Annotated in this window: 57 protein-coding genes, 1 tRNA gene and 2 rRNA genes (2 of these 60 running past the window's edge); 31 read left to right on the top strand and 29 right to left on the bottom strand. The window is 64.7% G+C overall.

Translation table 11 applies throughout. The features are described 5' to 3' along the window. Positions 1-813 carry the 5' portion of a GNAT family N-acetyltransferase/peptidase C39 family protein gene (locus THPRO_RS14525; protein ID WP_038092907.1) on the bottom strand. 297 nt of this gene lie to the left of the window's left edge, so 813 of the gene's 1,110 nt are visible here — the first part of the coding sequence; its start codon is at positions 811-813; its stop codon lies beyond the left edge, outside the window. Between the two features lie 113 nt (positions 814-926). Between THPRO_RS14525 and argE the strand changes: the two genes are divergently transcribed. The 7 genes from argE (at position 927) to THPRO_RS14490 (ending at position 6,189) form a co-directional block, all read left to right on the top strand. Beyond that, positions 927-2,075 carry an acetylornithine deacetylase gene (gene argE, locus THPRO_RS14520; protein WP_082954676.1) on the top strand — a complete coding sequence of 383 codons (1,149 nt, stop codon included), beginning with the start codon at positions 927-929 and terminating at the stop codon, positions 2,073-2,075. Positions 2,076-2,152: 77 nt separating this feature from the next. Beyond that, positions 2,153-3,478, top strand: coding sequence for an amino-acid N-acetyltransferase (gene argA / locus THPRO_RS14515; RefSeq protein WP_065089796.1), 1,326 nt, complete (start codon positions 2,153-2,155; stop codon positions 3,476-3,478). A gap of 109 nt (positions 3,479-3,587) precedes the next feature. Continuing rightward, entirely contained in the window at positions 3,588-3,974 is a 387-nt protein-coding gene (gene gloA, locus THPRO_RS14510) for a lactoylglutathione lyase (protein ID WP_038092904.1), read from the top strand. Beyond that, on the top strand, positions 3,971-4,705 hold the full coding sequence (minC, locus tag THPRO_RS14505) for a septum site-determining protein MinC (RefSeq protein WP_038092901.1): 735 nt from the start codon (positions 3,971-3,973) through the stop codon (positions 4,703-4,705). Before gloA ends, minC begins: the two co-directional genes overlap by 4 nt. 118 nt (positions 4,706-4,823) lie before the next feature. Continuing rightward, positions 4,824-5,633 (top strand): septum site-determining protein MinD, encoded by an 810-nt coding sequence (gene minD / locus THPRO_RS14500; RefSeq protein ID WP_038092899.1) that lies wholly within the window; start codon positions 4,824-4,826, stop codon positions 5,631-5,633. Positions 5,634-5,637: 4 nt separating this feature from the next. After that, entirely contained in the window at positions 5,638-5,907 is a 270-nt protein-coding gene (gene minE, locus THPRO_RS14495) for a cell division topological specificity factor MinE (protein ID WP_038092896.1), read from the top strand. 30 nt (positions 5,908-5,937) lie between these two features. Then, positions 5,938-6,189: a hypothetical protein gene (locus THPRO_RS14490; RefSeq protein WP_038092892.1), complete on the top strand. Its 252-nt coding sequence runs from the start codon at positions 5,938-5,940 to the stop codon at positions 6,187-6,189. A gap of 41 nt (positions 6,190-6,230) precedes the next feature. Here the strand turns inward: THPRO_RS14490 and THPRO_RS14485 are convergent, their stop codons facing one another. The 6 genes from THPRO_RS14485 to THPRO_RS14460 form a co-directional block, all read right to left on the bottom strand. Further along, complete coding sequence (locus THPRO_RS14485; RefSeq protein ID WP_038092887.1) at positions 6,231-7,637, bottom strand: hypothetical protein; 1,407 nt, start codon at positions 7,635-7,637, stop codon at positions 6,231-6,233. A 368-nt stretch (positions 7,638-8,005) separates the two neighbouring features. Next, complete coding sequence (gene trxA, locus THPRO_RS14480) at positions 8,006-8,389, bottom strand: thioredoxin (RefSeq protein WP_038092884.1); 384 nt, start codon at positions 8,387-8,389, stop codon at positions 8,006-8,008. An 89-nt stretch (positions 8,390-8,478) separates the two neighbouring features. Continuing rightward, a complete protein-coding gene (locus THPRO_RS14475; protein WP_038092882.1) occupies positions 8,479-9,054 on the bottom strand; it encodes an LON peptidase substrate-binding domain-containing protein in 576 nt (191 codons plus the stop codon). Between the two features lies 1 nt (position 9,055). Then, positions 9,056-9,685, bottom strand: a complete 630-nt coding sequence (locus tag THPRO_RS14470) for a UbiX family flavin prenyltransferase (RefSeq protein ID WP_038092879.1) — start codon at positions 9,683-9,685, stop codon at positions 9,056-9,058. Continuing rightward, the gene (gene mpl, locus THPRO_RS14465) at positions 9,682-11,061 is read right to left on the bottom strand and encodes a UDP-N-acetylmuramate:L-alanyl-gamma-D-glutamyl-meso-diaminopimelate ligase (protein ID WP_065089795.1); all 1,380 of its coding nucleotides are present in this window, start codon (positions 11,059-11,061) and stop codon (positions 9,682-9,684) included. The genes THPRO_RS14470 and mpl overlap by 4 nt, the downstream gene beginning before the upstream one ends. A 31-nt stretch (positions 11,062-11,092) precedes the next feature. Then, positions 11,093-11,623, bottom strand: a complete 531-nt coding sequence (locus THPRO_RS14460; RefSeq protein WP_145930875.1) for a hypothetical protein — start codon at positions 11,621-11,623, stop codon at positions 11,093-11,095. A gap of 53 nt (positions 11,624-11,676) precedes the next feature. Between THPRO_RS14460 and THPRO_RS14455 the strand changes: the two genes are divergently transcribed. Beyond that, entirely contained in the window at positions 11,677-12,861 is a 1,185-nt protein-coding gene (locus THPRO_RS14455) for a phospholipase D-like domain-containing protein (RefSeq protein WP_052064633.1), read from the top strand. 6 nt (positions 12,862-12,867) lie between these two features. On the opposite strand, the gene THPRO_RS14450 is transcribed toward THPRO_RS14455, so the two are convergent. Together THPRO_RS14450 and THPRO_RS14445 are read right to left on the bottom strand one after the other, a co-directional pair. Then, entirely contained in the window at positions 12,868-14,079 is a 1,212-nt protein-coding gene (locus THPRO_RS14450; RefSeq protein ID WP_065089794.1) for an argininosuccinate synthase, read from the bottom strand. Positions 14,080-14,153: 74 nt separating this feature from the next. Then, entirely contained in the window at positions 14,154-15,020 is an 867-nt protein-coding gene (locus THPRO_RS14445) for an OmpA family protein (protein WP_038092873.1), read from the bottom strand. A gap of 254 nt (positions 15,021-15,274) precedes the next feature. On the opposite strand from THPRO_RS14445, the gene THPRO_RS14440 reads away from it, so the two are divergent. Next, positions 15,275-16,510, top strand: coding sequence for a hypothetical protein (locus THPRO_RS14440; protein WP_038092870.1), 1,236 nt, complete (start codon positions 15,275-15,277; stop codon positions 16,508-16,510). A 202-nt stretch (positions 16,511-16,712) separates the two neighbouring features. Further along, on the top strand, positions 16,713-17,591 hold the full coding sequence (locus THPRO_RS14435) for a phosphate/phosphite/phosphonate ABC transporter substrate-binding protein (protein WP_038092868.1): 879 nt from the start codon (positions 16,713-16,715) through the stop codon (positions 17,589-17,591). 496 nt (positions 17,592-18,087) lie between these two features. Here THPRO_RS14435 and lpdA read toward each other — a convergent pair whose 3' ends face one another. The 3 genes from lpdA to aceE all read right to left on the bottom strand — a co-directional run bounded on the left by lpdA (position 18,088) and on the right by aceE (position 23,925). Then, positions 18,088-19,827, bottom strand: coding sequence for a dihydrolipoyl dehydrogenase (lpdA, locus tag THPRO_RS14430; protein ID WP_065089793.1), 1,740 nt, complete (start codon positions 19,825-19,827; stop codon positions 18,088-18,090). A gap of 110 nt (positions 19,828-19,937) precedes the next feature. Next, positions 19,938-21,302, bottom strand: a complete 1,365-nt coding sequence (aceF, locus tag THPRO_RS14425; protein ID WP_269085377.1) for a dihydrolipoyllysine-residue acetyltransferase — start codon at positions 21,300-21,302, stop codon at positions 19,938-19,940. Next, the gene (aceE, locus tag THPRO_RS14420) at positions 21,262-23,925 is read right to left on the bottom strand and encodes a pyruvate dehydrogenase (acetyl-transferring), homodimeric type (RefSeq protein ID WP_038092863.1); all 2,664 of its coding nucleotides are present in this window, start codon (positions 23,923-23,925) and stop codon (positions 21,262-21,264) included. The genes aceF and aceE overlap by 41 nt, the downstream gene beginning before the upstream one ends. Positions 23,926-24,176: 251 nt before the next feature. On the opposite strand from aceE, the gene rnt reads away from it, so the two are divergent. Both rnt and THPRO_RS14410 read left to right on the top strand, forming a co-directional pair. Beyond that, complete coding sequence (rnt, locus tag THPRO_RS14415) at positions 24,177-24,800, top strand: ribonuclease T (RefSeq protein WP_038092860.1); 624 nt, start codon at positions 24,177-24,179, stop codon at positions 24,798-24,800. A 105-nt stretch (positions 24,801-24,905) separates the two neighbouring features. Continuing rightward, positions 24,906-25,856, top strand: a complete 951-nt coding sequence (locus THPRO_RS14410; protein WP_082954673.1) for a diguanylate cyclase — start codon at positions 24,906-24,908, stop codon at positions 25,854-25,856. Between the two features lie 18 nt (positions 25,857-25,874). On the opposite strand, the gene grxD is transcribed toward THPRO_RS14410, so the two are convergent. Both grxD and THPRO_RS14400 read right to left on the bottom strand, forming a co-directional pair. Next, positions 25,875-26,207 carry a Grx4 family monothiol glutaredoxin gene (gene grxD / locus THPRO_RS14405; RefSeq protein WP_038092857.1) on the bottom strand — a complete coding sequence of 111 codons (333 nt, stop codon included), beginning with the start codon at positions 26,205-26,207 and terminating at the stop codon, positions 25,875-25,877. A 116-nt stretch (positions 26,208-26,323) separates the two neighbouring features. Then, positions 26,324-28,114 (bottom strand): N-acetylglutaminylglutamine amidotransferase, encoded by a 1,791-nt coding sequence (locus tag THPRO_RS14400; protein ID WP_038092854.1) that lies wholly within the window; start codon positions 28,112-28,114, stop codon positions 26,324-26,326. A gap of 144 nt (positions 28,115-28,258) precedes the next feature. Here THPRO_RS14400 and THPRO_RS14395 point away from each other — a divergent pair, with 144 nt between their 5' ends. The 7 genes from THPRO_RS14395 to THPRO_RS14365 all read left to right on the top strand — a co-directional run bounded on the left by THPRO_RS14395 (position 28,259) and on the right by THPRO_RS14365 (position 34,239). Then, complete coding sequence (locus tag THPRO_RS14395) at positions 28,259-28,840, top strand: superoxide dismutase (RefSeq protein ID WP_038092852.1); 582 nt, start codon at positions 28,259-28,261, stop codon at positions 28,838-28,840. A gap of 120 nt (positions 28,841-28,960) precedes the next feature. Further along, the gene (locus THPRO_RS14390; RefSeq protein WP_038092955.1) at positions 28,961-30,157 is read left to right on the top strand and encodes an aspartate aminotransferase family protein; all 1,197 of its coding nucleotides are present in this window, start codon (positions 28,961-28,963) and stop codon (positions 30,155-30,157) included. Continuing rightward, the gene (gene argF, locus THPRO_RS14385) at positions 30,154-31,071 is read left to right on the top strand and encodes an ornithine carbamoyltransferase (RefSeq protein ID WP_038092849.1); all 918 of its coding nucleotides are present in this window, start codon (positions 30,154-30,156) and stop codon (positions 31,069-31,071) included. Before THPRO_RS14390 ends, argF begins: the two co-directional genes overlap by 4 nt. After that, positions 31,068-31,427, top strand: coding sequence for a winged helix-turn-helix domain-containing protein (locus THPRO_RS14380; protein ID WP_038092846.1), 360 nt, complete (start codon positions 31,068-31,070; stop codon positions 31,425-31,427). Before argF ends, THPRO_RS14380 begins: the two co-directional genes overlap by 4 nt. 106 nt (positions 31,428-31,533) lie before the next feature. Next, positions 31,534-32,442 carry an extracellular solute-binding protein gene (locus THPRO_RS14375; protein ID WP_038092845.1) on the top strand — a complete coding sequence of 303 codons (909 nt, stop codon included), beginning with the start codon at positions 31,534-31,536 and terminating at the stop codon, positions 32,440-32,442. Then, a complete protein-coding gene (locus THPRO_RS14370) occupies positions 32,439-33,209 on the top strand; it encodes an ABC transporter permease subunit (RefSeq protein ID WP_038092843.1) in 771 nt (256 codons plus the stop codon). The genes THPRO_RS14375 and THPRO_RS14370 overlap by 4 nt, the downstream gene beginning before the upstream one ends. Before the next feature lies 1 nt (position 33,210). Next, positions 33,211-34,239: an ABC transporter ATP-binding protein gene (locus THPRO_RS14365; protein ID WP_052064629.1), complete on the top strand. Its 1,029-nt coding sequence runs from the start codon at positions 33,211-33,213 to the stop codon at positions 34,237-34,239. Positions 34,240-34,250: 11 nt separating this feature from the next. Here the strand turns inward: THPRO_RS14365 and THPRO_RS14360 are convergent, their stop codons facing one another. Both THPRO_RS14360 and soxB read right to left on the bottom strand, forming a co-directional pair. Beyond that, complete coding sequence (locus THPRO_RS14360) at positions 34,251-34,844, bottom strand: thioredoxin fold domain-containing protein (protein ID WP_161489997.1); 594 nt, start codon at positions 34,842-34,844, stop codon at positions 34,251-34,253. Positions 34,845-34,976: 132 nt separating this feature from the next. Beyond that, positions 34,977-36,704, bottom strand: coding sequence for a thiosulfohydrolase SoxB (gene soxB / locus THPRO_RS14355; RefSeq protein WP_038092841.1), 1,728 nt, complete (start codon positions 36,702-36,704; stop codon positions 34,977-34,979). Between the two features lie 224 nt (positions 36,705-36,928). Here soxB and truD point away from each other — a divergent pair, with 224 nt between their 5' ends. Next, a complete protein-coding gene (gene truD, locus THPRO_RS14350; protein WP_052064627.1) occupies positions 36,929-37,993 on the top strand; it encodes a tRNA pseudouridine(13) synthase TruD in 1,065 nt (354 codons plus the stop codon). Beyond that, positions 37,990-38,349, top strand: a complete 360-nt coding sequence (locus THPRO_RS14345) for a hypothetical protein (protein WP_065089791.1) — start codon at positions 37,990-37,992, stop codon at positions 38,347-38,349. Before truD ends, THPRO_RS14345 begins: the two co-directional genes overlap by 4 nt. 10 nt (positions 38,350-38,359) lie before the next feature. On the opposite strand, the gene phoU is transcribed toward THPRO_RS14345, so the two are convergent. Further along, positions 38,360-39,079, bottom strand: coding sequence for a phosphate signaling complex protein PhoU (gene phoU, locus THPRO_RS14340; RefSeq protein ID WP_038092838.1), 720 nt, complete (start codon positions 39,077-39,079; stop codon positions 38,360-38,362). Between the two features lie 158 nt (positions 39,080-39,237). Here phoU and ppk1 point away from each other — a divergent pair, with 158 nt between their 5' ends. Both ppk1 and THPRO_RS14330 read left to right on the top strand, forming a co-directional pair. Next, positions 39,238-41,325, top strand: coding sequence for a polyphosphate kinase 1 (ppk1, locus tag THPRO_RS14335; protein ID WP_407922454.1), 2,088 nt, complete (start codon positions 39,238-39,240; stop codon positions 41,323-41,325). Positions 41,326-41,389: 64 nt separating this feature from the next. Continuing rightward, positions 41,390-41,686, top strand: coding sequence for a hypothetical protein (locus tag THPRO_RS14330; RefSeq protein ID WP_038092833.1), 297 nt, complete (start codon positions 41,390-41,392; stop codon positions 41,684-41,686). A gap of 23 nt (positions 41,687-41,709) precedes the next feature. Here the strand turns inward: THPRO_RS14330 and THPRO_RS14325 are convergent, their stop codons facing one another. The 4 genes from THPRO_RS14325 to egtD form a co-directional block, all read right to left on the bottom strand. Then, complete coding sequence (locus tag THPRO_RS14325) at positions 41,710-43,212, bottom strand: Ppx/GppA phosphatase family protein (RefSeq protein ID WP_065089790.1); 1,503 nt, start codon at positions 43,210-43,212, stop codon at positions 41,710-41,712. Positions 43,213-43,276: 64 nt separating this feature from the next. Further along, on the bottom strand, positions 43,277-44,605 hold the full coding sequence (gene phoR, locus THPRO_RS14320; RefSeq protein ID WP_065089789.1) for a phosphate regulon sensor histidine kinase PhoR: 1,329 nt from the start codon (positions 44,603-44,605) through the stop codon (positions 43,277-43,279). A 3-nt stretch (positions 44,606-44,608) separates the two neighbouring features. Next, positions 44,609-45,301, bottom strand: coding sequence for a phosphate regulon transcriptional regulator PhoB (phoB, locus tag THPRO_RS14315; protein ID WP_038092831.1), 693 nt, complete (start codon positions 45,299-45,301; stop codon positions 44,609-44,611). Positions 45,302-45,374: 73 nt separating this feature from the next. Further along, positions 45,375-46,382, bottom strand: coding sequence for an L-histidine N(alpha)-methyltransferase (gene egtD, locus THPRO_RS14310; protein ID WP_145930873.1), 1,008 nt, complete (start codon positions 46,380-46,382; stop codon positions 45,375-45,377). An 80-nt stretch (positions 46,383-46,462) separates the two neighbouring features. On the opposite strand from egtD, the gene egtC reads away from it, so the two are divergent. The 7 genes from egtC to THPRO_RS14275 all read left to right on the top strand — a co-directional run bounded on the left by egtC (position 46,463) and on the right by THPRO_RS14275 (position 50,701). Then, positions 46,463-47,245, top strand: a complete 783-nt coding sequence (egtC, locus tag THPRO_RS14305; RefSeq protein ID WP_065089787.1) for an ergothioneine biosynthesis protein EgtC — start codon at positions 46,463-46,465, stop codon at positions 47,243-47,245. Then, positions 47,242-48,399 (top strand): SUMF1/EgtB/PvdO family nonheme iron enzyme, encoded by a 1,158-nt coding sequence (locus THPRO_RS14300; RefSeq protein ID WP_065089786.1) that lies wholly within the window; start codon positions 47,242-47,244, stop codon positions 48,397-48,399. The genes egtC and THPRO_RS14300 overlap by 4 nt, the downstream gene beginning before the upstream one ends. A 94-nt stretch (positions 48,400-48,493) precedes the next feature. Then, complete coding sequence (locus THPRO_RS14295) at positions 48,494-49,156, top strand: class II aldolase/adducin family protein (RefSeq protein ID WP_038092826.1); 663 nt, start codon at positions 48,494-48,496, stop codon at positions 49,154-49,156. Then, positions 49,153-49,533, top strand: a complete 381-nt coding sequence (locus THPRO_RS14290) for a PadR family transcriptional regulator (protein ID WP_038092823.1) — start codon at positions 49,153-49,155, stop codon at positions 49,531-49,533. Before THPRO_RS14295 ends, THPRO_RS14290 begins: the two co-directional genes overlap by 4 nt. After that, on the top strand, positions 49,530-49,928 hold the full coding sequence (locus tag THPRO_RS14285) for a carboxymuconolactone decarboxylase family protein (protein ID WP_052064623.1): 399 nt from the start codon (positions 49,530-49,532) through the stop codon (positions 49,926-49,928). The genes THPRO_RS14290 and THPRO_RS14285 overlap by 4 nt, the downstream gene beginning before the upstream one ends. Continuing rightward, the gene (locus THPRO_RS14280) at positions 49,921-50,307 is read left to right on the top strand and encodes a hypothetical protein (RefSeq protein ID WP_052064622.1); all 387 of its coding nucleotides are present in this window, start codon (positions 49,921-49,923) and stop codon (positions 50,305-50,307) included. Before THPRO_RS14285 ends, THPRO_RS14280 begins: the two co-directional genes overlap by 8 nt. A gap of 31 nt (positions 50,308-50,338) precedes the next feature. Continuing rightward, on the top strand, positions 50,339-50,701 hold the full coding sequence (locus THPRO_RS14275) for a thioredoxin family protein (RefSeq protein ID WP_161489996.1): 363 nt from the start codon (positions 50,339-50,341) through the stop codon (positions 50,699-50,701). A 69-nt stretch (positions 50,702-50,770) separates the two neighbouring features. Here THPRO_RS14275 and THPRO_RS14270 read toward each other — a convergent pair whose 3' ends face one another. The 6 genes from THPRO_RS14270 to THPRO_RS14245 all read right to left on the bottom strand — a co-directional run bounded on the left by THPRO_RS14270 (position 50,771) and on the right by THPRO_RS14245 (position 54,475). Continuing rightward, complete coding sequence (locus THPRO_RS14270) at positions 50,771-51,358, bottom strand: DUF924 family protein (protein WP_236717325.1); 588 nt, start codon at positions 51,356-51,358, stop codon at positions 50,771-50,773. 15 nt (positions 51,359-51,373) lie between these two features. After that, on the bottom strand, positions 51,374-51,682 hold the full coding sequence (locus THPRO_RS14265) for a PilZ domain-containing protein (RefSeq protein WP_038092820.1): 309 nt from the start codon (positions 51,680-51,682) through the stop codon (positions 51,374-51,376). Positions 51,683-51,996: 314 nt separating this feature from the next. Then, positions 51,997-52,072, bottom strand: a tRNA-Thr gene (locus tag THPRO_RS14260). A gap of 43 nt (positions 52,073-52,115) precedes the next feature. Then, positions 52,116-52,880, bottom strand: coding sequence for an SPOR domain-containing protein (locus THPRO_RS14255; RefSeq protein WP_038090690.1), 765 nt, complete (start codon positions 52,878-52,880; stop codon positions 52,116-52,118). Beyond that, positions 52,881-53,636: a type III pantothenate kinase gene (locus tag THPRO_RS14250; protein ID WP_052064416.1), complete on the bottom strand. Its 756-nt coding sequence runs from the start codon at positions 53,634-53,636 to the stop codon at positions 52,881-52,883. Further along, positions 53,633-54,475 (bottom strand): biotin--[acetyl-CoA-carboxylase] ligase, encoded by an 843-nt coding sequence (locus tag THPRO_RS14245; RefSeq protein WP_038090693.1) that lies wholly within the window; start codon positions 54,473-54,475, stop codon positions 53,633-53,635. Before THPRO_RS14245 ends, THPRO_RS14250 begins: the two co-directional genes overlap by 4 nt. 75 nt (positions 54,476-54,550) lie before the next feature. Here THPRO_RS14245 and THPRO_RS14240 point away from each other — a divergent pair, with 75 nt between their 5' ends. Continuing rightward, the gene (locus THPRO_RS14240; RefSeq protein WP_065089886.1) at positions 54,551-55,195 is read left to right on the top strand and encodes a lytic transglycosylase domain-containing protein; all 645 of its coding nucleotides are present in this window, start codon (positions 54,551-54,553) and stop codon (positions 55,193-55,195) included. 91 nt (positions 55,196-55,286) lie between these two features. Here THPRO_RS14240 and rrf read toward each other — a convergent pair. Then, positions 55,287-55,402: ribosomal RNA gene (rrf, locus tag THPRO_RS14235) — 5S ribosomal RNA — on the bottom strand. A gap of 92 nt (positions 55,403-55,494) precedes the next feature. Next, positions 55,495-56,715: ribosomal RNA gene (locus tag THPRO_RS14230) — 23S ribosomal RNA — on the bottom strand; it runs 1,668 nt beyond the window's last position.

Below are 56,715 nucleotides of genomic sequence, written 5' to 3'. Positions count from 1 at the left end.
CGTGAAGTGGATCGGCACGTCGTGCGCCTCAAGCTCGGCCAGGAAGTCCTCCTGCACCAGGCGCATGACCTCCTTCTTGAGATCGCTGCGCACGGAATCGACCAGGAAGTTGGCCCCGTCGCTGACGAAGATCTCGACGTCGAAACCGCGGTGCCAGGCCGACAGGCCAAGGCCGAAGGGGCCGCAGCCGCCATGCCCGGAGGTCATGAAGATGGTGGTCGCCTCGCGCCAGATGCGCAGCTCCAGCGTGCGGTCCATCGGCTGCTCCGGCTGCAGCGCGCGCATCGCCATCATGAGCGAGGCCGGGCCGCAGGTGAAGTCGAGCGTCTGCTCATAATAGGGGACCACCTGCACCTGCTCGGCCTTGAACTGGGGCGCCAGCGACTTCTCGAAGCGCAGCGCCTCCATGTGATCCTCGTAATAATCCGGCACCTGGTCGAATTGACGGTAGCCGAGCGCGCGGAACAGCGCCAGCGAGGCGGCGTTGTCGCGGCGGATCTCCAGCCGCAGGGTGATGCGCCCCTCCGCCTTGGCGCGCGTCTCGGCCGCCTCCACCAGGGCGCGGCCGACACCCTGCCCGCGCAGCGTGGCGCTGACCGCGATCGAATAGATACGCGCCATCGAGGTGCCGCGGCTATAGAGCGTGAGCACGTAGGCCTCGACCCGGCCGTCTTGCGCATGCACCAGCACGTCCGAGTGCGCGCGCGCGATCATGTAGCGGAACTGGCGACGGCTCAGGCGATCGGTCTGGAAACAGGTTTCCTCCAGACGCAGCAGGTCGTCGACATCGTCCAGGGTGGCGGGGCGGATCATGGGGCTGTCCTCTTTTATGCGGCGTATCCGCCATGTGCCGGCGCTGCGGGCTTCCGGCACGCTGGCGCGACCGCCTATGCTATGACTTCCCGCCATCAACTGGAATCCTTGCGATGCCCGCCCCCGCCCTGGAACACATGCTCGCCGAACTCATCGCCACGCCGTCGGTGAGCAGCGTCTCGCCCGCCTTCGACGGCGGCAATCTCGCGCTGGTGGAAAAACTCGCCGGCTGGCTGGAAGACGCCGGCTTCCAGGTCGAGGTCATTCCGCTGGAACACTTTCCGGACAAGGCCAACCTGATCGCCACCCTCGGCGAGGGCGAGAACGGACTCGTGCTCTCCGGCCACACCGACACCGTGCCCTTCGATGACGGCCTGTGGACCCACGATCCGTTCCGCCTGACCGCGGCCGAAGGCCGCCTGTACGGCCTCGGCACCGCGGACATGAAGAGCTTCCTCGCGCTCGCCATCGAGGCCGCGCGCGGGCTCGATCCGGCGCGACTGAAACGCCCGCTGATCGTCGTCGGCACCGCCGATGAGGAAAGCAGCATGGACGGCGCGCGCATGCTCACCCGCCTGGGCCGGCCGCGCGCGCGCTACTGCGTGATCGGCGAGCCGACCGACCTGCGGCCGGTGCGCATGCACAAGGGCATCATCATGGAGGCGGTGCGCGTGACCGGGCATAGCGGCCATTCCAGCGACCCGGATCGTGGCCGCAACGCCCTCGAGGGCATGCACCACGTGATGGACGAGCTGCTCGACTGGCGCGACGCGCTGCGCCGCCAGCACCACCCGGCCTTCGCCGTGCCCTACCCCACGCTCAACCTCGGCCACGTGCACGGCGGCGACAACCCCAACCGCATCTGCGCGAGCTGCGAGCTGCATTTCGACCTGCGCCCGCTGCCGGGCATGACCATCGAGGCGCTGCGCGAGGAGCTGCATCACCGCGTCGGCCGCGCGCTGGAGGGTCGCGGCCTCCACTTCGAGACCCACCCGCTGTTCTGCGGCATCGAGGCCTTCGAGACCCCTGCCGACGCCGCCCTGGTCGAGACCCTGGTCGAACTCAGCGGCCACCCGGCCCAGGCCGTGGCCTTCGGCACCGAGGCGCCGTTCTTCCGCGATCTCGGCATCGAAACCGTGGTCATCGGCCCCGGCAGCATCGATCAGGCGCATCAGCCGGACGAATACATCGAACAGGCCGCGCTCGGCCGAACCGTCGACATCCTGCGCGCACTGATCGACCGCCTCTGCGTGGCGGCCTGAGTCCGCCGCCCGCCGGCGCGGCGGGCAATTGGTTATAGTACGGGATTCATCTCCCAGCCCAGCAAGGACCGCACCGCGTGAGCAAGCCCGCAGCGCCCAACCCGAACATCGCCTGGTTCCGCCAGGCCGCGCCGTACATCCACGCACACCGTGGCCGCACCTTCGTCGTCGCCTTCGGCGGCGAGGCCGTCGCGGACGCCGCCTTCCCCGATCTGGTGCACGACATCGCCCTGCTCGCCAGCCTGGGCGTGCGCGTGGTGCTGGTGCACGGTGCCCGCCCGCAGATCGAGGCGCGTCTGAAGGCGGCCGGCCAGGAGCTGCATTACGCGAACGGGCTGCGCATCACCGACGCGGCCTCGATGAGCTCGGTGATCGCGGGCATCGCGGACGCCCGCGCCGAGGTCGAGGCGCGCCTGTCCATGAGCATCGCCGACACGCCGATGTCCGGCATGCGCCTGACCGTGGTCGGCGGCAATCACGTGATCGCCAAGCCGGTGGGCGTGCGCGACGGCATCGACTACCAGCACACCGGCGAGGTGCGCCGGGTCGAGACCGGCGCCATCCGCCCGCATCTCGATCTCGGCCATCTGGTGCTGATCTCCCCGCGCGGCTATTCGCCCACCGGGGAGATGTTCAACCTCAGCGCGGCCGAGGTCGCGACCGCGGTGGCCTGCGCGCTGCGCGCCGACAAGCTCATCTTCCTGGAGGAGACCGCCGGCCTGCGCGACGGACGCCGCCGGCCGCTGCGCCAGCTCGGCCTCGCCGAGGCCCAGGCCCTGCTCGGCGGCCGAAGGCGGCTGCCGGACGAAACGCGCCAGCACCTGCACGGCGCCATCGACGCCTGCCTGAACGGCGTGCGCCGCGCCCACCTGATCGATCGCCGCATCGACGGCGCCCTGCTGCTGGAGCTGTACACCCGCGACGGCATCGGCACGCTGGTTTCGGCCGGCGGCTACGAGCATCTGCGGCCGGCCACCATCGACGACGTCGGCGGCATCCTCTCGCTGATCGCGCCGCTGGAGGCCGAGGGCGTGTTGGTGCGACGCTCGCGCGAGCAGCTCGAACTCGAGATCGGCCACTTCAGCGTGATCGAACGCGACGGCCTCACCATCGCCTGCGCCGCGCTTTACGGCTTTGCCGACGACAACGTCGGCGAGCTGGCCTGCCTGGTGGTGCATCCGGACTACCGCCATCAGGGTCACGGCGATACCCTGCTCGCGCATGTCGAGGAGCGAGCGCGCGAACAGCGGCTCGAACGCCTGTTCGTGCTCACCACGCGCACCGCGCACTGGTTCCGCGAGCGCGGCTTCGTGCCGGGACAGATCAATCACCTGCCCGTGGCGCGGCGCGCGCTGTACAACTACCAGCGCAACTCGCGGATATTCCTCAAGACCTTGACCTGAACCCGGGCCGGGCGCACTGGTCACATCGGTGCACAGAATTTACAATCGCCCCACTCGCGCGCCGGCTCATCACGCCGGCCCCATCCTCATCCAACATCAGGAGATTCCCATGCGCATGCTGCATACCATGCTCCGCGTCGGCGACCTCGATCGCTCCATCGGCTTCTACACCGAGGTACTCGGGATGCGACTGCTGCGCCGTCAGGAATATCCGGACGGGCAGTTCACCCTCGCCTTTGTCGGCTACGGCGACGAGGACAACAATACCGTGCTCGAACTGACCTACAACTGGGATCAGGACCGTTACGACCTCGGCAGCGGCTTCGGCCACGTCGCCATCGAGGTCGACGACGTTTATCAGGCCGCCGAGGCCATCCGCGAGCGCGGCGGCAAGATCATTCGCGAGCCCGGCCCTATGAATGCGGACACCACCCTCATCGCCTTCGTCGAAGACCCCGACGGCTACGCGATCGAGCTGATAGGCAAACGGCATTGAGTCAGGCACCGACCCGCGGCGGCGGCGCGCAGGCCGCGCCGGCCTGCGAACTCAAGGGCAGCCGTTTCACGCTTTCGGTCCTCAACCTGCACAGCGCCGATCTCACCGCCATCGAGGGGCGTCTTGCCGACCTGCTGGCGCAGGCCCCGCCCGGCTTTCTCGATCAGGCCCCCGTGGTACTCGACGCCGGTCCGCTGAGCGAACCCGAAACCCTCGATCTGGAGGCCCTGGACGCGCTGCTACGTGCGCATGCCCTGATCCCCGTGGCCCTGCGCGGCGGCGACGCCCTGCGCGCGCGCGCCGCCTCGGCCGGGCTGGCCGTCCTGCCCGAGTCGCCGGCACCGGCTTCGACGGCCGCGCCGACCGCCGAGGCGGCCGAAACGCCGCGCCAGGAACCGGCCGGAAACGGCCCACGCACCATCACCCGCCCGGTGCGTTCCGGCCAGCAGGTGTACGCCGAAGGCGGCGACCTGGTGATCCTCGGCGCCGTCAGCGCCGGCGCCGAAGTCATCGCCGACGGCAGCATCCACGTCTACGGCGCCCTGCGCGGACGCGCGCTGGCCGGCGCGCGCGGCAACGAGTCGGCGCGCATTTTCTGTCAGTCGCTGGAGGCCGAGCTGCTGTCCATCGCCGGCTGCTACCGCGTGCTCGATGCGCAGCCGAGCGAGGCGCGCGGCCGCCCCGCGCACGCCTGGCTCAGCGGCGAGCGCCTGATGATCGACACGCTCTGATATACTTTGCGGCGTTATGATCTATTCTGTGACAGGCGGGTGACATGACCCGCCCGCGCCATCCTCTCGGGACGGGCATCCCAACATCGCATCGACCTTTGGCACACTGGAGACACGCGTGGCCAGGATTATTGTCGTAACCTCGGGCAAGGGCGGCGTCGGCAAGACCACCACCGCCGCGGCTTTTTCCACCGGGCTCGCCCTGCGCGGGCACAAGACCGCCGTCATCGACTTCGACGTCGGGCTGCGCAATCTGGATCTCATCATGGGCTGCGAGCGGCGCGTGGTGTACGACCTGATCAACGTCACCCAGGGCGAAGCCAATCTCAAGCAGGCGCTGATCCGCGACAAGCGCATCGACAGCCTGCACATCCTGCCGGCCTCGCAGACGCGCGACAAGGATGCGCTCAACCGCGAAGGCGTGGCGCGCGTGCTGCAGGAACTGCACGACATGGATTTCGACTACATCGTCTGCGACTCTCCCGCCGGCATCGAACAGGGTGCGCAGATGGCGCTGTATCACGCCGACGAGGCGCTGGTGGTGACCAATCCCGAGGTTTCCTCGGTGCGCGACTCCGACCGCATCCTGGGCATCCTGCAGAGCAAGTCCCGGCGTGCCGAGGAAGGTCTCGACCCGGTCAGGGAGCATCTGCTCATCACCCGCTACAACCCCGGCCGCGTCTCCTCCGGCGACATGCTCAGCATGGAGGACATCCTCGACATCCTCGCCATCCCCCTGCTCGGCGTGATCCCCGAATCCACCGCGGTGCTCAAGGCCTCGAATGCCGGCACGCCGGTGATCCTGGAGGACAAGACCGACGCCGGCCAGGCCTATACCGACGTGGTCGCGCGCTTCCTCGGCGACGACCGCCCGCTCCGATTCATCAAGGCCGAGAAGCGCGGCCTGCTCAACCGCCTGTTCGGATAACGCCATGGGCCTGTTCGATCTCTTCCGCAAGAACAAACCGGCGACCAGCGCGCAGATTGCCAAGGAGCGCCTGCAGATCGTCATCTCCCACGAGCGCGCCGCGCGCGGCAGCCCGGACTATCTGCCGCGCCTCAAGCAGGACATCCTGGAGGTGATCCGCCGCTACCACGCGATCACCGACGAACAGGTCGACCTGCGCGTGGACAAGGCCGGCGGCCGCGAGATCCTCGAACTGAACGTGACCCTGGCCAGCGAAACCAAGCCGGCCGGCTGACGGCCGCGCGCCCATCGAAAAGGACATGCCATGAACGCCGCCGCCGACTATCAGCCGCCGCTCGCGGCCTATTTCCAGGAGCTGGAAACCCGCTACGGCGACCAGTTCAGCTTCGACCGCCTCAGCGACGAAGAACTGCTTACCCTGGAGCGACTCGGCCGCGACGCCATCGAACGCGACCGCAAGGTTTCGGCCGTGGAGAAGGCCAACCTCAAGCCGCTACTGACCCTGGTGGAAATGCAGCGCCGCAAGCGCGGCCTCGAAGCCGGCCAGACCCACTGATCCCCCCTCCGCGAGCAGGGCCGTCCACGCGACCCGCCCGCTCAGGATTCCAGTCTTTCCGTGCCCGCCGCACCCGCGGCGCGATTGCGCAACCGGCGCGCGGTCCAGGCCTCGTCGACGGCCAGCGGCAGGAAGATCACCAGATCGTAGACCCGCACCAGCAGCTGGCCGGCCAGATGCGCGATCCACGCCAGTATCCGCGACAGCATGGCGAACAAACCCAGCAGCGCGACCAGCAGGCTCATGCCCACCTGACGCCCGCTGCGCAGGGCGGCCTCGAAAGGCAGTTCGGTCGCCAGCAGCAGTAAGGCCAGCAGGATGCTCAGCCCCGCCGACGCGAACACGGGTGCCGCACCTACAGACACCGCCGCGCCGGCGGCCGCCTGTACAGGCGGGCTGCCGTAGGCGACCAGTGCCGCCACGAAGACGATCTGCACCCCGGCCAACGCCGCCACCACGGCCATCAGCTGTGCGCGCAGCCGGACCTGCAGCGCTCCAAGACCGGGCAGCAGACGCGTCATGCGGCCAAGTTCCAGCAGCAGCGCGCCCAGCAATACCGGCGCAGCCACCAGCGCCCAGCCGGCGATCTGCGGCAGGCCGAGGCCCAGCGCCTCCGGCTGGCGTGCGAGCAGATGGTGCAACGGCAGGTGCAGCAGGGCCAACTCGCCGGCCGCCAGCACGGCGAAGCCCCCGAGCATCAGCAACGACAGCACGAAATGGGCCAGGTAACGCAGTTGCAGGGCGAATCCGGCCGTCGGCGGTTCTCGGCGGATGCGTTCGAAAGCCGCCATATGACGGTCCGCCAGCGCCACCCGGTCGTCCAGCTCGGTCACGGTGCGATCCATGCGATCGAGAATGCCGGCGGTTTTACGCCATTGCGAGGCTGCGCGGCGCAGCAGCAGGTGGCGCTTGCGGCTGGCGTAGCGGTACTCCTCCAGCGCATCGTGACTGGCACGGGTCAGGGTCGAATGCATCGCGTCGAGGATTCGCGCAAGCGCGGGGTCGGCCCCGTCGGCCGTATGCGCCACCGCATCGACCGCTTCCAGCCAGTCCGGCGGAGCCGGCGGGATTTCCACGCTGGCTTCGTAATCGCGTTCGATACGCACGATCTGTTCGCTGGCCTGACGGTGCAGGCTGGGATATTCCCCCAGTTCCTTGCGTACCACGTCGGCCAGTCGCTGGAAATCTCGCGTCAGCACGCGCGCCGCCTCCGCCCTTGCCGCCGCGTCCAGCATTTCGATCTGCAGCGCCTGGCTGCGGCGGCGCAAGCGCCAGAACAGCGCCGCCAGGCTGCGCAGCCCGCGCGCGAGCACCCGACTCAAGCCGAACAGCAGCCGGTGCGCGTGGGTGCGGGCCAGATACAGGAAGACCAGCGCGAACAGGCCCCAGAGCAGCATGGACTCCCAGACAAGCCCAGGTCCCAGCGTCAACAGCTTATAGACGTCCATTGTGATTCTCCGTGGTGCGGTCGGTCGTATGCGGACGGTCGTTCCGGTCCTTAAGTTTACAAGGCCGAAGCCGCCTCTGCTGGCCGCATTTCAAGGACTTGCCGTAACGCCCGCGATACCGCGCACCAGCCGCCGGGATACGGACGACGATCGCATGCGATACGGGCAGACCCGCACCCTCGTGGCGCGCGCAAAAATCGACGATGCCGCGCAAGGGTCGGCCGGAGCCGAAAGCGCGTGCTCCCCGCCGCCGTCGAACGCAACGCGCCGCCCGATGGCGGCGCGTTGCGTAGGCGATGCGCGATTCCCGGCCGGCAGCGCCCCCAGGGCCGCTTGCGTGCGCCCCAGCGGCTGTGCGCCGCGCGGACTCAGGCGTCGCCGGACGCCTGCTCCGCCTGCTGGCGGCGCACGTCTTCGTGCACCTGCGCCATGTCGATCTCACGCACCTTGCCGATCACCTCTTCCAACTGCCCGGCCGAGAGCATACCCGGCTGCGCGAACAGAATGACCTGTTCGCGGAAGATCATCAGCGTGGGGATCGAACGGATCTGGAAGGACGCGGCCAGGCCCTGCTGCTCCTCGGTGTTGACCTTGGCGAACACGATGTCGGGATGACTTTCGGCGGCGGCCTCGAAGGTCGGGGCGAAGGCACGGCAGGGCGCGCACCAGGAGGCCCAGAAGTCGATGATGACGATGTCGTTGTTCTTGATGGTCGACTCGAAGTCGTCCTGGGTCAGCTCCATAACAGCCATGATGGCCTCCTCGCGGGTTGCGGGTTCATTAGCACTTGATAATACAGCAAGTCAGACGACCGACCAAATGCGTGGGCAGGCGCGTGAGATCAGGCCAGTCCCCGTCGCAGGATCGCACGCAGCTCACCGAGCCGGCACAGCGGATCGTCCAGCTCGAAAAGCTGCTGCTTGGTCGCGGGCGGCAGGGGCAGCAGCTCGGTCAGGCGCGCGCCGACCCACCCCGCCCAAGCATAATCGCCGCCTAACGTGCTGAAGGGCTCGCCGAGTTGATCGAGCATGCGCCGCAGGAGATCGGATAGCGGGGTCTGGTCTTCGGGCAACGGCGCTTCCGGCTCGTCCGGCAACAGTTCGACCTCGCCCACCAGCAGACCGTTGGGCGCGGCCACGTATTCGAGCACGCGCAGCCGTCTCTCGCCACGCGCCACGATGCCCAGCAATCCGTCATCGCGCCGATTCCAGTCGGCAACCCTCGCCAGGGTGCCAAGGCGATGGATCGTCGGTGCAGGCCCCACTTCCTCGCCCGTCTCGATGAGGCAAATGCCAAAACCCGTGTCGTCGCGCAGGCAATCGCGCACCATGTCGAGATAACGCGCCTCGAATATGCGCAGCGGCAACAGCCCCCCCGGAAACAGCACGCTGTGTAGCGGGAACAGGGGCAACTTCACGTCAATCGCCCTGCCCAGGCTCGTCGCCCCAGGGTGGCAACAGCGTCTGCGGTACCGCCAGATGATCCAGCACGCGCGCGACCATGAAGTCGACGAGATCTTCGAGGCGCTGCGGACGATGATAAAACCCCGGGTTGGCGGGCATCATGACCGCGCCCATGCGTGTCAGGCGCAGCATGTTTTCGAGATGGATTTCGGACAGTGGCGTCTCGCGCAGCACGACGATCAGCTTGCGCCGCTCCTTGAGCATGACGTCGGCGGCACGCTCGATCAGCGAACGCGAAGCACCGACCGCGACCGCCGAGAGCGTGCCCGTGGTGCACGGGCAGATTGCCATCGCCTCGGGCGCGCCCGAGCCGCTCGCCACCGGCGCGGTCCATTGCTGTTCGCCGAACACTTCAAGCTGGCCCGGTGCCGCGCCGTAAAGCGCGGACAGGGTGCGTGCCAGCTCCGCCGGGCGCCCCGGCAGGCTGAGATCGGTTTCCATGCCGATCACCACGCGCGCAGGCTGCGAGAGCATCAGGTAGACGTGCACGTCGGCCTCGATCAGGCATTCCAGCAGGCGCAGACCGTATTGCACCCCGGAGGCGCCGGTCATGGCCAGTGCGATACGCCGACGCGGCGCGCTCATGTACCATCCCCGCGCGCGGCCAATGCCGCGCGTACACGGGCCGGCAGGCCGCCGAAGCCGCCATTGCTCATGAACACCACATGGTCGCCCGGCCTGAGACTGTCGCCCAATTCGGCGACCAGACGGTCCAGGTCGGCCTCGACGTGCGCACGCGGACCGAGCGCATCCGCCACGCCCGCCAACGACCAGCCGAGGTCAGCCGGCTGGTAGAGCCAGCTGCGATCGGCGGCGCGCAGCGCGTCGGCCAGGCGATCGCGATGCACGCCCATGCGCATGGTGTTGGAACGCGGTTCGAGCACCGCCACCAGCCGCGCGGCGCCGACGCGTGCCCGCAGCCCTTCCAGGGTGGTCGCGATGGCGGTGGGATGATGGGCGAAGTCGTCGTAGAGCTGCACGCCGGCCACTTCGCCAAGCGATTCCAGTCGGCGGGCCACGCCGCGAAACGACGACAGCGCCTGCAGGCCGAGCGGCAGCGGCACACCGGCATGACGCGCGGCCAGCAGAGCGGCCAGCGCGTTGCCTGCATTGTGGCGCCCCAGCAAGGACCAGGACACCTGGCCGCGCGACTCGCCGTCCTGCAGAATCTCGAAACGGCTACCGTCGGGTTGCAGCAGGCGCACACGCCAGCCCGCGTCGCCGAGATCCGCGTCGCCGAATGGCGCCGTGGGCGTCCAGCAGCCTTGCGCCAACACGCCGCGCAGGCGCGCGTCGTCGGCATTGTCGACGATCAACCCGTTGCTCGGCACGGTGCGCACCAGGTGGTGAAACTGGCGCTGGATCGCCTCGACATCGGGAAAGATATCCGCATGATCGAACTCGAGATTGTTGAGCACCAGGGTCCGCGGCCGATAATGGACGAACTTGGAACGCTTGTCGAAGAAGGCGGTATCGTACTCGTCGGCCTCGACCACGAAAAAAGGACTTTCGGTGAGCCTGGCCGAAACGCCGAAATTGGCCGGCACGCCGCCGATGAGGAAGCCGGGCGAGAGGCCGGCGTGTTCGAGGATATGCGCCAGCAGGCTGGCGGTAGTGGTCTTGCCGTGGGTACCGGCCACGGCCAGCACCCAGCGTCCGCGCAGCACATGCTCGGCCAGCCACTGCGGCCCGGAAGTGTAGTCGATGCCACGATCGAGCAAGGCCTCGACGACCGGCAGGCCACGGCGCATGACGTTGCCTACGACCACCTGATCCGGCGGCGGCGACAGCTGTTCCGGGTCGTAGCCGCTGTGCACGGCGATGCCGGCGGCGGCCAGCTGGGTGCTCATCGGCGGGTATAGCGGGCCATCCGCGCCGCTGACGGTATGTCCGGCCGCACGAGCCAGCTGCGCAAGGCCGCCCATGAAGGTGCCGCCGATACCCAATATGTGTATATGCATGCGGTTCCGTCCGTTCGCCCGCCAAGCGGGGCTATCCGCCTATGGTGCCACCGAAGAAACCGGTGATCAGCAGCGAGGCCGTGAACATGAAACCCAGCGCCGTTGCGACTCCCAGCCAGCCTTGCCGCAAATCCAGCGCGTAGCGGAAAATACGCCCCAGCACCGCGATCATCCAACCCAGCGTGATCAGGTAGGCGATGGCGGCGAAAGGCGCCGGCGACTCGGTGGCCTCGGCATGATAAAGCGTCAGCAGCTGCGGCATCAGCAGCAGCCCCATCAGCGCACCGCTACCGGCCAGCGCCGTCAGCGTCTGCACCAGGCGCTGCGGGTGCTGGGTGAGCATCAAAGCGCCGTAAACCCAGGCCACCAGCACTGACGTCTCGACCAGCGCCTGCAACAGGCCGCCCCACCAGCCCGAAAGCGGCAGCACGTTGACGGCGCTCACGATCAGATAGCCAGCCAGGGCGAGCAGCATCCAGCCGCGTGAAGCGGGCATGTCCTGCGGGCCTGCCCGCATCATGCACAGATCGAGTATGCGCTTGAGGAAACTGAGAAGTGACACGGCATCTGGCATGATACAAATTGCTTAGGATAACACGTGACCCGCGTACCAGAATGATCCGCCCCCCCTTCACGCGACATGCCCGCGCGACCCGATTTCCGCAGCGCGCCGGACACCGACTCGAACTTCTGGTCGACGGCCATCGCTTCTTCCCCGCGATGCTCGATGCCATCGCCGGGGCGCGGTGCTATGTCCTCATGGAAATGTATCTCTTCGAGTCCGGCGCGCTCGCCGCCCGCTTCATTGAGGCACTGCGAGACGCGGCGCGGCGCGGCGCCAGCGTGCGCCTGCTGATCGACGATTTCGGCGCCCTGGGCCTGCACGCGCGCGACCGCGAACGCCTGCGCGCGGGCGGGGTGACGCTCGCCTTCTACAACCCGTTGCGTGTCGGCCGGCTATCGGCCAACCTGCACCGCGACCATCGCAAGCTGCTGCTGATCGACGGGCGCGTCGCCTTCACCGGCGGCAGCGGGATTACCGACGACTTCGACCCCGGCCTCCGCCCGCATGGCTGGTGGCACGATTTGATGCTGCGCATGGAAGGCCCCGCCGTGTCCGACTGGCAACACCTCTTCCAGCAGATATGGCAGCGTTCGACCGCGGACGCACCGGCCCTGCCCGCAGCACTACCCGATGCCACAGGACCGCATGCCGTGCGCGTGGTCGCCAACGACGGCCGTCGCCGGGAAATCCAGCGCCGCCTCGTCCGGCGCATCGCCCAGGCACGGCAACGTGTTTCGATCAGCGTCGCCTACTTCGTGCCGCCCCTGCGCATCCGTGCCGCCCTGCGCCGCGCGGCGCGGCGCGGCGTCGAAGTCAGGTTGATCGTACCGGGCCGCCATACCGACCATCAGGCGGCGCGTTACGCGGGCCGGCGCTTCTACGCGCAGTTGCTGCGCGCCGGCGTGCGCATCCACGAATACACCCCGCGCTTCACTCACGTGAAGCTGATGATCTGCGACGATTGGGTGAGCCTGGGTTCGGCCAATCTCGATCACTGGACCTTGCGCTGGAATCTGGAAGCCAATGCCGAGATCGACGGCGCGGCCTTCGCGGCAACCGCACAGGCCGCCTTCGAGGCCGATCTTGCCGATACCCGCGAAATCACGCTGGAGACCTGGCGCGCGCGCGGCCGGCGAGCGCGCGCCAGGGAATGGTTCTGGGGCCTGATCAGCCGTTGGCTGGCGCGCCACGGACGGCGCGCGCGCCCACGGCCGGCCCCCGGCAAACGCGACTAGCCGGCCTCAGGCCTGGCGGCCGCGCGCAGCGGCGATACGCAGGCGCAGCGCGTTGAGCTTGATGAAGCCCGCCGCATCCTTCTGGTCGTAGGCGCCGGCGTCGTCCTCGAAGGTCGCGATGCTGGCGTCGAACAGGCTGTCGTCGGACTTGCGCCCGGCCACGCTGACGCCGCCCTTGTAGAGCTTGAGACGCACCACGCCGTTCACCGGCGTCTGCGAAGCGTCGATCATGGCCTGCAGCATGCGCCGCTCGGGGCTCCACCAGTAGCCGTTGTAGATCAGACTGGCGTAGCGCGGCATCAGCTCGTCCTTGAGGTGCGCGGCCTCGCGGTCCAGGGTGATGGACTCGATCGCGCGGTGCGCCTTCATCAGGATGGTGCCGCCGGGCGTTTCGTAGCAGCCACGCGACTTCATGCCGACATAGCGGTTCTCCACGATGTCGAGCCGGCCGATGCCGTTGGCGCCGCCAAGTTCGTTCAGTTTGGTCAGCACCGCCGCGGGACTCATGGCCTCGCCGTCGATGGCCACCACGTCGCCGCGCGCGAAGGTGAGTTCGACGTAGGTCGGCGCGTCCGGCGCCTGCTCGGGCGAGACGCTCCAACGCCACATGGATTCCTCGGCCTCGGCCCAGGGATCCTCCAGGATCCCGCCTTCGTAGGAGATGTGCAGCAGGTTGGCATCCATCGAGTACGGGGACTTGTGACCATGGCGCTCGATCGGAATGCCGTGCTGCTCGGCGTAGGCCAGCAGCCGCTCGCGCGAGGTGAGATCCCACTCGCGCCAGGGCGCGATCACCTGAATCCCCGGCTTGAGGGCATAGGCACCCAGCTCGAAGCGCACCTGATCGTTGCCCTTGCCGGTGGCGCCGTGGGAAACGGCATCGGCGCCGGTCTGGTTGGCGATCTCCACCAGGCGCTTGGCGATCAGCGGACGCGCGATGGAGGTGCCGAGCAGGTATTCGCCCTCGTAGATTGCATTGGCGCGGAACATGGGGAACACGAAGTCGCGCACGAACTCCTCGCGCAGATCCTCGATGTAGATCTCCTTGACGCCCAGCTTCTGCGCCTTGGCGCGCGCCGGCTCGACCTCCTCGCCCTGCCCCAGGTCGGCGGTGAAGGTCACCACCTCGCAGCCGTAGGTCTCCTGCAGCCACTTGAGGATCACCGAGGTATCGAGGCCGCCCGAATAGGCGAGCACGACCTTGTTCACGTCAGCCATGATGCTCCGCTCCGTTGAGTGTGCGCTTCCCGCCGCCGGCGGGAGACGAAGCGGCCATTATAGCAGCGCTCCGCCTAGCGGATCAGCAATACGCTGACACGGCGATTGAGTGCGCGCCCGCGCGCGGTGCGGTTGGCGGCGAGCGGGCGATATTCGCCCTGCGAAGCGATCCTGATCGGCTGGGTAACGCCCTGCGACTTGAGATAGTGCGCCACGGCCTCCGCGCGACGCATGCCCAATCCGTAATTGGCGAAGGCGGTGCCGACGTTGTCGGTATTGCCGATGGTGCGGACAATCTGCACCTGCCCCCCGAACAGTCGCAGATACTCGGCCAGACGCGTCAGACGTCGCTTTACCCTGGCATCCAGATGGGCGCTTCCGCTGGCGAAATGCACTTCCGTCTTCTCGAAATCGGCAAAGCGCGCGGGCTTGAGTCCGGCGGCACACTTCTGCAACCGGCCCAGCGCCTCGGCGAAACGCAGCGAGGACACCTCGGCTCGAATCCGCGCCTGATCCCCGATGGTGTAGTCGAGCGTGGCGAAGTGGCCACGGCGCAGCGCGAGCATGACCGCCCGCGCGGGCGACTCGCCAAAGCGCACGAGATCACCGTCGCGCCCCCCGTCGCTGGCCAGATCGGCATGACCGACCGCCTGGCCCGGCTGCCAGGGCGCGGCCCGCACCTTCAGACTCATCGCCTGTCCCTGGTACAGCCCCTTGCGCACCAGGATTTCGAAGGACAGCTGGCCGTCGCCGCGCTGGATCAGGCTGACCCGCCCGAAATCCGGGATCGCCTGCTCCAGCCGACACTCGAACGGACCGCTCCGCAACGTCCAGCGCACGTCGCTCATCGGGGCCGAGAAAGCCAGCAGTGGCGCGGCGTGGATGCTGGCGGCCGCCAGCATCCACCAAGCGGCCAGCGCGGCGCGCGTCAGGACATGCATGCGTATTCAACTCCGGTTTCAGCCTTCCAGAATATCGGCTGCGGCGCGGCGACCTTTAACGCCTTGCCGTGCGAACGCACGCCACCGATACCGGTCGAACCCAGGGGCCGATAGCGCCGCCAATGGCCCGGCAACCTCACCCAGCCGGCAAAAAAATGGCAAAATGTGACGCCGTCAAGGCAATCAGACGTCCGGCTGACGGACGCCCCGACCCTTACGTCGGATGAACTACTACACAAGCGAGGCCACGCAACATGTCCAACGCTGCAAGAACACTGCAAGACGCTGCACCCGGAGTCGAACTCACCGCGGACCAGCTGACTGGCCTCGGCCGGATCGGCGATACCGCCAACCAGGTCACCGACCTCCTCAAGATGTCCCAGACCGTGCTCGAGGATCTGCGCGATGGCATCGACGTCGATGCCATCGCCGACCGGATCGGTCCCGAAATGGAAGCACTGATCCAGACCCTGGGCGAAGTGATGCGCGTGCTCGGGATCGATTCCGTGCAGAGCCTGCACGAGAAGGTGCACAACGGGGTCCAGACCCTGGAAGAATCGCGCGCCATCGAAGCCGCGCCGGAACTGATCGCGCTGGTCGGCAGCCTGCACGAAAGCGGTCTGCTCAAACTGCTGCCGCCCATCCTGACGCAGCTACGCGGACTCACCGGCAGCATCGATGCCGAGCGACTGGGCGAGCGCCTCGCCGGCCTCAACGCGTCCCTCGCGTACTGGGCGGATACCGCCCGCGAAGGTCTGCGCATCGCCGGCGACCAGCTAGGCGAGCTCGACGTCCCCGCCCAGCTCGCCAAGCTCGAGGATCTGGCCGACCAATGGTGGCACATCGCCCTGCGCGCCAAACGGCTGGCGCAGGGCGACGCCGAAACCCTTGGCGACCGCGTCGAATGGCTGGTCGGACATGCGGAGCGCCTCAGCGGCCAGATCGGCCCGGTCGTCGGCGCCCTCGCCGAGCTCGCGCCCGAGGCGCTCAAGTCCGTCGACTTTTCCACCGTCGCCGCCAAGATTACCAACGGCGCCGTCGAGTGGATCGAGATCGGCATGCAGGCCCACGCCCTGGTCAAGGGCGACAGCGAGTCACTGGCGGCACGCGTGCGCGCAATGCTCGAAGGTGCGCGCGAGGCCGGCCTGGACCAGATGATCCCGGACCTCATGGGCATGCTGGGCACCGTCAACCGCACCGGCCTGCTGCGCAAGCTGAACATGCTGCTGACCACGCTCGAGCCGCATATCCCCGCCGACGCGGAGCTCAAGCGCTGGCTGGAACAGGGCACCACTCTCGCACAGCGTTATCAGCCGCAAATCGCCGGCGCGCTGCCCGCGCTCGACGGTGCACTCAAGGCCATGGAGGGCACGGAAAAGAAAGGCGGCGGCCTGTTCGGGCTGCTCGGCATCGTGTTCTCGCGCAAGACCCAATACGTCCTGCGCTTCGCGATCGAATTCGCCTATCGTTTCCTGCGCGGCAACAAGTAAACCGACGCGGGCTCGCCGACAGCGGCGAGCCCGCGCACGGCGCCTACGCCGATGCCGGCACACCAGCGGACAAGCGCCGTCGCCGCGTGATTAGAAACTCGAATGAAGACAAGTACCAAGCGTCATGCAGGGTGGGCATATCTGTGATATTAATGCCCTTGCCAAAGCAATAAGAACGCCGAACGACGACAAAGGTAATGGCATGACGATACGTAAACTCGCCCGGCTGCTGCTCGCCTTCGCGCTGGCGGCGCCCGCCTTCGCACGCGCCGCCGAACCGCTGATCCTCACCGCGCCGCCTCGCGAAACACGGGCTGCCGCCGAAAAGCTTTACGGCCCGCTGGCCAAGGAACTGACGCAGTTGGTTGGCCAGCCGGTGGTTTACCGCTACCCTGGCCTCTACATGGGCGACTGGGGCACCTATAGCCACCGCATGCAAAAGGGCGAATTCACCTTCGTATTCGACGGCCCGCAGTTCGTCTCCTGGCGCATGAAGTATCTGCATGACATCCCGCTGGTCAGCCTGCCCGGGCATCTTGGCTACGTCGTCGCAACCGACAACGTCCAGGTCAAGTCGATCCGGGATCTCATCGGCAGCCACGTCTGCGGGCTGGACTCGCCCAACCTGCTGACGCTGAGCTTCATGAGCCAGTTCAGCGACCCGCTGCAGCAGCCGATCCTGGTCGCCATCGACAGCGGTGGCTTCCCCGCCATCTATCGCGCCCAGCTCGCCGGCAAGTGCGACACCGCGATCTACCGCGATTCCTACTACATGCACCACCTCAGCGACGTGCAGCGTTCGAAACTGCGGGTGGTTTACAGCTCGACCGGCAAGCTGCCCAACCAGAGCCTGACCGTCAGCCCCAGCGTGCCGCCGGCGGTTCGCGCGCGCATCGTCGCGGCGCTGACCACGACGGAAGGGGCCAAACCGGCCGAGCGCATATTCAAGCGTTTCGCCAAGGGCGCGAGCCACTTCGTACCCGCGGTTCCGGCCGCTTTCGACAACGTATACAAACTGCTGACGCCGCTGGGCTGGGTTTCCGGCTGGGTCCCCAAACCGGACCCCAAGGCCGCCCCGTGACCGTCCGATAGCGGAGCCAGCCGATGGCTGCGTCGCCTACGCGGCCAGATCCGCCCGGCTTGACAACATACGTCCAGAACCGCGAACGGCATCCCGCGGCGACCCATCAAGCCTCATAACGCCCGAGATCGACGTCGCGCATGGCGGTCGACGGCTCGTCAAGGGCGACCGCGTGGACGGCACCGATGGCGGAGTCCGCTCGCACCTGGATCCACTGGCCGTCTGCGCACGAGCTTCGCTCCTAGAACGTCAACCTTGGCGACCTCGGCGCAGCAGCCCTCCCGGGCTGACGAGCAGCACCGACCTCTCGTGCTCCGTACCCGGAACATCAGCGGCCTTGCGACCAGGCCGACCTTGCCGCCGACGGCGTCGCGACCGCCTCCTATGAGATGAGCGTGACGCGGGAAGGTTCACGCGCGACCAGCCAGCCCGCGCGCACCGTGAACGCCCTGTACCCGCCGCTGCGCGCTGACCGGCGGGTACCCGCGTACGTCAGTCAGCGCCGCTTGGGGATATACAGATCCGTGATCGTGCCTTCGTATGCCTCGGCGGCGAAGTTCAGGGTCTCGGACAGCGTCGGGTGCGGATGCACCGCGAGCGCCAGATCCCCGGCCTCGGCATCCATCTCCAGCGCCAGCACCGCTTCGGCGATCAGCTCGCCGGCGTTGGGGCCGACGATGCCGGCGCCGAGCACGCGATGGGTGTCGGGATCGAACAGCACCTTGGTCAGGCCCTCGTCGCGCCCCAGCGACAGCGAGCGCCCGCTCGCCGCCCAGGGAAAAGCGCCCTTCTCGTAGGCAATGCCCTGCGCCTTGGCCTCGGTCTCGGTCAGCCCCATCCAGGCGACCTCAGGATCGGTGTAGGCCACCGACGGAATGGTGCGGGCGTCGAAGTGCGCCTTCTGCCCGGCGATGACCTCGGCCGCGACCTTGCCCTCGTGCGTCGCCTTGTGCGCCAGCATCGGCTGGCCGACGATGTCGCCGATGGCGAAAATGTGCGGCACGTTGGTGCGCTGCTGGCTGTCGACCGCGATGAAACCGCGTTCGTCCACTGCCACACCGGCGGCCTCGGCGCCGATCAGCTTGCCGTTGGGCGCGCGCCCGACCGCCACCAGTACGCGGTCGAAGACGTCCTCGGCCGGCGCCTTGTCGCCCTTGAAGCGGCACAGCAAGCCTTTCTTGCCCGGCTCGACGGTGGTGACCTGAGTCTTGAGGAAAATGTTCTCGTAACGCGCCTTGATGCGCTTCTCAAGCGGCCGCACGATGTCGCGGTCGGCGCCGGGAATGAGGCCGTCGGCCAGTTCGACCACGGTGACCTTGGCGCCCAGCGCATGGTAGACGGTGGCCATTTCCAGGCCGATGATCCCGCCGCCGATGACCAGCAGGCGCTTGGGCACTTCCTGCAATTCCAGCGCGTCGGTGGAATCCATCACGCGCGGATCGTCCCAGGGCACGAAAGGCAGCTTGGCGACGCGCGAACCGGCGGCGATGATCGCCTGCTGGAAGCGGATCAGCTGGCTGCCCTCGGCGGTTTCCACGGCCAGTGTGTGCGGCGAGGTGAAGCGGCCCTCGCCGTGCACGATCCGCACCTTGCGCTGCTTGGCCAGCTGCGCGAGGCCGCCGGTGAGCTTGCCGATGATGCCGTCCTTGTAGGCGCGGATGGCGTCGAGATCGATCTTCGGCTTGCCGAAGCTCACGCCGTGCTCGGCAAACTCCGCCGCCTCGTTGATCACCTGCGCGGTATGCAGCAGCGCCTTGGAGGGGATGCAGCCGACGTTCAGACACACGCCGCCGATCACCGCATGGCGCTCGACCAGCACCACCTTCTTGCCGAGGTCCGCGGCGCGGAACGCGGCGGTGTAGCCGCCGGGGCCGGAGCCGAGCACCAGCACCTCGGTCTCGATGTCGGCGTCGCTGGTCTCGACCGCGGGCGCGGCCGTGGGAACCGAGGCTGGCTTGGCCGACGCCTGGCCGACGGGAGCCGGCGCTTCGGCCGCCGCCGATTCGAGCGTGAGGATCGGCGAGCCCTGCGCAATGCGGTCGCCGACCTCGACCAGCAGCTCCTTCACCGTGCCGCCCAGCGGCGCGGGGATTTCCATGCTCGCCTTGTCGGATTCCAAGGTGATCAGCGAAGCCTCGGCTTCCACCGTATCGCCGGGCGCGACCAGCACCTCGATCACCTCGACGTCCTTGAAATCGCCGATATCGGGGAGCGTGACGGTAGTGATATCTGCCATGTGATGACTCCGACAACTAATTACGGATTGCTGTGACCCGCTCTGGCGCGTGCGAGAGAAGGAGATGACGCCCTATCATGCCGCATGAGTAGAGTCACGACAGTCTGCTGCTAGAGCAGCATGCGCCGCGTATCCGACAGCAGCTTGCTCAGGAAGGTGGTGAATCGCGCGCCCAGCGCGCCGTCGATGACGCGGTGGTCGTAGGACAGCGACAGCGGCAGCATCAGGCGCGGCACGAACTCGCCATCCTCGTAGACCGGCTGCCAACGCGCACGCGACACGCCCAGGATGGCGACCTCGGGTGCGTTGACGATGGGCGTGAACGCCGTACCGCCGAGCCCGCCCAAGCTGGAGATGGAAAAGCAGCCGCCTTGCATGTCCGAGGGTTTGAGCTTCTTCTCGCGGGCACGCACCGACACCTCTCCAAGCTCGCGGGCCAGGTCGATCAGGCTCTTGCGGTCGACATCGCGGATCACCGGTACGACCAGGCCGTCGGCGGTGTCCACCGCGATGCCGATGTGAAAGTATTTCTTGAGAATCAGGTTTTCCTGCGTCGGGTCGAGCGAGGCGTTGAAGCGCGGGAATTCGCGCAGCGCGGACACCACCGCCTTCATCAGGAAGGCGAGCAGGGTGAGCTTGACGCCCTTGGCGGCGTACTCCTCGACCATCTGCTTGCGGAAGGATTCGAGATCGGTCACGTCCGCCTCGTCGAACTGGGTGACGTGCGGCACGGTGACCCAGTTGCGGTGCAGGTTCTGCCCGGTCAGCTTGTTGATCTTGGTCAGTGCCTGGGTCTCGACCTCGCCGAACTGGGAGAAATCGATCTCTGGCATGGCGGCAACCCCAAGACCTGAACCGCCGCGTGCCTGGCTCAGCGCACGTTTGACATAATTTTGCACGTCCTCGCGCAGGATGCGGCCCTTGGGTCCGCCGCCACTCACCTCGCCGAGATCGACGCCCAGTTCACGCGCGAAGCGGCGTACCGACGGACTGGCGTGGGCCTTGCGGAAGCGCTGCTCGTTGAGATGCGCTGTCGGCGAAGGCTTCGTCGCGACAGGTCCCGGCGGCGCGGCCTTGGCTTCGGCAGCGGCGGGCGTCGGCGGTGAGGCCTCGGCCGATGCCGATGCCGATGCCGATGCCGATGCGGCTTGCGCGGCGGGCATCGGCGTGGCGGCAGCAGGCTCCAGCACCAGGATCGGCGAACCCTCGGCGACGTGATCGCCCACCTTGACCTTGACCTCGCGCACCACGCCACCCTCCGGCGCGGGGATCTCCATGCTCGCCTTGTCCGACTCCAGGGTGACCAGCGAGCTTTCCGGCGCGATCGTATCGCCCGGATTGACCAGCACCTCGATCACTTCTACGGATTTGAAGTCCCCGATATCGGGGACGCGAATTTCCTTCAGTTCTGCCATGCGCTTGCTCCCGGGCTCGTCAGGCGGTCGTCGGATGCGGCTTGGACGGATCGACGCCATAACGTTCTATGGCGCGGCCGACCTCGGCGGCTTCGATCCTGCCTTCGTCCGCCAACGCCTTGAGCGCCGCAATCGCGACGTGGTAGCGGTCGACCTCGAAGTATTTGCGCAGCTGCGCGCGCGTGTCGCTGCGGCCGAAACCGTCGGTACCCAGCACCACGTAGCGGCCGGGCACCCAGGCGCGGATCTGGTCGGCGTACTGCTTGACGTAGTCGGTGGCGGCGATGAAGGGTCCGCTTCGATCCTTGAAGCAGCGAGCCACATGGGATTCGCGCGCCTCTGCTTCGGGATGCAGGCGGTTCCAGCGCTCCGCGGCATCGGCTTCGCGGAACAGCTCGTTGAAGCTGGGGGCGCTCCAGATATCGGCGGCGACGCCGAAATCCTGCTCCAGCAGATCCGCCGCGGCGATGACCTCGCGCAGGATGGTGCCGGAACCGAGCAGCTGCACCTTTTTCTTCTTGCGGCCGCCCTGACGGAACAGATACAGGCCCTTGACGATATCGTCCTCGGCGCCCTTCGGCATGGCCGGATGGTGGTAGTTCTCGTTCATCACGGTGATGTAGTAGAAGACGTTCTCCTGCTTCTCGTACATGCGCCGCATGCCGTCCTGAACGATCACCGCCAGCTCGTAGGCAAAGGTCGGATCGTAGCTGACGCAGTTGGGGATGAAACCGGCCATCACATGGCTATGGCCGTCCTGATGCTGCAAGCCCTCGCCCGCCAGCGTGGTGCGCCCGGCGGTCGCGCCCATCAGGAAGCCGCGCGCCTGCATGTCGCCGGCGGCCCAGATGAAGTCGCCCACGCGCTGGAAGCCGAACATCGAGTAGAAAGCGAAGAAAGGCACTGTGTTGACGCCGTGATTGCTATACGCCGTTGCAGCGGCAATCCAGGAGGCGATGGCGCCGGCCTCGTTGAGGCCTTCTTCAATAATCTGGCCAGTCTTGTCCTCCTTGTAGAACATGATCTGGTCCTTATCCTCCGGCGTGTAGAGCTGGCCGACGGAGGAATAGATACCGAGCTGCCGGAACATGCCCTCCATGCCGAAGGTGCGCGCCTCGTCCGGAATGATCGGCACCACGTTCTTGCCGATCTTCTTGTCGCGGGTCAATACCGTGAGCAGGCGCACAAAGGCCATCGTGGTCGAAAGCTCGCGGTCACCGCTGTCTTCCAGCAAGGAAGCGAAGGCATCGAGACCCGGCACCTGCAACGGCGCCGCCAGCGGCTTGCGTACCGGCAGATAGCCGCCGAGCGCTTCGCGACGCTCGCGCAGATAGCTCATTTCCGGGCTGTCTTCGGCAGGGCGATAGTACTTACAGTTGACCACGTCCTCGTCGGAAAGCGGGATGTCGAAGCGGTCGCGGAAGGCGAGCAGTTCTTCATCATGCAGCTTCTTCTGCTGGTGGGTGCGGTTCTGCCCCTGCCCGGCGCGACCCATGCCGTAACCCTTGACGGTATGCGCCAGAATCACCGTCGGCTGGCCGGCGTGTTTGCTCGCGGCCGCATAGGCCGCATAGACCTTGTACGGATCGTGGCCGCCGCGGTTCAGGCGCCAGATGTCCTCGTCGGACATGGTGGCCACCATCGCCTTGAGTTCGGGGTACTTGCCGAAGAAGTGCTCGCGCACATAAGCGCCGTCCTTCGACTTGTAGTTCTGATACTCGCCGTCGACGGCCTCCATCATGCGGCGCTGCAGCAGGCCGTCGTGGTCGCGCGCGAACAACGGATCCCAGTAGCGCCCCCAGAGCACCTTGATCGCGTTCCAGCCGGCGCCGCGGAACAACGCCTCGAATTCCTGCACCACCTTGCCGTTGCCGCGCACGGGGCCGTCCAGACGCTGCAGATTGCAATTGATCACGAAGATCAGATTGTCGAGCTTCTCGCGCGCGGCCAGCGAGATGCCCGCCATGCTCTCCGGCTCGTCCATCTCACCGTCGCCGATGAAGCACCACACCTTGCGGTCCCGCGTATCGGCCAGGCCGCGGTCGCTCAGATACTTCATGAAACGGGCCTGATAGACGGCCTGCAATGGCCCGAGGCCCATGGACACAGTGGGGAACTGCCAGAAATCGGGCATCGACCAGGGGTGCGGATAGGATGGAATGCCTCGCCCGTCGACCTCCTGGCGGAAATTGTCGAGCTGTTCCTCGCTCAGACGTCCCTCCAGGAAGGCGCGCGCATAGTTGCCAGGCGAGGAGTGCCCCTGGAAATAGACCAGATCACCGCCGTGCTCGTGGCTCGGCGCACGCCAGAAGTGATTGAAGCCGACGTCATATAGCGTGGCGATGGAGGCGAAGCTCGCAATATGGCCGCCCAGTTCCGTGCTCTTGCGGTTGGCCTTCACCACCATGGCCAGCGCGTTCCAACGGATCAGCGAGCGAATGCGCCGCTCAATGGCTGGATCGCCGGGCAGGATCGCCTCGAGATGCGGCGGAATGGTGTTGACGTAGGCCGTGTTGGCGGAATAGGGCAGGAAGGCGCCCGAGCGGCGAGCCTTGTCGATCAGTTGTTCGAGCAGGTAGTGGGCACGTTCGACCCCTTCCTGCTCGATCACGGATTCCAGTGCATCGATCCACTCCTGGGTTTCGATGGCATCGGCGTCCTGCAACTGGACATGGGTATTCATGGCGGACCTCCAAGCTTGGCGCCGGACCCCCTGGAGTCCAGCGCAGGCGTGCACGCCCGACGTCCATGCGCCGGCCGTGCAAGGGAATACGGGTACCTTCAAGAAGCGGCGCCATCATCATGTTTTTTACGGGGGTGGTCAAGAACCCGCCCACGGGCCTAGCATGCAACCGGCATGATAAACAACGATTTCCCCGCGCCATCCAGCTAGGGTAAGCTGCCCGCATGCCCTATGCCACGAACTTGTCTGAAATGAGCGAATACGTCCCGATCGGCCAGCGTTTTCGCGGCTTCCTGCCGGTGGTCGTCGATGTCGAAACCGGCGGCTTCAACGCCCAGACGGACGCCCTGCTGCAGATTGCCGCGATTACCCTACGCATGAACGACGCAGGCCACCTGCATCGCGACCAGACCATCAGCCGGCACGTCGTTCCCTTCGATGGCGCCAACCTGGAGCCCGCCTCGCTGGAAGTCAACGGCATCGACCCCTGGCACCCGCTGAGACTGGCGGTACCCGAAAAGGAAGCCTTGAGCGACGTCTTCAAGGAAGTTCGCCGCGCAGTCGGCGAAAACGAATGCACCCGCGCCATCCTGGTCGGGCACAACGCGGCCTTCGACCTCGGTTTCATCAATGCGGCGGTGGCGCGCACGGGCATCAAGCGCAACCCCTTCCACCCCTTCAGCAATTTCGATACGGTCACGCTGGCGGCCATGGCCTACGGCCAGACGGTGCTGGCGCGCGCCGCGCGCGCCGCCGGGCTAGAATGGAATACCGCGCAGGCACACAGCGCCACCTACGATGCGGAAATGACGGCGGACCTGTTTTGCGGCATTCTCAACCGCTGGCAACGCTGCCAGGGCAGCGTGTCGGACTGAAAGCCCGAACGCATCGCGGCCCGGCGAGGGCGATGCGCACCCGGGTGCGATAATCATTTATTATCACCGGTCGTCCACGGAGTGCCTGTCGGGGGAGGAACAGCATTGCCACCGGAACTCAGCCTGATCGTCGTCGACGATATGCGCTTTTCGCGCGTGGTGCTCGAACAGAGCCTGCGCAAGATCGGCTACGAAGACATCCGACTCGCCACCAGCGGGGCGGAAGCGCTCGAAATGGCCCGGGAACGCCGAGCCGACGTGCTGCTCGCCGACTGGGTCATGCCGGAGATGAACGGGCTTGATCTACTCGATGAAATCCGCCGCCTGGATGAGCGCCGACACTGGTACACCGCCGTGCTACTGTTCACCGCCAAGGGCGAAACCGAAGCCCTGCTGGAAGCCTTCCGGCGTGGCGTCGACGATTATCTGGTCAAACCGCCCGAACCGAGTGAGCTCGCCGCCCGTATCTACGGCGCGGGGCGCATCGCATCACTGCACAACGCCCTGCTGCAAACCAGCGATGCGGTTCAGGCCGCCAACCGCGAGTTGATCGCCGCCAACCAGATCGACACCCTGACCGGCCTGGGCAACCGCCGTTACCTGGAACAACGCCTGGAGGCCATGCTGAGGGTGGCCCAAGCCCGCCAGAGCGGCGTCTGCGTCGCCCTGGTGGCCATCGATCATTTCAAGCGGATCAACGAACGCTACAGCTACGACATCGGCGACGAAATGCTCAACAACGTCGCCCTGCGCCTGCGCAACGCGGTGCGTCCGACCGACGTGATCACTCGCCACGACGTGGACACCTTCGCCATTGCGATGGCCTACCAGGAGCCGAGCCTGCCTCGCCCCGACATGTTCGGCCGGCTGGTCGAAACCGTCGGCGTGCGCGCGTACCACAGCGACATGGGCGACATCGGAATCACCGTATCGGTCGGCGCCCACTGCCATCACGCTGGCCAGACGGTCGAGTCTCTGAGCGACTTCATCGGCGCCGCGGAAGAAAACCTGGCAGCCGCCAAGCGCGGCGGGCGCAACCGCTTCGTCTATCGATGAAGCCGCCGCGCCGCGTGTTCAGGCTGCGCCGCTGCGACGCGCGATGGCGGCCTTGACCGCCTTTTCCAGCTCGCCGTTCTGATACATCTCGAGCGTGATGTCGCAACCGCCCACCAGCTCGCCATCGATATACAGCTGCGGAAAGGTCGGCCAGTCGGCATAACGCGGCAGGTTCTCGAACACCTCGGGATCGGCCAGCACGTTCACGTAGGCGAAATCCTCGCCGCAGCGTTTGAGCGCCTCGGCCGCACGGCTGGAGAACCCGCACATGGGAAACTGCGGCGTGCCCTTCATGAACAACACCACCGGGTGATTCTTGACCTGCTGATCAATACGTTCCATGACGTCCATGCGTCACCTCGTCTATCTGGGTTGGAGTGCGGAAAGAAATTTCCGTGGCCGCGCCAGTCTACCGCGTTACCCCGGAAAATTAAGCCCGCAGTCCGCGCGGTTATGCGCGGCGCGCTTCAGTACACCGCGCCATCCAGGTGCCGCTGCAACCACAACTCGAGCAGCGCCAGATGCCAGAGCTTGTTGCCGCGAATGGCGGTGAAGCTGCCCTCGCCCTCCGGATCGGCCAGCAGCGCATCGACGTATTCCGGCCGGAACAGCCCGCGTTCGCGGCTCGTGCGCGAATTGACGATATCGGCCATGAAATCGTAGGCCTCGCCCCGCACGTACTTCAGCGCCGGCACCGGGAAATAGCCCTTGGGGCGATCGATCACGGCATCCGGTATGCGTCCGCGGGCGATTTGCTTGAGCACATACTTGCCACCGTCGCGCAGCTTGAGGTCCGGCGGCATGCTGGCGGCCAGTTCGACCAGCTCGTGATCGAGGAAGGGCACGCGTGCCTCCAGCCCCCAGGCCATGGTCATATTGTCCACTCGCTTGACCGGGTCGTCGACGATCAGCGTGGTGACGTCGAACCGCAGCACCTGATCGATGAATTCATCGGCATCCGCCTCGGCCAGACGCGCCGCAACGAAGGCAGAGGTGACGTCGTCCGTGGCGTAGGCCGGCATCACCGTGCGCAGATATTCGGCATGATCGCGATCGAAGTAACGCGGGCGGAAGCGCTCGATCGGCTCACCCTGCGCCGCGGCCATCTGCGGGTACCAGAAATAACCGCCGAAGACCTCGTCCGCACCCTGGCCGGACTGCACGGCCTTGACGTGTCGCGACACCTGGCCGGACAGCAGGTAAAACGCCACGGCGTCCTGAGCCACCATCGGCTCGGACATCTGATCGACCGCCTCGGGCAGCCGCGTCAGCACCTCGCTGTTGGGGATCTCGAACTTGTGATGCTCGGTGGCGTAGCGGGCCGCGACCGGATCCGAATACTCGAACTCGCTGCCCTTCTCCTCCGGCTGGTCCTCGAACCCCACGGTAAAGGTCTTGAGACCCGACGCGCCGGACTCGGCCAGCAGCGCGACCAGGAGACTGGAATCGAGCCCGCCTGACAGCAGTACGCCCACGGGTACGTCGGCAATGCGCATGCGGCGCTCGACCGCCGTGCGCAAGGCGGCGTGTATGGCTTCGACCCAGTCCTGCTCGCTGCGCGGCGCGGCCGGGCGCTGCGCCGACAGATGCCAGTAGGCACGCAACTGCTGACGTCCGTCGGGACCGATGCTCAGCGTGTGTGCGGGCGGCAGCTTGCGCACCCCCTTGAGCAGGGTGCGCGGCGCCGGCACCACGGCGTGCAGACTCATGTGGTGATGCAGCGCGATCGGATCGATCGCGCTGTCGACGCCACCGCCCGCAAGCAATGCCTGGACGTTGGAAGCGAAGCGGAACCCGTCGCGCGTCTCACCGTAATACAGCGGCTTGATGCCGAGGCGGTCGCGAGCCAGGAACAGGCGCTGCTCACGCACGTCCCAGATGGCGAAGGCGAACATGCCGATCAAGCGCTCGACGCAGCGCTCGCCCCATTCGGCATAGGCCTTGAGGATCACTTCGGTGTCCCCGCTGGAACGGAAACGGTGGCCCCGGCCGATCAGCTCGTTGCGCAATGCGGGGTAATTGTAGATGGTGCCGTTGAAGACGATAGTCGAACCCGTCGCCTCGTCGGTCATCGGCTGGTCGGCGGCAGCCGAGAGATCGATGATCGCAAGGCGGCGATGGCCCAGCAGCACGGGGCCCTGGCGGTAATGGCCCTCGTGATCCGGCCCACGCCGGCGCAGCCGGTCGAGCATGCGCTGCATGACGGACGACTCGGGCGGCCTGCCCCCAAAACCCAGTTCACCGGCGATCCCACACATAGCGTCCTCATCGGCTGTTCGAAGGCGGGGCATTATTGCATGTCCGACCGGCCTGGCCTATGTTAGGCAACCTCATCCCCATCGTCGGGCCGGGCGACGTGCCTGCCCACGCGAAAACCCCCGACAACCCAAAGGAGAAACCGCATGGCCTTCGAACTGCCGCCCCTTCCCTATGCCAAGGACGCACTGGCCCCCCACATTTCGGCCGAGACGCTCGAGTTCCATCACGACAAGCACCACGCCACCTACGTCGCCAACCTCAACAAGCTCGTGCCCGGCACCGATTTCGAGAACGCCAGCCTCGAAGACATCATTCGCAAGGCGCCTGCCGGCGGCATCTTCAACAACGCCGCCCAGGTGTGGAACCACACCTTCTATTTCAACGGCATGTCGCCCAAGGGCGGCGAACCCGAGGGCGCGCTGGCCGAGGCCATTACTCAGGCCTTCGGCAGCCTGGCGGAACTCAAGGAAAAATTCAGCCAGTCCGCCGCCACCAACTTCGGTTCCGGTTGGACCTGGCTGGTGAAAAATTCCGCCGGCGGTCTCGAAATCGTCAACACCGGCAATGCAGCCAACCCGCTGCGCGACGGCCTGACCCCGCTGCTGACCGTGGACGTCTGGGAACACGCCTATTACATCGACTACCGCAATGCCCGCCCGAAATACCTGGAGGGTTGGTGGAGTCTGGTCAACTGGTCCTTCGTCGCGGAAAACTTCGGCGCCTGATCCAACCGCCCCTGCCCGGCCACACGCCGGGCAGGGGCTTTTATTTCGGCGGCGGGTGCTTAATAATCGGCCTGACCGGCAGCCCGAGCGCTGCCGTTTTCGTTTATGGCGGCCAATACCATGAGTGACTCATTGATGCACACCTATGCGCGGCTCCCTGTCAGCTTCGTACGCGGCGAAGGCGCCTGGTTGTACGACGACAAGGGCGACGCGTATCTGGACGCCCTCTCGGGCATCGCGGTCTGCGGTCTCGGCCACGCGCATCCCGCGGTCGCCGCCGCGCTGGCGGAACAGGCCGCCTGCCTGCTGCATACCTCGAATCTCTACCATATTCCCCTGCAGGAACGCCTCGGCGACCGCCTGTGCGCGCTCGCGCGCATGGACCGGGTGTTTTTCGGCAATTCGGGGGCCGAGGCCAACGAAGCGGCGATCAAGCTCGCGCGCCTGCACGGTCACCAGCGCGGCATCGATCTACCCGAAATCGTGGTCATGGAAAACAGCTTCCACGGGCGCACGCTCGCAACGCTTTCGGCCACCGGCAACCGCAAGGTGCAGGCCGGCTTCGAACCGCTGGTGCGCGGTTTCGTGCGCGCCCCCTATGGCGACATCGAGGCGCTGCGCACCATCGCGGCCAATCGCCCCAACGTGGTGGCGATACTGGTCGAACCCATTCAAGGCGAAGGCGGCATCCGCATACCGCCGGACGACTATCTGCCCGACCTGCGCGCGCTGTGCGACGAATTCGGCTGGCTGTTGATGCTCGACGAAATCCAGACCGGCATGGGCCGCGCCGGCCGCTGGTTCGCGCATCAGCTCAGCGGCATACGCCCGGACGTCATGACCCTCGCCAAGGCGCTGGGCAACGGCGTGCCGATCGGCGCCTGCCTCGCCCGCGGGCAGGCGGCGGATGTGCTCGGCCCCGGCAATCACGGCTCGACTTTCGGCGGCAACCCGCTGGCCTGCCGCGCAGCCGGCGCCGTGATCGACACGATCGAATCCAACGGACTGGTCGAGCGCGCCGCATCCCTGGGCACGCGGCTGCTCGAAGCCCTGCGTCAACGACTGCAGGGCCGCGACGGCGTCGTCGAGGTGCGCGGCAAGGGATTGCTGATCGGCATTGAACTCGATCGCCCCTGCGGCGCCCTCCAGCAGCAGGCACTGGACCTGCGGCTGCTGATCAACGTCACCGCCGGCAACGTGATACGGCTGCTGCCGCCGCTGGTCACCGACGATGCCCAGGCGGACCTCCTGATCGAAACCCTCGGCCGGCTGATCGAGGACTTCCTCGCCCAGCCCCTGGAGGCACAGCAGGCATGAAGCGTCGCCACTTCCTGACCCTGGACGACCTCAGCCCGACGGAGCTGCAGCGCCTGATCGCCCGCGCCAGCGAGCTCAAGGCGATCCAGCGCCGCGGCGACCGCCACACGCCGCTGCAGGGCAAAACCCTTGGCATGATCTTCGAGAAGGCCTCGACGCGCACCCGCGTCTCCTTCGAGGTGGGCATGGCGCAGCTCGGCGGTCACGCCCTGTTCCTGTCGCCCCGCGACACCCAACTCGGCCGTGGCGAACCGATCGAGGATACGGCGCGCGTACTCTCGCGCATGGTCGACGTCGTGATGATCCGCACCTTCGCCCACGAAACCCTGGAGCGCTTCGCCGCACACTCCCGAGTGCCGGTCATCAACGGTCTCAGCGACGACGTGCACCCCTGCCAGCTGCTCGCCGACCTGCAGACATTTCAGGAACACCGAGGCAGTATTCAGGGGCGCACTGTGGCCTGGATCGGCGACGGCAACAACATGTGCCACTCCTGGATCAATGCCGCACGCCTGCTCGATTTCCAGTTGCGCGTAGCCTGCCCGCCCGGCTACGAGCCGGCCAAGCGCTTCGTGGACGCCGCGGACGGGCATGTCGATATCCTGCACGACGCGCACGCGTCCGCCACGGGCGCCGACCTGCTGGTGACCGACGTCTGGGCCAGCATGGGTCAGGAAGAGGAGCAGGCACGGCGCGCCGCGGCGTTCGCCGCCTTCCAGATCGACGACCAGGTGATGGCGCAGGCCAGCCCCGATGCCCTGTTCATGCACTGCCTGCCCGCGCATCGCGGCGAAGAAGTCGCCGCAGCGGTGATCGACGGTCCGCACAGCGTGGTCTGGGACGAGGCAGAAAACCGCCTCCATGCGCAAAAGGCACTGCTGGAGTTCCTGCTCGAAGTCTCTCTGAGGGGATGACCACCCAAGGGCCGCGGGTGCGCATCCTCCTCGGCTCGGTCATCGCCCTGGGCCCCGGCAAGGCCGACCTGCTCGAGGCGATCGAGGCCACCGGCTCCATCTCCGCCGCCGCGCGCCGCATGTCGATGTCCTACCGACGCGCCTGGGTGTTGATGGACACCATGAACCGGAGCTTCCGCGCGCCTCTGGTCGATACCGCTACCGGCGGAAGCGGCGGAGGCGGCGCCAATCTGACCCCGCTCGGCCGTGAAATTCTGCGGCGCTACCGCACCATGGAGCGCAGAGCCATGGCAGCAGTCGCGGACGATATCGCGTACATCGAAGCCCGCCTCGCCCATCCCGCCGACCCCGAATAGCCCCCCCTTCTCCGTCTGCATGGGATGACCATCGCTGTATCCGATGATATATTTCGCACCCCATGTATCCGAACGGATATAACGCCTCGTTCACCTTGGAGACCGCATGCGCCTCCCGCTCATCGTATTGCCACTCGCGCTACTGTTGGCCGCCGCGTCGGCCCACGCCGCACCGAAACTGACCGTCGCCTACGCCGGCTCGATGGGCGTGGTCATGGATCGGCATATCAGTCCGGCCTTCGAACACGCGCGCGAAGCCCAGGTGCGCGGGATCGGACAGGGCGCGTGGGCGCTGGCACGGCTGATCGCGGCAGGCCGCCTGCGACCCGATGTCTTCGTTTCGGTCACGCCCGGTCCGATGCGCCTGTTGATCGAAAAGGGGCTGGTCCGGCGCGCGATCCCGGTCGCCAGTACGCAAATGGCCATCGCCTACAGCCCGAAATCGCGTTTCGCAGCCGCCTTCGCCCGTGCGGCAAAGGGCGACATCCCGTGGTACCAGGTGCTCGAAAGCCCTGGTCTACGCCTCGGACGCACCGACCCGGCAACCGACCCGCAGGGTCGGAATGTGATCCTCAGCTTCCAGCTCGCGGCGCGCTACTATCACCGCCCGGCGCTCGTGCAGCGCATCCTGGGACCGCTGCGCAATCCACGCCAGATATTCACGGAGGCTTCATTGCTCAGCCGTTTGGAATCGGGACAGATCGACGCCGTGGTCGGCTACCTTAGCGCGATGCGCTCGCACCACCTCCCCTACATATCGCTCCCCGACCAGATCAATCTGGGCGAACCGGCCTATCAGCATGACGGGTACGATCGCGCGGGCTTTCGCATCGACACCGGCGGCAAGTCCGTCGAGGTCAAGCCACAGCCACTGGTCTTCTATGCCGCCGTACTCGACAAGGCCCGGCACCCGGACCTGGCCCGCGCGTTCGTGAATTTCCTGCGCTCCCGACCGGCACAGGCCCTGTTCCGCGAGACCGGCTACAGCCCGCCGAGCGGCAAGCCGCTTTCGTGACGCCACCGCGATCGCTTCTCGCCGTCAGCGGCGCGCTCGGGCTGGCCTGGTTGACGTTGCCGCTCGCCGGCCTGGTGCAGGCCACCCAGTGGACTCATTTCGGGCTGGAGTCCGGTGATCTCGAAGCGATCCGGGTGTCGCTCGGCTACACCTCCGCCGCGCTCGCCATCATCGTCGCATTCGGCACGCCGGTCGCGTATTGGCTCGCACGCGGCAGGTTTCGCGGCAAATGGCTGGCCGAGCTGCTGCTCCTCATGCCTCTACTGACGCCGCCGCTGGCCATGGGCATCTTGCTCAGTGCCCTATACGGACCCTACGGCTGGGCCGGCGAACCGCTTGAGCATCTGGGCATCGAGCTCACCAATACGGCCTACGCCTTCGTGCTTGCCCAGGTTTACAGCGCCGCACCGTACTATATCGTCGCTGCCCGCGCGGCCTTCGAGGCCGTGCCCGGCGAACTCGAACAGGTCGCCCTCACGCTCGGCAAAACGCGCTGGCAATGCTTCGTGACCGTCACCCTGCCGCTGGCCAGACTCGGCTTGGCGGCAGGCGCTGCGCTGGCCTGGGTGCGCGCGCTCGGCGAGTTCGGCGTGGTACTGATCGTGGCCTATTTCCCGCAAGGCATCCCCGTAAAGCTGTGGGTCAACCTGCAGGACTATGGCCTGCCCGCGGTCTATCCGCTGCTATGGCTGTTCTTCCTCATCGCCATGCCGGTCCCGCTGCTGCTGGGCCTGCTCTCCCGACGGCACGGCACGGCACAGGCCTGATATGCGCCTCGACTACCGTATCGAAGCCCCGGTCGCCCTCGATGTTTCACTGGAGCTGACGGGTTTCTGTGTCCTGCTCGGGCTTAGCGGCGCTGGCAAAAGCACGTTGCTCAAGGCCGTCGCGGGCCTGCTGCCGGGCCAGGGCATGCCCTACGGTGGCCTGCCGCCGGAACGGCGGCCGGTCGGCTATCTGCCGCAGGGTTACGCGCTGTTCCCACACCTGCGGGTATGGGAAAACGTCGCCTTCGCACGGCGCGGCTCGCGGGCTGAGCGGCGTGCCGCGGCCCTGGCGCTGCTCGAACGTGTGCAGCTGGCCGATCTGGCCGAACGGTGGCCGAGCGCCCTTTCCGGCGGCCAACAGCAGCGCGTGGCCCTGGCCAGGGCGCTGGCCAGGGATCCCGAGCTACTGCTGCTGGACGAACCCACCTCGGCGCTGGATGCGAGTACGCGCGACCAGGTGCTCGGCGAACTGATCGAACTGATCGACGCCCAGGAAATACCGACGCTGGCGGTCACACACGACCCGCAGGTGGCCGCGCTGGCGGATCGCATGGCGATCCTGTCGCGCGGTCGCATTGTCCAGCAGGGGATACCGCACGAGGTCTTCGGCGCGCCGTCCAGCGTCGCGGCGGCGCGTCTGGTGGGTTACGCCAATCTGTTCGAAGGCCACGTACTGCGACGCGGCGCCGAGGTCGTCGAGGTGGGCGTCGGGCACCGGCATCTGAGCTGCCTGATCGAGTCCGAGGCGCCGATGTCGGTACGCGTGATGCTGGCCCTGCGTGCCGACGCTATCGATGTAACGGAAAACGGAGACCGGAACGCTGCGCCGGACCGGCAGTACCTGAATGCCCGCATCCTGCGCGCTCGCAACGACGGTCTCGGGTTGCGCCTGTATTGCGACGCCGATATGGACGCGCCGCTGGAGATACGCCTGGCGCACAAGACCCGCTGGCATGCGAGCCTGCGCGCGGGCGATTCCGTGGTGCTGAATTTCCCATACGCTGCGTTGCGGCTCCTGCCGGCAGATTGAAGCGGGGCGCCCTACTTGGCGGCCGGCGTAGGCGCCACCTCGCCCAGCATGGTCGGGAACGCGGACTTGCCTGGCGCGCCCTTGATCACTTCGGCCTTGCCATGCTTGTTGAGAAACACGATGGGCGGCACCACTTCCATGCCGGTCTTGGTCAGCAGCGCCTTGTTCACCTCCAGCTCACGCCGTGTCTTGGCGCTCATCCTCGCCAGCGGCTTGAGACCGCCGAGTTTCCCGCGCTCGCGCACGAAACGGTGCTCGTTTTCCTTGAGCGCGGCATTGCGGTCATGCGCCTCCAGCATGGCTGCCGCCTTGCCGGGACTCGTGGGCGTCAAGATCGCCACCGGCACCCAGCGGAACTGGTAGTGCTTGAGATAGGCCTGGGAATCCACATAAACCAGATGGCAATAGGGGCAATTGGGATCGAAAATCACGTAGATGATGCGATCGCCGTGTCCCTCCGCGATCCAGTGCGAGTCTGCCGCCTCGCGGAGCAGAGCAGGCTCGCTCGGTGTGGCCGCCTGCGCCAGCCCCATGCAGGCCAGCCACAGATACAGCGCCATCGACAGGACGCGCGGGAACGAGGAGCGCGATACTTCACGATTCACGACGATTCTCCAGAAAACCCGGCCGGCATGACCGGCAAAACGGCAAGCGGCGATGCCATGAGGACATCGCCGCATCCTCCGCTGCGCCGGCGGCTACCCGCGGCGCAGCGGTACTGCGGACCGCGTCCGCCCTTAGAGCCCGTACTCCTTCGGGAAGGCAATGCCGGGATTGTCCTTGACCCCGACGAGACGCGGCACGTCGACCTTGTCCACGCGCACATGCTTCTGCTTGCGCAGCCAGTCGGCGAACACGTCCCACACCGGCTTGCCCTCGACCGGACGCGACACGGCGGCCCAGCCGGCCACCTTGTATTTCTTCTTCATCGAGATCGGCTTGCCGCCCACATGCAATTCCTTGATGCGGTGACCGATCTTCTTGTTCGGGTCCATCACGTACTGGATGTTGCCGACGCGGATCATGTCGCCGCCCTGCTGGTAGTAGGGATCCTTGTTGAACAGGTTGTCGCCGACGTCTTCCATGATCATCTTGATGGTTTCGCCGGTGTACTCGTTGATCGTCACCTGCGGATAGGTGATCGCAGTCTGGCCCATCACGTCGTCGAAGGTGATGGTCTCGCCCGGCAGCTTGGCGTAGCCCCAGCGGAACCCCGGCGAGAACGCCGCCTCGGCATCCATTTCCTCCATCAGCGCCTGCACCAGCAGTTGATCGAAGGTGCCGTTGAAGTTGTCGCGGCGATACAGCAGGCTTTCAGTCACGGCGAGCGGCTCGGAAAGCTTCTTCTCGTAGGGCGCGCGCACCTTCTGGATGTAGGCCGCCATTTCCTCGTCCGGCTTGATCATGTTGGAGAACACCGGCATGTAGTGGAAACGGTAACCCTTGAGGCGCCCCTTGCCGACGTCAAGATCGAACCGGGCCAGGATCTTGCCGTTGGTCGAGGTGTTGATGACCAGGGTATTGCCGATCTTGACCGGGCGTGGCCCCATGATGTCGTGGGTATGCCCACCCAGGATGATGTCGATACCCTTGACGTTGGCGGCCATCTTCATGTCGACGTCGGCGCCATTGTGCGACAGCAGCACGACGAGGTCGGCCGCATGCTTGTGGCGGCATTCGTCGACCATCTTCTGCATGTGATCCTGCTTGATGCCGAAGGTCCAGTCCGGAATCATGTAGCGCGGATTGGCAATCGGCGTATACGGGAAGGCCTGGCCGATGATCGCGATCTTGCGCCCGCTGACCTCGCGGATCGTGTACGGCTTGAAGACCAGATCGCCCCAGGTGCTGTCGTTGACATTCTGCGCCAGGAATTCGGCCTTGAGGTGCTTTTCGACCAGCTCCTTGACGCGCGCCTGGCCATAGGTGAATTCCCAGTGGCCGACCATGGCGTCGACGCCCATGATGTTCTGGGCGCCCACCATGTCCGCGCCCTTGGTCCACAACGAGGTCGCCGACCCCTGCCAGGTATCGCCGGCGTCGAGCAACAGGGTGCGATCCTTGCGCTCCTCGCGATAGCGCTTGATCAGGCTGGTCAAATGGGCGAATCCGCCCATCTTGCCGTATTTCTGGGCCAGCTCGGTGTAATCCAGGCAATCGAAGGCATAGGCGTCCTGGGTGCCGGCCATCTCATGGTAGAACTTGAGGAAGTGCTCGCCCGTCAGATGCGGCGGACGACCGATCGCCGAGCCGACGCCGATATTGGTATCGGGCTCGCGCCAGTACACCGGATTGAGCTGCGCGTGGCTGTCCGTGAAATGCAGCAGCGTCACATTGCCGTAATCCGGGATTTCATAGAAATCCTCGGCGCTCTTGCCCGCGGCCTGCGCGAAGCGGGGGCTCAGGAAACCGGCGATGCCCGCCACGGCCATCATCTGCATGAACTCTCGGCGCGATATACTCATGGGGTTGCGACCCTCCTCACTGCATTGGTATGAAATGCCTCGCCGGTCCGGCCGGCGCTGCGTCGCCCGCACAAGGCACTGGTTATGTTGTCCTCCAGACACGGGGAAGGGATCACCCCGGTCATGCATTGGTATACGGTTGCGTAAGACGTGGCGGCACGGCGGTTTATTCCAGCCGGATCGCGCCGCCCCCCGCCACATTCAGCATAGAGGATAACCTGCACATGAACGAATGCCCGTCCGCGCCGCCCGGCCCCTTGCCGCACTGCGGGCATCCGCCTGTCAGCGCCGTCATCCGCCGCAGTCCGGAGGATTTCCTGGTCGAAGAGCTGCCTCTGACCGAACCGGACGGCGGCGGCGAACACCTCTGGCTGCTGATCGAGAAGCGTAGCGAGAACACCGACGACCTGGCGCGCCGGCTGGCGAGATGCGCTGGCGTCCGGCCCGCGGCAATCGGCTATGCCGGCCGCAAGGACAAGCACGCGCTGACGCGACAATGGTTCAGCGTGCATCTTCCCGGGCGCGACGACCCCGACGCCGAGAGTTTCGAGCGCGACGCCCTGAACGTACTGCGTAGCGCCAGGCACTCGCGCAAGCTCAAGGTCGGCGCGCTACGCGGCAACCGCTTCCGACTGCGCCTGCGCGATGTCGACGGCGATCGGGATGCACTGGCCGCGCGGCTCGAAGAAATCGCAACCGGCGGTGTCCCGAATTATTTCGGCGAACAGCGATTCGGCCGTCAGGCTGGCAACCTGGCGCGCGCACGCGCCATGTTCGCGGGACAGCGGGAACGCGACCGCAACCGGCGCGGCCTCTATCTTTCCGCGGCACGCAGCGCCTTGTTCAATGCGATACTGGCCGAACGCGTGACGCTAGGAAACTGGAATCGCCTGTTGCCAGGAGAAGTCGTGCAGCTCGACGGCAGCCGCAGCTTTTTCACCGCCGCCCCCGACGATATCGCGCTCGCCGACCGCCTCGCACGCTGGGACATCCACCCGAGCGGCGCACTCTGGGGCAGCGGCGCACCGCCTACCATCGGCGAGGCCGCCGCGCTCGAACGGGCGGTCGCCGACCGCTTCGCCGACATCGCTTCGGGTCTCGAGGCTGCGGGACTACGGCAGGAACGACGGCCGCTGAGACTCAGACCCGACCAGCTGGGATGGGCATGGGAGGACGAGCGGCAGAGCCTGATCCTCGAATTCAGCCTGCCGGCGGGCACCTTTGCCACCACCGTGCTGCGCGAAATCGCGGATTACGTCGATGCCGGCGGGCACCCGGAGGGCGAATGACCGCGACCTTCGACGAGGCGCTGCGCGCCTGGCAGGACGAGGACACCGGGACGTTCACGCAGGCGGTTGCACGGGCGCTGGCGGACCTGGGCACGCGCGGCCTCCCTCTGCAGGCTGCGCTGCGCATCAGCAGTTACGCGCTCGACGCCCCCATCGAGGTCACGGTGCTACGCACCGAATCCCGCGGGCGGGCGATCGAGGTCAGGGCCGGCATCTTCTATACGGGCATCATCGCCGGCTGCAGCTGCGCCGACGACCCCACGCCGGTGACCCCGCAAAACGAATACTGCGAAATCCTGCTGACGATCGACCGCCACACCGCCAAGGCCGGCATCGTCCTGCTGGAGCAGGACTGAAATCGCGCGCTCAGCGCGTGGCCTTGCGGACCTCGTCCTCGATCTGCTCCGGCGTCACGTGCCGGACATCCTTGCCCAGCACCATGTAGACCACGTATTCGGCAATGTTTTTGGCATGATCGCCCACCCGCTCCAATGCACGGGCACACCACAACACGTCGATGCCGCGTCGGATATTGCGCGGGTCTTCCATCATGTAGGTCACCAGCTGACGGGTCAGCGCATCGTAGGCGTCGTCGATGACGTCATCGCCGCGCACCACCTGCATCGCCAGCTCGACATCCATGCGCGCGAACGCATCGAGCGCCTGGTGCAAGGCTTCGCGCGCCAGTTCGCCCATGTAGCGCAATTCCTTGTAGCGATCGAGGCGTTCCTGGTTCGCCAGCTCGATGGCCAGTCGCCCGATCTTCTCGGCCTTGTCGCCGACCCGCTCGAGGTCGGTGATCGTCTTGATGACGGTCATCACCAGACGCAGATCCAGCGCGGCAGGCTGCCGACGCGCCAGAATGCGCGAACATTCCTCGTCGATGCTCAGCTCCATGCGGTTGACCTGATAATCGGACTTGGCCGCCATCTCGCCCAGCGCGGCATCGCCGTTGACCAGCGCCTCGATCGCCTCGCCGACATTTTTTTCGACGAGACCGCCCATGGTCAGCACGCGGTTGCGCACATCCTCAAGCTCCGCGTTGAATTGCTGTGAGATGTGTTTTTTGAGCATGTCCTGATTCATCGGCGTCACCTGATTGGAGGAAGGGCATGGGGCCCATGGCTATAATGGCAAACTCGATGTGGCCGTGCTAGCCTGCCAAGGCCGGTCGGTCAGCATACGGCCTAGCCTACCCGAGGGATCATGACAGCGCCGTGACAACCAGCAACGGAATGCCCGCAATGACCATGGAGATCGATCTCTCCGGCAAAGAGCTGTACATCAATCGCGAACTGAGCCTGCTCGAATTCAATCGGCGCGTCCTCGATCTGGCCATGGACGCCAACATGCCGTTGCTCGAACGGTTGCGATTCCTGTGCATCTCCAGCACCAACCTCGACGAATTCTTCGAGATTCGCGTATCCGGGCTCAAGCAGCAGATTGCCCTCGGCGTCTCGACGCCTGGCCCCGACGGACTTTCCGCCAGCGAGCAATTCGAGCGCGTCAGCACCCAGGCACACACCCTGGTGGACGATCAGTATCGCACCTTCAACGAGGTACTGGTGCCCGCCCTCGCGGAAAAGGGCATCCGTTTCGTGCGCCGCACGCACTGGAACGCCGAACAGGCGGAATGGATCAAGCGCTATTTCAACCGCGAACTGCTGCCCGTGCTCAGTCCGCTCGGCCTCGACCCATCCCACCCCTTTCCGCGCACGCTCAACAAGAGCCTGAATTTCGTCGTCACCCTGGAGGGCAAGGATGCCTTCGGGCGCGACAGCGGCCTGGCCATCGTGCAGGCGCCCCGCTCGCTGCCGCGCCTGATCCGACTGCCGGATGAAATTTCTCGCAGCGAATACGGATTCGTCTTCCTTTCATCCATCATTCATGCACATGTCGGCGATCTGTTTCCTGGCATGCGCGTGACCGGGTGCTACCAGTTCCGCGTCACACGCAACAGCGATCTGTTCGTCGACGAGGAGGAAATCGACGATCTGCTGCGCGCGCTCGAAGGCGAGCTGCCCTCGCGCAATTTCGGCGAAGCCGTGCGTCTCGAGGTGGCCGACAACTGCCCTGCCCACACGGCGGAATATCTGCTGCGGCAATTCGGACTGGGGCAGGCCGACCTGTTCCAGGTCAACGGCCCTGTCAATCTCAACCGCCTGCTGGCCGTCGTCGACCTGGTCGACCGCGACGACCTCAAGTTCCCGCCGTTCACGCCCGTGCTGCCCACTGCCTTCCAGCCCGGCAGCAATTACTTCGAGGCCCTGGACAAGGGCGACGTACTGCTGCATCACCCTTTCGAATCCTTCAATCCGGTCATCGAGTTCATCCGTCAGGCCGCGCGCGACCCCGCCGTGCTCGCGATCAAGCAAACGTTGTATCGCACGGGCGCCGGCTCACGCATCGTGGAACTGCTGGTCGAGGCCGCACGCGCAGGCAAGGAAGTCACGGTGGTCGTGGAACTGCGCGCACGTTTCGACGAGGCCGCCAATATCGAACTTGCCAGCCACCTGCAGGACGCCGGCGCACACGTGGTCTACGGCGTGGTCGGCTACAAGACGCACGCCAAGATCACCATGGTGGTGCGGCGCCACAAGGGGCGCGTGAAGCGCTATGTGCACCTCGGCACCGGCAACTACCACGCCGGCACCGCACGTCACTACACCGATTTCGGCCTGTTCACGGCAGACAAGGTCATCGGCGAGGACGTGCACAAGATCTTTCAGCAGCTGACCGGGCTGGGGCGGGTTTCGCGCGCCAAAAAACTGTTGCAGGCCCCCTTCACGCTGCACAAGGGGATTCTGACGCGCATCGCCCGGGAGGCGGAAACGGCCAAGGCCGGCCGCCCGGCACGCATCATCGCCCGCATGAACGCCCTGATCGACCCTCAAATCATCCAGGCGCTTTACCAGGCCTCGCGGGCGGGCGTGCAGATCGACCTCATCGTTCGCGGCATCTGCTGTCTGCGCCCCGGCGTACCGGGCGTTTCCGAGAACATCCGTGTACGCTCGGTATTGGGGCGTTTCCTCGAACATTCGCGGGTATTCTATTTTCAGAACGACGGCGGCGAACCCGAGGTCTTCTGCTCGTCCGCCGACTGGATGCCGCGCAATTTTTTCCGGCGCGTCGAAAGCGCTTTTCCGATCGAGGACCGGCGCCTGGCCCAACGCGTGATCAGCGAGGGACTGGAGGCCTACGTCAAGGACAATGCGCAGGCCTGGGTATTGCGTTCCGACGGCAGTTATCATCGCGTAGGCGGCGACCGTCAGAAGCCTCGGCCGGCACAGGGTCTTCTGTTGCAGCTGATCAACGGCGCCGAAAGTCCCTGAACCGAACCCTTTCGCGGCGCCCCGACGTGTTAGCCGGGAGTCGACTACCAAGGAGAAACGCACCATGCCACGAAAGAGCCTGCCCCTGTTGGCACTCGCCCTTCCCTTGCTGCTGAGCGCCTGTGCCGGCGCCCCGACGCATCCCAACGAGGCGCACGAATGCGCCTCAGGCCTGCGTACCGCCTATGCCGAACTCGAACAGGCGCGGGCGCATGGTTTTCAGGGCACGGTCGAATGGACCAAGGCGGCTGGCCTGCTGACCGCCGCCAAGGTGCAGCAGCAGTTCGGCAAGTACCCCAACTGCATCAACAAGGTGCAACGGGCTCGCTACTACATCCATCAGGCTCAGGTGCCGCATTGACCCGAATCGCGTTCTTGCGCGGATCAACCCAGCACGAGCCTGAACTTGGCGCCGCGCAGGAACTGACGTTCATTTTCGAGATCCGCCTCGACCAGCGGATGCGACGCGCGCCAGCCGCCATCCAGGCGTAGCGACAAGGTTTCCGCATCGGCCGAAAGCGCCAGCGTTTCGGGTAAATCGGCTGCGGCCCGGCTACGATGCAGCACGACCGCAAGCCGCAGCAGGATCGACAGCCGCATCACACGCATGCGCAGCTCCGCCGGCAGACCCTCGAACAGGCGCGGCACGAATTTGCGCCGGTGTGTGCGCACCAGCACCGCGAGCATCATCTGATCCTGACGAGAGAATCCCGGCAGGTCAGCATGCTCCAGCAGATAGGCGCCGTGCTTGTGATACTCGCTGTGCGCCACATCCAGCCCTATCTCGTGTAGCTGGGCGGCCCAGCTCAGGTGATCGGCATCCTCCTCGTCAAGCTGCCACGCGTCGCTGACCTGGGCCAGAAGCATCGCGGCCGTCGCCGCCACGCGCTCGGCATGTACGGCATCCACGTGATAGCGCTTGGCAAAACCCTGCACCGTCCGCAGGCGCACGTCCTCGTGCCGGATGCGCCCCACAAGATCGTTGAGCACGCCCTCGCGCAAGGCGCCGGTGGCTGCCTCCATGCGCTCGATGTCGAGCGCCTCGAAAACGGCCTGCAAGACCGCAACGCCACCAGGAAAGACAGGCAGGCGCTCGCGGCTGACGCCGGGCAGCTTGAGCTTGCCGATTTCGCCGGACTGGACGAGACGATCGCGGAGTTCGTGCAGGCCGGCCAGCGTGATGTGCGTACCCAGGCCGGCTTCGCGCATGGCGCGTTCCGTGGCCATGATGGTGCCCGAGGCACCGATCGCTCGCACCCAGCCGGTCTGCCGATACAGTTCCACCAACGGCTCCAGTTCCAGGCGCGCGGCAAGTACCGCCCGCGACCAGTTCTGCGCATCGATTCGACCGTCTGCGAACCAGGTCGCACTGGTGCTGACGCAACCCATGTATACGCTTTCCGTGATCTGCGTTTCGTAGCCCTGGCCGATGATCAGCTCGGTACTGCCGCCGCCGATGTCGACCACCAGCCGCTGCTCACTGCCGGCCGCCAGCGAGTGCGCGACACCGAGGTAGACCAGCCGGGCTTCTTCCCGTCCGGCGATGATTTCGACCGGGTGGCCGAGGGCTTCGGCCACCCGGTCGAGAAACGGCGCGGCATTGCGCGCCTGGCGCAGGGTATTGGTGCCCACCGCGCGTACCGAACCGCGCGGAAACGCGCGGATGCGTTCGCCGAAGCGATGCAGACAGGCGATCGCACGATCCTGCGCCTCATCGGAAAGCAGATTGTTTTCGTCCAGACCGCCGGCCAGACGAACCATTTCCTTGAGACGATCAACCACGCGCAGTTCGCCGTCCGGCAGTACGCTGGCGACCACCATGTGAAAACTGTTGGAGCCCAGGTCGATGGCTGCCACCGACTCCGGAACACGGCGTTTGACCCACATGTCTTGTCGACCGGATTGCAAGGCGGCCAGGCCGCGAGTGGCGTGAGTTTAACACGCGCCCGCGTCAGGCCCTCGCGCTGTGCGCCTCCGGCAATTTGCGTACCACCCGCAGGGAAGGGAACAGGCACACAAACACGCTGCCCTCCCCCGGATGGCTGCGGATCACCAGCTTCGCACCGTGTCGTTGCAGCACGTGCTTGACGATCGCCAGCCCCAGGCCGGTGCCGCCGGTGTCGCGCGAACGATCCTTGTTGACGCGGTAAAAGCGCTCGGTCAGCCGAGGAATGTGCTCGGGATCGATGCCGATGCCGGTATCGCGCACCTCGAAACAGGCACCATCGCCATCACGGACCCAACGCAGCTTGATCGCCCCGCCTTGCGGCGTGTAACGCACCGCATTCGAAACCAGATTGGCGAAGGCGCTGTGCAATTCCTTGGCATCGCCGCGCAGCCACAGCGTTTCGTCGATCTCGGCCTCGATCCGATGCTTGCCCGCACCACTCAGCGCCTCCGCATCCTCGCGCAGGGCCGATACCAGTCCGGGCACGGCGACCGCGGACTGTTCGCTGGCCAGCGGGCCTTCGCCATCCAGTCTGGACAGCATCAGCAAATCCTCGATGATCCCCTGCATGCGCGTGGACTGCCCCTGCATGTGCGACAGCGATTGCCGCAAGGGCGCAGGGAATTCATCCGCCATGTCGCCGAAGGTTTCGAGATAGCCCATCAGCACCGTCAGCGGCGTGCGTAGCTCGTGGGAGACGTTGGCCACGAAGTCGCGGCGCATCTGCTCCAAACGGTAAAGATGGGAAATATCGCGTGCGGCGAGAAGACGCTCGTGATTGCCGAAGGGCACGATACGCACGCTGAGGCGGATGTCGTCGCGCACCGGCGAGGTGATTTCGAGCGGTTCACGATAATCGCGCCCGGCCAGATAATGGATGAAATCCGGGTGGCGGATCAGATTGGTCAGTCGTTGGCCGATATCCTGCGGATTGCGCAGGCCGAACAGCATGGTCGCGGCTTCATTGAGCCAGCGAATCTCGTTGTTGGCACCGATGACCACGGTCGCGTCCGGCATCGCCGAGGTGAACTCGTTGAAGCGGTCGAGCAACGAGGCCAGACGCTCCTTGCGCTTGCGGTGGCGTTTGCCGAAGCGATACAGGCTGTCCACCAGCTCGCCCCACACGCCCATCGCATCGGGCGGGTTGCCGCGATCCTCGGCGTGCAGTATCCAGCGATGGACGCGATACAGCTGGTAGAGGTGGAAGCTCAGAGCAAACAGCAATCCTGCCAGCAGCATCCAGACCAGCTGACCGGCCAGCGCCCCCAGGGCCGTGGCCGCCAACAGGATGAGCGCCAGCCGCCCAAGCTCGGCAAGCCAGGCTCTTGTCATGCGTCAATTCCGGGCGGAGAAACGATAACCTGCGCCGCGCACGGTCTGAACGAGGCCATCGTAGCCATAGGGATTGAGCGCTTTGCGCAGACGCAGGATGTGCACGTCCACCGTACGCTCCTCGACATAGGCATTGCGCCCCCACACGCGATCAAGCAGCTGCTCGCGGCTGTAGACACGCTCGGGATGTGCCATGAAGAACTGCAGCAGACGGAATTCGGTGGGCCCCATCTCCAGTTCGGTACCGTCGGCGGTGACGCGGTGGCTGGAGCTGTTGAGTACCAGCCCCCCGACTTCCAGCGGCTGCTCTCCCGGCTCTGGCCGCGCGCGCCTCAGCACCGCCCGAATGCGCGCCACCAGCTCCCGCGGCGAAAACGGCTTGGTCACATAGTCATCCACACCGGCATCGAGCCCGCCCACCTTGTCGTTTTCGTCACCGCGCGCGGTGAGCATGATAATGGGCAGATCGCGCGTGTAGTCCTCGCGCTTGAGGCGCCGGGCATAATCGATTCCGCTGACGCCAGGCAGCATCCAGTCGAGCAACACCAGATCCGGCAGCCGTTCCGCCAGCATCGTCTGCGCCTGGCCGACATCGGCCGCCTCGCGCACTTCGAGGCCGGCCCGCCCCAATGCAAATCCGACCATCTCGCGGATGGCCGGCTCGTCCTCGACCAGCAGGATATCGTTCGCCGTCATGTGTTTACCCGGTATGGCTTGAATCATCTTATTAGAGCCCACCAAGGTTACAGACCCATTACAACCCGCCCGCTCAAATGACTGGATCGTGAACGTCCGGTTGCGGCACCGCAGTCAGCAAGGAAAAATACTGGTTGTCCGGCGCATAATGGCGCTCGATCGCCAAACCGGCCCTCGCCAGCAGCCGCGTCACGGAGGCCTCCGTGAACTTGCGGCTGATCTCTGTGAGTATGGTTTCGCCCGCGTCAAACCGCAACGTCGCCTCCAACCGGCCGACCCGAACCTGTTGCGGCGCTTCCGCGACCAGGTACATCTCGATGCGCGCCGCCGCCTCGTTGTACAGCGAGCGGTGGGCAAACGCCTCTGGCTCGAAGTCCGCTTCCAGCTCGCGGTTGAGTACGTGAAGCAGGTTTCGGTTGAAGGCTGCGGTCACGCCCTGACTGTCGTCATATGCCGCCTGCAACACGGAGGTCGGCTTGACCCTGTCCACGCCCAGCAGCAAACGGTCCGCCGGCGACATGCGGAACGCTAGCTCGCTGAGCAGCTTGAGCGCCTCCGGCTCTTCGAAATTGCCGAGCGTCCCGCCAAGAAACGCGTACAAACAGCCGTCGGCCGGGCGGGGCAGGTGCGCCAGACCCGCAGAGTAGTCACCTAGCAGGGGATTGACCTCCAGCCAGGGGAATTCTTCCACCAGGGACTCCCCGGTTTCCTCAAGCACCTCGCGACAGACATCAAAAGGCCAGTACACCGTACCGCACTCGCGCGCTTCGCGGGCCCGCAGCAGATGGCGTGTCTTCCGCGAGGTACCACTGCCCAGCTCGAGGATATGTCGGGGCCGGATATGACCCATAATTTCGCCAGCATGGCGCGCCAGCAACGCATTCTCGGTCCGGGTCGGATAATATTCCTCTGTATCGCAGATACGGTCGAACAGTGCCGAACCGCGCGCGTCGTAAAAATACTTTGGCGGCAGCCTGCGGGGCGGCTCGAGCAAACCCACGCGCGCATCCTCCATCAGTGTATTCACCCGTCTCTCGGGCCTGATCCGCCGACAACCTATCGCCTCGCGACCGACCGACATATGCGCCGTCTCCGGGTGCATGAGCAGTGCCTTCAGGCTAACATGGTCATTGGACCGAGGTCACCGCAAGAGGAAGCCGCATGTGTCGGATCGCCGCCTACCTGGGCCCGGAAATCCCGCTGGAAAGACTGCTCATGGCCCCGGAGCACAGCCTGCTCGTGCAGTCCTGGGCACCCCGGGAACTGCGCTTCGCCCGGCTCAACGCCGACGGCTTTGGTTTCGGCTGGTTCGACGAGGACGGCCAGCCCGAGGTCTATCGCAATATCACGCCCATCTGGGCCGACCACAACCTCCCCACCCTGTCGCGTGCATTGCGTAGCGATCTCTGGCTAGCCATGGTGCGCAGCGCAACGCCTGGTTTCGGCAATCAGGTCGCCAATACCCAGCCCTATCGCGATGGCGAACTGCTGTTCACACACAATGGCTATATCGAACGCTTCCGAGAAACCGCCCGCCCGATACTGCAGCGCGAACTGTCGCCGTCCATCGAAGCGGAAATACTCGGCAATACCGATTCCGAGTACATATTCGCCCTGCTGCGCCAGCTGCTCGCCGACGACGACGAGCTGGCCGTCGAGGCGGCCATTGGCGAGGCTCTCGGCCTCATCAGCGACTGGACCGGCGAAGGCAGTTCGCTGCTCAACCTGGTGCTCAGCGACGGAGAGCGCGTATATGCGGCCAGACATGCCGTCAACGGCGAATGCCCCAGTCTTTATTACAGCATCGACGACGAACGCTTCCCCGAAGGCGCGCAACTCGTGGCCTCGGAGCCGCTCAATGACCGCGCCTTCTGGCAGCCCGTCCCCGACCACCACATCCTGATCCTCGACCCGGAGGCCCCGCCTGAGCTGCTGGCGCTATGATCCCGCTGGCGATGCTGGCTCAGTTCAGGGCACTCCACCACCACCTGCTCCGGCTCATCGACGGACTCGACGATGCCGAGTATCGGCGCCAATATCACCCCGACCTCAGCCCGGCCGGCTGGCATCTCGGCCATTGTCTGTGGGTTGAAAACCACTGGCTGCGCGCAGTCGTGCTCGGTGACGACCGCACCACCCGGCACGACGCACGCTACTATCAGCCTCAGTACAGCCCCAAACCGGAGCGTGGCGCCAGGTTGCCGCCACGTGACGCCCAACTCGCCACCGTGGCCGCTGGATTCGAGGCCAATATCCTGCTGCTCGCCGACCAGGATCAACGACTCGATCCCACCCATCCCCTGATGACGGACCACTATTTGCCCCTCTTCCTGCTGCAGCATCACAGCCAGCATCTCGAAACCCTGCGGATGGTCATGACCCAGCGCGCGCTGTCGCGACACCGGCATGCATTCCACCCCCAGGCAAGGTTGCGCGCCACGCCGGTTGCGCACGAGACCGTCTCTCTCGAGGCCGGCGACTATCCGATTGGCGGAGCGGCGCCGAAGGCCTTCGACAACGAATTGGCCGCAGGCAACGCGCGGCTGGAAGACGACACCATCGCACTGCGCCCGGTGAGCAACGCCGAGTATCTGGGCTTCATCGAATCGGGTGGGTATGACAACCCGGCACTGTGGGATGCACTCGGGCGAGCATGGCTCGATGACCACCCCGTGGAGGCGCCGGATCATTGGCGGCGCGACGGGCGGGGCTGGTGGTACGGCATCGGCCTCGAAGGCCCCCATGAACTCGAACCCCGCGCGGCCGTCCACGGCATCAATCTGCATGAGGCACGTGCCTTCGCACGCTGGGCCGGCGCACATCTACCGCATGAATTCAGTTGGGAGACGCTTGCCCGCCAAGGCCGCCTATCACTGGCCGGCCAGGCCTGGGAATGGTGCGACAACGCCTTTTTTCCCTATGCCGGCTTCAAACCCTTCCCCTACCTCGAATACTCCACCCCCTGGTTCGACGGCACGCATTACACCCTTCGCGGAGCCAGCCGCTACACGCCGGCCCATACGCGTCGGCCGAGCTTTCGAAACTTCCATACTGCCGACAAACGCCACATCTTCGCCGGCTTGCGCCTCGCGTTCTGAATGGCTTGCACTGTTTCGTTGGCAAGAGTAGTCTTTGGTCCAGTATATGTTATTTACACATATTGCCAATAAACATCTAACAGTGAGGTTAATCATGACCGACAACACGCTGAACCTGACACAGGAACTGATTCGTACCGCCAATGCGCTTCGCGAGCGCGGTCTGCTGTTCCGCGGCGCACACGCGAATCTTTCTGCACGGCAGAACGACCGCCTGCTCATCACCCGCGGCGGATCGGTCGCGAATCTGGGTGAAAACGACCTCGCCTGGCTTCCGGTCGCGGCCGAAGGCCTGCAGGCTGATTTCGACGCCAATCACCGCGAAATCGTCGACATGCACACCCGGCTGTACCGGCATCGCGCGGACATCGGCGCCATCATTCATTGCCACCCGACCCACAGCACCGCGTTCGCCGTCGCCCAGCAGGCCGTGCCCGCGGTTTACGAACCGATGCTGCGCCAGGGCATGCATACCGATGTGCCCGTCGTCGCCTGGGCGCCGCGCGGTTCAAGCGCCTCGGTGAACGGGATACTCGACGCATTCGATACGCCCGATACCGTGGCCGTGCTGCTGGCCAATCATGGCGTGCTGGTGACGGGCGACACGCCCGAAGCGGCGCTGAACCGCCTGACGGCATTGGAAGAGGCCGCCGAGCTGGTGCTGCATGCACGCGTCCTGGGTGGAGAAAAGGCGCTGCCCGAAGCCGCCTATCGCGAAGTGGCCGAACGCATGCAGCGCTACCGGAAAGCATCGTGAGTCCCAGAGAATCCAATCGCCAGGGCCGACACCTGGCAAGCTTTGCGCTGCTCCTCCTCGCGGAGGAGCCGGCGCATGGCCTGGCCCTTCACCGCAGCATCAACGAACTGCTGCCGGAAGGACTCAAGGTGGATGCCGGCAACCTGTACCGCCTGCTGCGGGAAATGGAGGCGCGCGGCACGCTGTGTTCGGACTGGAGTACCGCCGGGACCGGGGCAGCGCGCCGTGTCTACCAGATCACATCAGCGGGTCTTGACGAACTGGCGGACTGGCGCGAAGACATTGCGCGCCGCCGCCAGGCCTTCGACCTCTTCATCCAACGCTACGATGCGCTGCCAGCCCGTACCGCACGCGCGCTTGAGGAATCAGCCACATGAACGAAACGCCCGTTGAGGCACGCTACAAGGAGCTGTTTGGATACGTCCCCGACAGCATACGCCTGAGAATCGATCTGGCGCGCGTAGCCGGCCGTGAAACCGCGCTCGAGGCCATCGAACACCTGCGCGACACGCTGATTCACCACAATCCGCTTGAACGCAAAATCCAGCAGCTTGTCCATCTGGGTATGTTGCTAGCACTTGGCCGCGAGGCGCCCGCGCTATTGCACGCGCGGGCCGCGATCCAGGCGGGCGCAGGTGCGCCCGAGCTTCACGGCGTTTGCGAAACAGCGGCCATCGTCGGCGGCATGCCGGCGTACAGCCTCGGCGTCCAAGTGGTCAGCCGGGCCCTGCAGGAAACTACGCACGCTACGGGAGGCAATGCCGATGAGTGAGGTCGCCTCGGCACAACCCAGCAGCCGGCTCGCCGGCACACTCCAACTGCGCCTGACGGCCGCCGCCCGGCGCGCGCTCGCGCAACGTGAGACGCCGTTGATCGTACATCTTGAGTTACTGTTCAGTTGCATGATTCGCAAACAGGTACTGTTCCCGGAATCGGCACATCCTGATGCCCTCCCGCTCGATGGCGGCGAGCAGCAAGTGCAAATCTGGTTCCGCGCCGTCGGCACGAAGACCTGTCTGATATCCGACCAACCTGTACCCGATCTGCAGACCTTCCCCATCAAGCGAGTTGAGCCGTTCCTGCCTCGCTGGCTGAATCTGGATATCAAACATGGACAATGGCGCGGTGAATTCGGTTACGTAGGCAATTGAGGGCGCGCCATTCACGCAACGAGGCATGCGCATGAATCAGACGAACGACGCAACTGAAATCGCTGCCGACATCGATACGGCGGCATTCGAGCACGAGGTATTATCCGAATCCGCGCGCATCCCGGTTATCGTCGATTTTTGGGCACCCTGGTGCGCCCCCTGCCGGACGTTGACGCCTCTGCTGGAACGGGAGGCGCACGCCGCCGTGGCATCCGGGAAACTCAGACTGGTCAAGGTCAATCTCGACGCCAACCCGGAATTGCATCGGCGCTACCGTATTCGTGGCGTGCCGGATGTACGGGTTTTCAAGAACGGCGAAGAGGCCGACTCATTCACCGGCGTACCGGCAACCGAGACATTGCGCGCGTTCGTGGCGCGGTGGAGCGGCGCATAGTATTGGATGCAGAAGGCAGCATGCCGCGACTCGGGCGCGGTCTTCGCCATTCATGCGCAGCCCATCATCTCACCCTCGGAAAGCCTCGTCCGAAGCAAGGTAGTCCGACTCGTCGGCCGTGCTTACGCGTCGCAACGGCGCATTCCGGTGGGGGAAACGCCCGAAACGCCGGATAATTTCGCGATGATGCCTGGCAAATGCCAGATTCTCGGTCAGCCCGGCCGCTTCGAACAGCCTCACGGAGGCATCCTGGTCCGTCAGTGATTCGCTGTGCATCAATGGCATATAGAGAAAAACGCGCATCTGCGGGGGCAGTTTCCCATCAAGCCCTCGCGCGACCGCTTCATGCGCCAGCGCTACCGCCGCCTGTTCGCTTGAAAACGACCGCGCGGTGCCGCGAAACATGTTGAGCGGAAACTGATCCAAAACGATAGCCAAGGCGAGGACGCCCTCCGCGGTATCACGCCAATGCGCAAGCGCGCCAGCAACCGCCTGCTCCCATACGGCTTCGAAGCGCATCCTGATCTCGCCATCGAGTTCAGGCGTCGCATTGAACCAATGGCTGCGTACGGCTTCGGAATACCAGTAATCCAGGATCGCTCGCGGCGTGGCCGACGGTGGATCATGCGTCATGACGGCTGCATGGTCCAGCAGCACCCGTTACAGAGTGAGTTAAAGCTGTTCATGGAACATGGCTCCGATTTCGTAGAGACGCCCCGCGTCTATCTCTTCTACCCTCACCACCTCCACCCTCGCATTCAGCGGCGCGATCGAAGCACTTTGGGGACGGATGGACAGTTCCAATATGCTGCCGGGTGCCAGCAGGTGATTCGTCTGGAACAGCACCCCCCGGCCACTAAGATTACGCGCGCGCCCTTCGCCTGCCATATCCTTGTCGATCAAGCGATAGCTCACGTCGCAATCAACCGTCATGCGGATAAAATCGCGCTTCTCGTCATAGTCACGTGGCTGCCCCGACATTACACCCTCCTCGACTGGCTGTCACCGACACGGCATATCTGGTCTGATGATAGGCAGACTTTCCCAAAAGCGCCAAACGACATGATGCGGGAAACTTGTGGCGGCATACATATCCGCCAGGCGTGACATATCGGATGGCGCCGCGACAATGTTGCGAGCCATCGTGAGACCACGGGTGGCGATGCAGGCGACCTGGGCACTAGCCAGCCGTACAGCCGGAAGGGCATCCCGCACGAACGATACGCGCGCTGACGCCCTGCGTGCAGGCAATCTTACTCAGGCAACCCAGCGGGGTGACATGCGGCAAAACCGGATGGTGCTGGCGGCAGGAATCGAACCCGCGGCCTACTGATTACAAATCAGCCGCTCTACCAACTGAGCTACGCCAGCAACGCTGCGTGGAATTGTAGTCAACAGCAAGGGGACAAGTAAACTACGAGAGTTTCCCGGCGCGCGCATTACAATCACGCTGGATACGTTGGAGATGGCCGGTGCCGCCCTTGATCCCGCTCCAAAGGGCAGGCGATATCGCTTGTCCGCGCACCTGGGAATAATCCAACCAATAAAGCGGGATTTCTTTATATTGGGTATCTATTTTTGCAGGAAAACCGAGCTTGCGTACACGCATCAATCTGCGCTCCGCGCCACTCTGTTCCTTGAACAGCCCCAGCGATATCGCATTGGCGTAAGCATTGCCTGCAACGATAAAAAAATCGGTATACCCCTTGCCTTTCAGCTCACCCGCAACCGATTGGGCCTCCTGGTAATTTCCATATGACGGCAGATAAACCCAATAAGCCTGCACTTCTTTTTGATTGATCACCCGCACCGATACCGAACGAGCTTTTTCACTTAAACGCATCTGTACTTTTTTCAGCGCATCTTTATTAGAAAAGGGACCCAACGAGTAACAAACGTTCTGCATGCCTGTCTTCACAGTATCCGTTATCCCGCCCGACTGAGCATCCGAGCGGGCCGCCGTTTCGCCCCCCCCTAGATTGGTTTCCATTGAGCGCATATCGTACGCACCACGGTCGCCCATGCCTTCTGTACTGCGGTACGCTTGGAGAATCGACACGCCTGTGCCCGTAGGTGCCCGATCGACCTTAGGTACAATCTCAACCGTCACATCAGAATTGCCGCGGTACCACCAAAATGCAAGATTGACGAGCACCAGGAAGAGAAATAGAACTCTCACTCAATGTATCTCCGCATAAGCAAGCAATCCCTTCATGATCAACAACGGATCCGAGATCACATCCCTATCGAGATGCCGGCACAAGTACTCCGCATCACCACCGCTCACGTAGATCGGAAGACGCCGCCCCATTCTCGACTCGATATCTTCCAATACGGATGAAACCCCGCCGATCCAGGCATAAGCCGCACCATCGCACAGCCCACTCTTCGTATCGGTCCGAAAGGGCGTGGGTTTCACTAATGCGACGCCATTTGCCCTGGGTAACCTGGTAATGCCATGGGCGATGCAATGCCCCATCAGTCGTCTACCTGGCATGATGACCCCGCCCATATGTCTGCCCTGATCAGACAGGGCATCAATGGTCGTGGCAGTCCCTGCACCGATAGCGACCAACGCAGATTTCTCGTGCGCATATGCCGCTATCAACGCCAGATAGCGATCTACTCCCAGCGAGGTGGGATCAACGTAATCCGTCTGCACGTCTGTCGCCCGGGGATCGATCGAGCGCAACCACAGTCGCTCATCCAGCCCGTATTCATCCAGCACGTCATCGACCAGCCGCTCTTTGTCTTCGACGACCACGCTAGACAGCACCACATAACGTGGTTTGTCATGTGTCAGTTCCGTACCGAGGGCCGCCCTCAGCTCGTCCAGGACATATTCGCAGGATTTTAGAGGCGCAAACCTGCCGCGCTCGTACCAGCACCATTTCACCCTGCTGTTACCGGCATCAATCAAAAGCGTTTTTGTCAAAACCGGACACTCACTTCGCCGGAGTCGATCAACTCGACACCCGCATCTGTTTTCATCATGAGCTTCCCCCTGTCCGAAATACCTTGCACAGTCCCGCTTAATACGACTTCGTTCCACTTTCTCACGGTAACCGTTTTGCCTTTCAGAAAATCCATACGCTCCCATCTGGGGAGAATTGCTGATGCCCCCCGCACAAAGAGAATCGAGCAGCTTTCGAGAATCGATTCGATTAGCATCGCTACGATTCTGTTTCTATGCCCAAGGCAATCAGGCATGTATTTATCAAGACTCGTCGCCATCAACGCGCTCGAATCGTACTGCAAGCAGGCATCAGCCAAATTAAGACCGACACCAATCACCCAGTGATTTTTTGTCCGTCCGGCTATTCGTTCGACGAGAATTCCGCATATTTTCCGATCCCCGACCAGCACATCATTCGGCCACTTGATTTTTACATCCTTGACCTCGAGTTCATCCAACACATCCGCAACTGCAACCGCAACCGCAAGTGGCAAACATGCTTCTGCTTCGATATTCCCGCCGTCATGCTGTTCCGACCAAGCGATGGAAAAATACAATCCACCATTCGCCGGAGAAACCCAACTTTTTCCCTGTCGCCCTCTACCAGCCGTCTGACTTTCAGCAAGACAAACGTCGCCTTTATCCAGCCGACCCTGCCTTAGTTGATCAAGTAGCCACCGATTGGTCGAATCAAGCGACTCGTGAATGATGAGCACACCGCAAATATCATTCGTTTCGGGCATGAACTCGGATCGAATGACGCTCGCGTCCAGCGCTTCCATATCGTTGGCCGGGCTATTCGTTTTTTTAGCGATCATTGGCAAGCACTGCTATGATGATATATGCCTATACATAATCCACTAACTACTTGGCATATGCGCTACATACCCACAATGGCTGCATCGTTGGCCGCCCTCACATGGATAAGCACCCAGGCCGCCCTCGCCGACGGTTATATCTACATGTATCGCCAGCCCGATGGCGGCTATCTCTTCACGGACAAGGACATCCCCAAGCGAAATTACAAGCTGATCAAGCGCATGGGCCGTCCTACGGCTAGTGCGTCCTGCAAAGGTATCACGCCTGACGCTCTTGATCGACGTGCCAGCCTGTATGAGCGCGCCATCGATCGGATTGCGGCACACAACCACCTCGATCCACTTCTTATACGTGCCATCGTCTCTGTAGAGTCATGCTACGACGCACACGCGACTTCGAGCGTAGGCGCCCGAGGCCTCATGCAGTTGATGCCCAACACGGGAAAACACCTAGGCATCAGCGACCTTTACGACCCCATCACCAACCTCGAAGGCGGCATGCGCTACTTCCGCGCGTTGATGAAACAGTTCTCGGACAACGTGCGCCTGGCGCTTGCCGCCTACAACGCAGGGCCAGGCGCTGTGATCAAATATCAGGGGATCCCACCCTATCCGCAAACAGAGAATTATGTCACGCGCGTCATGGCCCGTTATCAAAAACTCGTCGGACAAGCCAAGGCTGATGATGCTACGACCCTGGCGGACAACGCCATACAGTAATGGCGCCATCTGAAACATCAAAGCCGATGCTGTCATACGCACGAAAAAAACCCCGCAGAGACATTAAGACTCTGCGGGGTTTGCATTAAGAGCCTGGCAGTGACCTACTTTCGCATGGAGAAGCCCCACACTATCATCGGCGCTGAGCGGTTTCACTTCCGAGTTCGGAATGGGATCGGGTGGTTCCCGCTCGCTATTGCCGCCAGGCAAACTGGTTGCAGCATTTGCTGCTAATCTGGAAAGGCATTTGGCGTTATCAAGCTGCATTCGAGCAGCCACCCAAACTACTTGGGTGTTATATGGTCAAGCCTCACGGGCAATTAGTACTGGTTAGCTTCATACATTGCTGCACTTCCACACCCAGCCTATCAACCTTGTAGTCTTCAAGGGCCCTTTAGGGACCTCATGGGTCCAGTGAGACCTAATCTTGAGGGGGGCTTCCCGCTTAGATGCTTTCAGCGGTTATCCCGTCCGTATATAGCTACCCGGCAATGCCACTGGCGTGACAACCGGAACACCAGAGATACGTCCACTCCGGTCCTCTCGTACTAGGAGCAGCTCCTCTCAAGTCTCAAACGCCCACGGCAGATAGGGACCGAACTGTCTCACGACGTTCTAAACCCAGCTCGCGTACCACTTTAAATGGCGAACAGCCATACCCTTGGGACCTGCTTCAGCCCCAGGATGTGATGAGCCGACATCGAGGTGCCAAACACCGCCGTCGATATGAACTCTTGGGCGGTATCAGCCTGTTATCCCCGGAGTACCTTTTATCCGTTGAGCGATGGCCCTTCCATACAGAGCCACCGGATCACTAAGACCTGCTTTCGCACCTGCTCGACGTGTCTGTCTCGCAGTCAAGCATCCTTATGCCTTTGCACTAATCGAACGATTTCCGACCGTTCTTAGGATACCTTCGCGCTCCTCCGTTACTCTTTAGGAGGAGACCGCCCCAGTCAAACTACCCACCATACACTGTCCCTGACCCGGATAACGGGCCTAGGTTAGAACTCCGAACATGCCAGGGTGGTATTTCAAGGATGGCTCCACCGAGACTGGCGTCCCGGCTTCAAAGCCTCCCACCTATCCTACACAAGCAGGTTCAAAGTCCAGTGTAAAGCTGTAGTAAAGGTTCACGGGGTCTTTCCGTCTAGCCGCGGGTACACTGCATCTTCACAGCGATTTCAATTTCACTGAGTCTCGGGTAGAGACAGTGCCGCCATCGTTACGCCATTCGTGCAGGTCGGAACTTACCCGACAAGGAATTTCGCTACCTTAGGACCGTTATAGTTACGGCCGCCGTTTACCGGGGCTTCGATCAAGAGCTTCGCTTTCGCTAACCCCATCAATTAACCTTCCGGCACCGGGCAGGCGTCACACCCTATACGTCCTCTTTCGAGTTTGCAGAGTGCTGTGTTTTTAATAAACAGTCGCAGCGGCCTGGTTTCTGAGACCCCCTTCCGCTCGAGGCGCAAGCCTTTCACGTAATGGGGGCGTACCTTCTCCCGAAGTTACGGTAC

The sequence above is a fragment of the Acidihalobacter prosperus genome (assembly GCF_000754095.2).
GTDB classification, from domain to species: Bacteria; Pseudomonadota; Gammaproteobacteria; order DSM-5130; family Acidihalobacteraceae; genus Acidihalobacter; species Acidihalobacter prosperus.
This window is presented reverse-complemented; position numbering and strand designations above follow the sequence as displayed.

Coding starts and splice junctions, on each gene's coding strand:
- argF (WP_038092849.1), top strand. CDS start 30,154: ATGAAGCGTCGCCACTTCCTGACCCTGGACGACCTCAGCCCGACGGAG.
- mpl (WP_065089795.1), bottom strand. CDS start 11,061: ATGCATATACACATATTGGGTATCGGCGGCACCTTCATGGGCGGCCTT.
- gloA (WP_038092904.1), top strand. CDS start 3,588: ATGCGCATGCTGCATACCATGCTCCGCGTCGGCGACCTCGATCGCTCC.
- THPRO_RS14390 (WP_038092955.1), top strand. CDS start 28,961: ATGAGTGACTCATTGATGCACACCTATGCGCGGCTCCCTGTCAGCTTC.
- soxB (WP_038092841.1), bottom strand. CDS start 36,704: ATGAGTATATCGCGCCGAGAGTTCATGCAGATGATGGCCGTGGCGGGC.
- THPRO_RS14490 (WP_038092892.1), top strand. CDS start 5,938: ATGAACGCCGCCGCCGACTATCAGCCGCCGCTCGCGGCCTATTTCCAG.
- THPRO_RS14450 (WP_065089794.1), bottom strand. CDS start 14,079: ATGGCTGACGTGAACAAGGTCGTGCTCGCCTATTCGGGCGGCCTCGAT.
- THPRO_RS14280 (WP_052064622.1), top strand. CDS start 49,921: ATGAGTGAGGTCGCCTCGGCACAACCCAGCAGCCGGCTCGCCGGCACA.
- aceF (WP_269085377.1), bottom strand. CDS start 21,302: ATGGCGTCGATCCGTCCAAGCCGCATCCGACGACCGCCTGACGAGCCC.
- THPRO_RS14375 (WP_038092845.1), top strand. CDS start 31,534: ATGCGCCTCCCGCTCATCGTATTGCCACTCGCGCTACTGTTGGCCGCC.
- truD (WP_052064627.1), top strand. CDS start 36,929: ATGAACGAATGCCCGTCCGCGCCGCCCGGCCCCTTGCCGCACTGCGGG.
- grxD (WP_038092857.1), bottom strand. CDS start 26,207: ATGGACGTCATGGAACGTATTGATCAGCAGGTCAAGAATCACCCGGTG.
- egtD (WP_145930873.1), bottom strand. CDS start 46,382: ATGTCGGTCGGTCGCGAGGCGATAGGTTGTCGGCGGATCAGGCCCGAG.
- aceE (WP_038092863.1), bottom strand. CDS start 23,925: ATGAATACCCATGTCCAGTTGCAGGACGCCGATGCCATCGAAACCCAG.
- THPRO_RS14380 (WP_038092846.1), top strand. CDS start 31,068: ATGACCACCCAAGGGCCGCGGGTGCGCATCCTCCTCGGCTCGGTCATC.
- phoU (WP_038092838.1), bottom strand. CDS start 39,079: ATGAATCAGGACATGCTCAAAAAACACATCTCACAGCAATTCAACGCG.
- THPRO_RS14365 (WP_052064629.1), top strand. CDS start 33,211: ATGCGCCTCGACTACCGTATCGAAGCCCCGGTCGCCCTCGATGTTTCA.
- THPRO_RS14300 (WP_065089786.1), top strand. CDS start 47,242: ATGATCCCGCTGGCGATGCTGGCTCAGTTCAGGGCACTCCACCACCAC.
- ppk1 (WP_407922454.1), top strand. CDS start 39,238: ATGACCATGGAGATCGATCTCTCCGGCAAAGAGCTGTACATCAATCGC.
- THPRO_RS14245 (WP_038090693.1), bottom strand. CDS start 54,475: ATGATCGCTAAAAAAACGAATAGCCCGGCCAACGATATGGAAGCGCTG.
- THPRO_RS14265 (WP_038092820.1), bottom strand. CDS start 51,682: ATGTCGGGGCAGCCACGTGACTATGACGAGAAGCGCGATTTTATCCGC.
- THPRO_RS14470 (WP_038092879.1), bottom strand. CDS start 9,685: ATGAGCGCGCCGCGTCGGCGTATCGCACTGGCCATGACCGGCGCCTCC.
- minE (WP_038092896.1), top strand. CDS start 5,638: ATGGGCCTGTTCGATCTCTTCCGCAAGAACAAACCGGCGACCAGCGCG.
- THPRO_RS14455 (WP_052064633.1), top strand. CDS start 11,677: ATGATCCGCCCCCCCTTCACGCGACATGCCCGCGCGACCCGATTTCCG.
- THPRO_RS14345 (WP_065089791.1), top strand. CDS start 37,990: ATGACCGCGACCTTCGACGAGGCGCTGCGCGCCTGGCAGGACGAGGAC.
- THPRO_RS14325 (WP_065089790.1), bottom strand. CDS start 43,212: ATGTGGGTCAAACGCCGTGTTCCGGAGTCGGTGGCAGCCATCGACCTG.
- phoR (WP_065089789.1), bottom strand. CDS start 44,605: ATGACAAGAGCCTGGCTTGCCGAGCTTGGGCGGCTGGCGCTCATCCTG.
- THPRO_RS14240 (WP_065089886.1), top strand. CDS start 54,551: ATGGCTGCATCGTTGGCCGCCCTCACATGGATAAGCACCCAGGCCGCC.
- argE (WP_082954676.1), top strand. CDS start 927: ATGCCCGCCCCCGCCCTGGAACACATGCTCGCCGAACTCATCGCCACG.
- THPRO_RS14440 (WP_038092870.1), top strand. CDS start 15,275: ATGTCCAACGCTGCAAGAACACTGCAAGACGCTGCACCCGGAGTCGAA.
- THPRO_RS14330 (WP_038092833.1), top strand. CDS start 41,390: ATGCCACGAAAGAGCCTGCCCCTGTTGGCACTCGCCCTTCCCTTGCTG.
- egtC (WP_065089787.1), top strand. CDS start 46,463: ATGTGTCGGATCGCCGCCTACCTGGGCCCGGAAATCCCGCTGGAAAGA.
- THPRO_RS14275 (WP_161489996.1), top strand. CDS start 50,339: ATGAATCAGACGAACGACGCAACTGAAATCGCTGCCGACATCGATACG.
- THPRO_RS14400 (WP_038092854.1), bottom strand. CDS start 28,114: ATGTGTGGGATCGCCGGTGAACTGGGTTTTGGGGGCAGGCCGCCCGAG.
- THPRO_RS14295 (WP_038092826.1), top strand. CDS start 48,494: ATGACCGACAACACGCTGAACCTGACACAGGAACTGATTCGTACCGCC.
- rnt (WP_038092860.1), top strand. CDS start 24,177: ATGAGCGAATACGTCCCGATCGGCCAGCGTTTTCGCGGCTTCCTGCCG.
- THPRO_RS14445 (WP_038092873.1), bottom strand. CDS start 15,020: ATGCATGTCCTGACGCGCGCCGCGCTGGCCGCTTGGTGGATGCTGGCG.
- THPRO_RS14435 (WP_038092868.1), top strand. CDS start 16,713: ATGACGATACGTAAACTCGCCCGGCTGCTGCTCGCCTTCGCGCTGGCG.
- lpdA (WP_065089793.1), bottom strand. CDS start 19,827: ATGGCAGATATCACTACCGTCACGCTCCCCGATATCGGCGATTTCAAG.
- trxA (WP_038092884.1), bottom strand. CDS start 8,389: ATGGCTGTTATGGAGCTGACCCAGGACGACTTCGAGTCGACCATCAAG.
- THPRO_RS14485 (WP_038092887.1), bottom strand. CDS start 7,637: ATGGACGTCTATAAGCTGTTGACGCTGGGACCTGGGCTTGTCTGGGAG.
- THPRO_RS14285 (WP_052064623.1), top strand. CDS start 49,530: ATGAACGAAACGCCCGTTGAGGCACGCTACAAGGAGCTGTTTGGATAC.
- THPRO_RS14395 (WP_038092852.1), top strand. CDS start 28,259: ATGGCCTTCGAACTGCCGCCCCTTCCCTATGCCAAGGACGCACTGGCC.
- phoB (WP_038092831.1), bottom strand. CDS start 45,301: ATGACGGCGAACGATATCCTGCTGGTCGAGGACGAGCCGGCCATCCGC.